Origin of the sequence: Streptomyces sp. NPDC059785, from assembly GCF_042732375.1 — a bacterium.
Classification (GTDB): Bacteria; Actinomycetota; Actinomycetes; order Streptomycetales; family Streptomycetaceae; genus Streptomyces.
This window is the reverse complement of record NZ_JBHWHV010000032.1, coordinates 57037-103538: the sequence shown is the minus strand read 5'-3', so window position 1 is coordinate 103538 and position 46502 is coordinate 57037. Positions and strand designations below refer to the sequence as shown.

Below are 46502 nucleotides of genomic sequence, written 5' to 3'. Positions count from 1 at the left end.
CCGCTACGACAAACTCGCCGTCCGCTACGAGGCAACCGTGCTGGTCGCGGCCATCAACGAGTGGCTATGAGCGGCACATTGAAAACACTCCCTAGAAGCGCGAGGCATCGGCGGTCATCGGCTGGACGGCCCCCTGGGGCGGCGGCCCGACGCGGCGCGTGCCCGGGTGCCCGCGCCCGACATGTGGAGCAACGCCGTACAGCAGGGAACCGGATGGTGAACGGCTAGCATCTGGGGGCAGTTGTCGGAGTGGGTGGGGGGATGGGGCGGTGGGTGTCTTGGTGGGAGAACCGCGGATCGCCGTGGCCGTGGTGACCATGGGCAACCGGCCCGTCGAGGTGGACGCGCTGCTCGCCTCCGTGGCCAAGCAGGACGTCGAGCCCGTCCGCATCGTCATCGTGGGGAACGGGTGTCCGTTGCCCGACTTCGCCGGGCGGCTCGGGCTGCCCGGGGAGGTCACCGCCATCGAGGTGGACGAGAACCTCGGCTGTCCGGGCGGGCGCAACGTGGCGCTGGCCAGGCTCCGGGAGTTCGGGGACGTCGATGTCGTCGTCGAGCTCGACGACGACGGGCTCCTCGTCGACGCCGACGTGCTGCGCAAGGTCGGTCGGCTCTTCGCCGCCGATCCCCGGCTCGGCATCGTCGGGTTCCGGATCGCCGACGAACTCGGTGAGACCCAGCGGCGGCACGTGCCCCGTGTGGGCGCCCGCGATCCGATGCGTGGCGGGCCCGTCACCGGGTTCCTCGGCGGCGGGCACGCCTTCTCCATGCGGATGCTCGACGAGATCGGCGACTGGCCCGCCGAGTTCTTCTTCGCGCACGAGGAGACCGACGTCGCCTGGCGCGCCGCCGACGCCGGGTGGACCGTGCTGTACGAGCCCGGGCTGCTGTTGCAGCACCCCAAGACTTCACCGGCGCGGCACGCCATCTACCACCGGGTCACCGCCCGTAACCGCGTCTGGCTCGTCCGGCGCCGGCTCCCGCTTCCGCTCATCCCCGTCCACCTGGGCATCTGGATGCTCGTCACGCTCGCCCGGACCCGCTCCGCAGGCGGGCTGCGCGCCTGGTTCGGCGGGTTCGTGGAAGGGTTCCGCACATCGGGCGGGGAGCGGCGGCCCATGCGGTGGCGGACCGTGTGGCGGCTCACCCGGCTGGGACGTCCGCCGGTCATCTGACGGCGGCCGGTCGAGTACGTACGCGATCGGGTCCACGGCCGTGCGATCGGGTCTACGGCCGTGCAATTGGGTCCACGGCCGTGCGATCGGGTCCACGGCTGTGCGATTGGGTCTACGGCCGTGTAATTAGGTCTACAGCTGTGCGATTGGGTCTACGGCCGTGTAATTAGGTCTACAGCTGTGTAATTGGGTCTACAGCTGTGTTACTGGGGTATAGCCGTGTGCTTGGGTCCATCGCCGCGCGACCAGGTCTACGGCTGTGCGATTGGACCTACGGCCCCGCAACTGGGGCTGTCGCCGCGGGATTAAGTCCACGGCCGTGTCCGCGGTGGGTTTCTCACTTCGCGTCCGCGTAGCACTCCACCACCGCCGTCGTGAACGGGAAGCGGACCGGGGTCTCGCCGAACGTCAGGGTGCCCGCGAGGGCGGCCGCCTCGCGGATCGCGGTCACCACCGTGTCCGCCTCCTCGGCGGGGCAGTGCACGATCACCTCGTCGTGCTGGAAGAAGACCAGCTCGGCGGCGAGCTCCGCGCACGTGCGGCGGAGCGCGGCGAGCATCAGCAGGGCCCAGTCGGCCGCGCTGCCCTGCACGACGAAGTTCCGTGCGAAGCGGCCCCGGGCGCGGGCGTCGGTGGACGCGTAACCGGGGACCCAGGGCTGGTCGGCCCCCTGGCCGGCATCCTGGTCGGCCGGGGCGCCGGACTCCGCGGTGTCGCCGGCGTACTGCGGTATGCCGGCCTCCTCCGGTGCCGCCCCGGCGGAGCCCGCCGCCGGTGGGCACGTGCGGCCCAGCCAGGTGCGCACCAGCCGGCCCTCCTCGCCCGCCCGCGCCGCGTCGTCCACGTACGCGACGGCGCGCGGGAAACGGCGGCGCAGCAGGGCCAGGTTCTTCAGGCCGTCGCCGGACGTCTGTCCGTACACGGCGCCGAGGACGGCGAGCTTGGCCTTGTCGCGGTCGCCGGCGAACGCCCGGTCCGACACCGACTGGTACAGGTCGCTCTCGCGGCCCGCGACCTCCATCAGGCCCGGATCGCGGGAGATCGCCGCCAGCACCCGCGGCTCCATCTGGTCCGCGTCCGCCACGACGAGCCGCCAGCCGGGATCGGCGACCACGGCGCGCCTGATCACCTTCGGGATCTGCAGGGCGCCGCCGCCGTTCGTCACCCAGCGTCCCGTGACCGTGCCGCCCGGCAGGTACTCCGGGTGGAAGCGGCCGTCGCGCACCCAGTCCTGGAGCCAGGACCAGCCGTGCGCCACCCGGATCCGGTACAGCTTCTTGTATTCGAGCAGCGGTTTCACGGCCGGGTGGTCGACGTCCTTGATCTCCCAGCGCCGGGTCGAACGGAGCTTGATACCGGCCCGGGCGAACGCCTTGAGCACGTCCGCCGGCAGGTCGGGGCGCACCCGGTGGCCGAACGCGGCCGACACCTCGTCCGCCAGCTCGGCCAGGCGTCTGGGCTCGCCCCCGCCCCCGTACCGCTCCCCGAGCAGGTCGTGCAGGAGCTCGCGGTGGACGTCGGCCCGCCACGGCAGCCCCGCGCGGTTCATCTCCGCGGCCACCAGCATCCCCGCCGACTCGGCGGCCGTCAGCAGCCGCAGGCGTCCCGGCTGCGCCGACCGCTCGTGGCGGCGCTGCTGCTCCGCGTAGACCGCGAGCAGGTCGGCCAGCGGGAGGCGGCTCGCGTGCGGTTCGAACAGGGACGACTGGGAGCCGGGCTCGGCGGAACGCTGCGGCGGGTCCTGCGGTACGGGCCCGCCGCGGAGTCTGGCCAGCGCGGCGGCCGCCGATCTGGGCTCGCCGAGGCGCCCCTCGTGGCCGAGCAGCAGGGCCTCGGCGGCCTCGATGTCGTAGCACCGCTCCACTCGCACCCCCGTGGCGAGCAGGCGCGGACAGACCTCGGCCGTCGACCGCCAGACCCAGCGCACCACGCCGGGGCGGGTCCGCACCGCCTCGGCGAGGTCCGGCTCCCGGTGCACCGGGCCCGCGGGCAGCCCGTCCGGGCCGAGGGCGGCGACCTCCGCGCCGCCGTCCTCGGCCGGAGCGAGCGCCCACCGGTCGGTCATACGGCGAGTGTCGCAGGAGGGTCTGACATCGCACCTCAGCAGCGCACTCCGGGATCGTGGTCCGGTGGTCTCCGCACTCAGCCCGTCTGCTGGGCCGGTGGCTGCTGGATGATCGCGAGGGCCTTGGTGATGTGGGTCTCGGCGGCCGTCTTGTCGATGCCGAGGCCGCTCAGTACGCCCTGGCCGTTCTCGTGTTCCAGCAGGGCCAGCAGGATGTGCTCGGTGCCGATGTAGTTGTGGCCGAGGCGCAGGGCCTCGCGGAAGGTGAGTTCCAGGGCCTTCTTGGCGTCGGGCCCGTACGGGATCAGCTCGGGCACCTCCTCGACGGCCGCCGGGAGCGCGGCGGTCGCGGCCTCGCGGACGGCCTCCAGGGTCACGCCCTGCGCAAGGATCGCCCGCGCGGCGAACGCGTCGGGCTCGGCCAGGAGCCCGATGACGAGGTGTTCGGGCAGGCACTCGGGGTTGCCCGCCGACTTCGCGGCGTTGTGCGAGGCCATGACCACGCTCCTGGCCCTGGCGGTGTAGCGGCCGAAGCCCTGGCTGGGGTCGAGGTCGGAGGACTCCCCGGGCCCCTTCGGCACGAACCGCTTCTGGGCCGCCTGCCGGGTCACCCCCATGCTCCTGCCGATGTCCGTCCAGGACGCGCCCGAGCGACGGGCCTGGTCCACGAAGTGGCCGATCAGGTGGTCGGCCACGTCGCCCAGGTGGTCCGCGGCGATCACCGCGTCCTGGAGCTGGTCGAGTGCGTCGGTGTGGACCTTCTTGATGGCTTCGATGAGGTCGTCGAGGCGTACGGACGTCACCTCGCGTGGGTTCGTCGTCATGCGTCAACCGTAGGTTGACACCCGGCGAGCGTCAACCCAAGGTTGACATCAACTCCCTGTCGTTCATCCCCGCGCCGAGTACGTCCCACTTCGCACCGGGTACGTCCCACTTCATACCGGTTACGTCCCACTTCGCACCGGGTACGTCCTACTTCGGCGCCGCCGCCAAGCGCACCGCCAGCCCCGTGAACACCGTCCCGCTGAAGATGTTCAGACCCCTCGCCACCCGCCTGCTGCGGCGCAGCAGCAGGGACAGCCGCCCGGAGAGCAGGCCGACCGACCCGTCGACCGCGAAGCCCATGACCACCATCGAACCGCCGAGGACCAGGAACTGGCCGGGCACGTGGCCCAGTCGGGGGTTCACGAACTGCGGGAGGAAGGCGATGTTGAAGAGGATCACCTTGGGGTTGAGCAGGTTGGTCACCGCGCCCTGCCAGAAGGCCCGCCGCCGGCCCGGACCGACGGCGCCCTCGGCGTCCCCGAGTGCCCCGCGGTCCTGGAACGCCTTCACCGCCAGGTAGAGCAGGTACGCCGCCCCCACCCAGCGCAGTACGTGGTACAGCGCCGGCAGCGTGTGGAAGAGCGCCGAGAGGCCCAGCATCGCGGCGACCGCGTGCACCAGCATCGCGAAGGCCACTCCCAGGGCGGCCATCACGCCCGTGGTGGGCCCTCCCCGTCCTCCCATGGCAACTATGAACATCATGTCGGGGCCCGGTGTCACGCAGAGCGCGAAACCGGCGACCAGGAACGCCGCGTACAGGGATGTGTCGACCATGGGGCCATGCTCGACGCCCGTGTCAGGGGGCGTCGAGCGGTTTCCGTGATGCGAGATCGGGCGGGTGGGGCGGGCCAGGCACGTGCGGCCGGGCAGGTGAATGGGGTCTACGCGCGCGTGGTCGGCCAGGCAGGTGAACGGGGTCCACGCGCGCGTGGTGGCCGGATGGGGTGGACGGGCAGGCGGGGCCTACGCGGGTGCCGCGCTCCGGCGCCACGCTCCCGCCACGGCCGCCGTCACCGCCACCGCCAGGCACGCCGCCACGCATCCGCCCGCCAGCTCCCACGGCACGGTCACACCGGACGGCGCCGAGAGACGGCCGAGGGCGAGCCGTAGCGCGGTGAGGTTCAGACCGGTGACGACGGCGCCGAGGGCCGCTCCCGCGAGGACGCCCAGTGCCGCTTCGCCCGCGACCACCCGCAGCACCTGTCCCCGGGTGGCCCCGGCCAGCCGCAGCGCGCGCAGCTCCGGGCCGCGCGCGGAGGTCGCCATCAGCAGCGTGCCCGCGAGCGCGATGCCGGTGTACACCAGGGCGATGCCCAGGACGACGAGGAGTCCGAGCCGGGTCTGCGGGCTGGTGCGCGGGTGGGTCGCGGCCGACCAGGCCGCCGGGGTACGTATCTGCGGCACCTGCCCGCCCGACCCCCGCAGGGCTTCCACCAGGGCGGCTCTCACCATGGCGGCTTTTCCCACGGCGGCTTTCGCCACGGACGTCCGAGCCGCACCACCAGAGCCATCCCCGCCATGCCCGCCATGCCCCCCATGCCCGCCATGCCCGCCATGTCCGCCATCCCCGCCACTCCCGCCACTCCCGCCATGCCCGCCATGCCCGCCGTCCCCGCCGTCCCCGCCGTCCCCGCCGTCCATCACCCGCACATCAAGGCGGTCCACCGCGGCTCCCGGTGCGTTCGCCGTCGTCACGTACGCGCCGTTGTTGCCCGTGCCCTGTGCCAGTACCGCGGCGATCCGCAGCCGGGCGGGCCGGCCGTCGCCGAGCCAGACGTCGACCCGCGAGCCCACCTCGTGCCGTTCCCACTCCTCGTTCACCACGATGGAACGGTCGTCCAGGTCGCGCAGGTCGCCCGCCACCACGGGCAGCCGCGCCAGCGAGGCGAACGCGGCCACGTCCGTCACCGCCCGCGCGTCGGAACGCACGAGCGCGCTCCCCTCCTCCCGTACGAACACCGCCGTGGAGGCCGTGCCCGACACGGTGGCGCCGGGTATCCGCGGCACCCGCAAGGCGCCCGAGCCGTCGCCCGTCACGACGAGGTCGGCCCGTGTCCGGTCGAGTGCCTCGCGCGCCCGCGCGTCGGTGACCGTCTGCGCCGACCCGAGGAACGAGCCCGCCAGTGCGACGGTGACCAGGACCGGAGCGGCCACGGCGGACGTCCGGCGCACCGAGGCGCGGGCGTTCTCGCGGATCAGCAGTCCGCTCGCCCCGGGCAGCCGGACCAGCCGCAGCAGCGGCCGCACCAGTACGGGGGTCAGCGCCGCGACCGCCGTGATCAGGAGCATCGGCTGAGTGGTGTACGTCTTGCGTTTCAGCAGGTCGGCGGGGGCGGAGCCGAGCTTCCAGGTAAGCAGGCCGAGTCCGCCCGCGAGCAGCAGGCAGCCCAGCGCGCGCCGCGACCACGGCAGTACGCCGGTGTCCACGGCCGCCTCGCGCAGCGCCTCGGCGGGACGGGTGCGGGCGGCCCGGCGCGCCGCCGTCCACGCACCCGCGAGGGCGACCAGCACCCCGGTCGCGAAGGCCGCCCCGTACGGCCAGTGCGGCGTCCCGTGCGCGGTGAACCACCGTGCGAACCAGGATGGTGCCACCCCGCCCGCCACCAGGGCGTTCACCAGTCGGGGCGCGCCCCACGCACCGAGTGCGCAGCCGGTGGCCGAGGCGGCGGCGCCCACCGCGGCCGCCTCCCCGAGCAGCATCCGGCGCACCTGCCCCGGCGTCGCCCCGGCCATCCGCAGCAGCCCGAACTCCCGCCGCCGCAGCGCCACCACGAAGGCGAACGTCGACGCCGTCACGAAGACCGAGACGAAGGTGGTGACCCCGGCCGCGGTCCCCAGCAGCGAGTCGATCGCCACCAGCGCCTCCGCGTCGCGCTCCGTGTCCGGATCGGCCAGCCGCCGGTCGCCCCCGGTGAGCACCCGCACCCCCTCTCCGGCCTCCCCGGCCTTCCGTACGGCTTCGCGCACGGCCGTGGCGGGTGCGTCGACCCCGACCGCGTCGCGCGCGGCACCGTCCAGCCGTACGGGTCCCAATCTCCGCAGCGCCGCGACGAGTTCGTTGTCCACAGGGTGTGGATGCGCCAGCTTCTTCGTGACGTGCGCGGTCGACGGGCCGCGCCGTACCTCCACGGTGAGCGTGTTCCGGCCCATGACCACGACCGGCGAGGCGGCGAACCGCTGGGGTGCGCGGTCGGGAGCGTCGAGCGTCGCGGCGAGGCCGAGCCCCATCGCCGTCATCACCGCGACGCCCAGCGCCACCGCGACGAACGACCCGAGCAGCGACGCCCAGCGGGTACGGAGAGAGGCCAGGATCGGCGTCAGCACGGCGCACCCTCCTGGTCGGCCACCGCGGGGACGCCGGGCGCGGACATCGCCGGTATACCCGACATCTTCGACATCTCCGATGTCTCCGGCGTCTCCGACGTCTCCAGCGCCGTCATGCGCGCCGCGACGCCGGCCGCCGTGGGCGCCGTCAGCTCGCCGCTCACCCGGCCGTCGACCAGGAAGACCACCCGGTCCGCGTACGAGGCGGCCACCGGGTCGTGGGTCACCATGACCGTCGTCCGCCCATCGTGGTCGACCAGCTCACGCAGCAGCGCCAGCACCGCACGGCCGGTCGTGGTGTCGAGGGCGCCCGTCGGCTCGTCGCCGAAGAGGACGTCGGGGCGGGTGATCAGCGCCCGGGCGAGGGCGACCCGCTGCTGCTGGCCGCCCGACAACTGCGACGGCCGGTGCCCGGCGCGCCCGGCGAGCCCCACCCGGTCCAGCGCCTCGCGCACCGTGCCGCGCGACGGGCGCCGCCCGGCCAGCCGCAGCGGCAGGGCCACGTTCTGCGCGGCGGTCAGGGACGGCAGCAGGTTGAAGGACTGGAAGACGAAGCCGACGCGCTCGCGGCGCAGCAGCGTCCGCCGGCGCTCGCTCAGCCCGGCCAGGTCCACACCGGCCACCGTCACCGTGCCCGAGGTGGGCCGGTCGAGCCCCGCCGCACACTGGAGCAGGGTCGATTTGCCCGAGCCCGACGGTCCCATCACGGCGGTGAAACTCCCGGTGGCGAAGTCGAGATCGACGCCGTCCAGGGCGGCGACGGCGCCGTAATGGCGGCGCAGCGAGCGGATACGTACGGCGGTTGGGCCGGCTGTGTTCGTCATGCCCCGAGCCAACCGCCCGCCGCGCCCGCGCACACGACCACCAGGGGGTGTCCGCGGGGTGGGGCAAGCACTACCTCGGGGCTCGCGTCGGCAGCGGGTCCGCCGGACATTCGCGCGGGCCCGCCACGGACGCGTGGCACGATCGGGGCATGAGCAGCAGCAGGTCCAGCACGCCCGGTTCATCCAGCACATCCACATCCACATCCAATTCATCCAGCACGCCCGGCACCGTCGAGCGCGCCTTCGCGGTCGCGCTCTACGCCCGTACCGATGCCGACACCGCCCTGGACACCGGTGCCTCGCTGCTCGCCGCCGACCCCGCGGCCGACGCGGAACTCGCCCGGCGCGGCGAGGAGTTCATCGCCCTGGCCTGGCGCCGCAACTGGCAGCCCGCCGACGTCGTACGCCTGGTGCGGCGGGAACTGGACGACGTACACCTCGGCCTGGTCGTACGGCTGATCCTGGCGCAGGCGGGGCAGGAGCGGCCGGGGGAGCGGGGGTCCCGGTGGGCGGCGCAGCTCGCCGAGCTGGCGGCCGGGGAGACGGCGGCCCCGCGCACCGACCGCTTCTCGTACGCGACCGCCGCGCTGGAGCTGTACCGGCTGCTGCTGCGACTGCCCGCCATCGAGCCGATCGAGGGAATCGCTGCGAGGGGCCCGGGCGATCCGACGGATCCGCTCGCCGCGGCCCGGCGGGCGGCCTCCGGTGCCACGGCCTCCGGTACCAGGGCCGACGGCCAGCCGTCCCGCATGCTGACCCGGATCCGGGGGCTGCTCGCCAAGGCGGAGGCCACCGGGTTCCCGGAAGAGGCGGAGGCGCTGAGCGCCAAGGCGCAGGAGCTGATGGCGCGGCACAGCATCGACGAGGCGCTGCTCGCCGCCCGCACGCAGGCGCCGGCGGACGCGCCCGGCGCCTGCCGGATCGGGGTCGAGCCGCCGTACGAGACGGCCAAGGCGGTCCTGCTCGACGCGGTCGCCGGGGCGAACCGCTGCCGCGCGGTGTGGAACGACGCCCTTGGCTTTTCCACCGTCGTCGGCTTCGAGCCCGACCTGGAGGCGGTCGAACTCCTCTACACCTCACTGCTCGTGCAGGCGACGGCCGCGATGGCCCGGGCGGAGGCGGCGCAGCGGGCCGGTGGACGCAAGCGCACCAAGACGTTCCGGCAGTCGTTCCTGGCGGCGTACGCGCACCGGATCGGCGACCGGCTGGCGGCCGCCGCCGAGGAACAGGTGGCGGAGACGGGCAGGGTGACCGGTGCCGGGGAACTGCTGCCGGTGCTCGCGGCGCGCGACGTGGCGGTGACGGAGCACCTGGAACGGATGTTCCCGGAGACCGTCACCACCAGGATGCGCGGCGTCAGCGACGCGGCCGGGTGGGAACAGGGGTCGGCCGCGGCCGACCGCGCCCAGGTCAGGGCACGCCCCGAGGTGCGCTGACCCCGTCCGTCGCAAACGGCCCGTCGTGGACAGCCTTTCGTCGACAGCCCGTTGTGAACGGCCCGTCGTAGCCAGCCTGTCGTCAACAGCTTGTCGTGGACAGCCCGGTCCCCGGTCGGTCAGTCCCCGGCCACCTGGTACGGGCTCACCGACGCGTCCGGGGTGTCCGCGCCGACCAGCGCCACCTCGCCGTACGACCACGGGTGGCTCTTGCCGCCGCCCGTCCCGGTCAGGGAGATCTTGATCTTCTCGACGACGGCGCTCTTCTCCGTGCCGTCCGTGCCGTTCGTGTCATCCGTGCCGGCCGTGTCGTCCGTGTCGGCCTTCTCGCCCCGTACGTAGGTGAGGGTGAAGGCCGCCGCCTCGTCCGGGTTCAGCGTGACCGTCTGCGGGTTCGCGGACTCCTGCTCGGGCACCTTCCAGGAGGTGCCGCCGCCGGTCAGTTCGACCCCGGGGAAACCCTTCAGGGTGCAGGCGGCGGAGGCGTGGCTGGTGACGGTGACCGGGACGTTGCCGGTGTCCCCGGCGGCCGGGGCGGCGTTGCCGGGGCCGACCTCGACGGTGACGTCACCGTCCGCGCAGCCGCCGCCGTTCTCACCGCTGCTGCTGCTGCTGCTGCTGCCGTTGCCGTTGCCGCTGCCGCCCTTGGCGCTCGTACCGTCCGAGCTGTCGTCGCAGGCAGACAGGGTGAGGGCCGCCGCGAGGACGGCGACGGCGATCGGAAGGGCGCGCATGGGTTCCCCCTGAGGTCGTGACGGTGCGGAACCGATCATCGCCCACACCGACCGCTCCCGTGAAAAGCCGCCCCGTCGAGGCCGGCTCTCAGGACCCCGAGCTCGCCGTGGCCAACCCGGACGGCAGCTTCCCGCCCTCGGCCTTCTGGTACGTCTCCTCGCCGATCCCGCCCACCCAGTTCACCTTGAGGGTCGTGGCGGTGACGGAGTCGACCGTGCCGCGGGTGCGGTCGTCGCTGCCGTCCGTGCACTTCAGACGGATCGCCGTGGTGCCCTCGGACTCGCCGGAGGTACCGCTGCACATGGCGCCGCCGGTCGCGAAGAGCGCGGCCTGCTTGCCGGTGACCACCAGCGCCACGGCCTTGCCGTCCGTGGTGGCCAGCCAACTGCCCTCCAGCTTGCCCGCGGAGGCGGAGGCGTCGCCCGAACCCCCGTCGGTGCCGCCGGTACCGGCGGTGCCGGTGGCCGACGGGCTCGCGGACGTGCCGTCCTGGCCACCGGAGCCGGCGGAGTCGTCACCGTCGCCGCTGCATGCGGTCAGCGCGAGCGCCGCCGCCACCAGCACCGCCGCGGCCGCACCACGCGTACGCCGCCGCGCACGGACCGCTGAAGCCGCCGAAACGCCTGATGCCGCCGGAGCAGCCGAAGCCGCCGACACGGTAGAGGCCGCCGAAGCCGCCGACACGGTAGAGGCCGCCGAAGCCGCCGACACGTTAGAGGCCGCCGAAGTCGCCGACACGGTAGAGGCCGCCGAAGTCGCCGACACGTTAGAGGCCGCCGAAGTCGCCGACACGTTAGAGGCCGCCGAAGTCGCCGATGCCGCCGAAGTCACTGGTAGTCCCCCCAAGATGGGCCGGGTGATCCGATGTCGCCGGGACGACCGCAGCAAGCTACCAGGAGGACTTGCGCACCCCGGGAAGGAATCCTGCGTGTGCTTGCTCACGCAGGCCGACCCGGGAGAGCCCGAAGGCGCGGAAGTAGCCGCGCGGGCGTCCGTCCACGCTGTCGCGGTTGCGGACCCGGGTCGCGCTGGCGTCCCGCGGCTGCCTGCGCAACTCCCGCTCGGCAGCGGCCCGTTCGGCCTCCGTGCTGCCGGGCCGGCGGATGATCTCCTTCAGTTCGGCCCGCCGGGCGGCGTACCGGGCGACGGTCTCCCGGCGCTTGTCGTTCTTCGCGATCTTGCTCTTCTTGGCCATCAGATCCGCACCCCCCGGGCGCGGATCCGGGCCACGGCGGCCTCGATGCCGATCGTGTCGACCGTCTTGATCCCGCGCGCGCTCAGCCGCAGCCGTACGTACCTGCCCTCGCTCGGCAGCCAGTAGCGCTTGCGCTGGACGTTCGGGTCGAAGCGGCGCGAGGTGCGCCGGTGGGAGTGGGAGATCGAGTTGCCGAAGCCCGGCCGGGCTCCGGTCAGCATGCAGTGGGCGGACAAGGGTGACGCACCTCTCCAGGTAGCGGTTGAATCTGGGCTGGTAATGAGAACCATTTTCAGTAACATAGCAGCCATGGCACGCAACGAACTACGGCCCGTCATCAAGCTGCGGTCCACGGCCGGGACCGGCTTCACCTACGTCACCCGCAAGAACCGCCGCAACGACCCGGACCGCATGACCCTGCGCAAGTACGACCCGGTCGTCGGCCGCCACGTCGACTTCCGAGAGGAGCGCTGATCCGCGATGCGCGAGGGAATCCACCCGGCGTACGGGCCGGTCGTCTTCCGTGGCCGGGCCGCCGGACACGCCTTCCTCACCTGCTCGACCATGACGAGCGAGAAGACGGTCGAGTGGGAGGACGGGCAGACGTACCCCGTCGTCGACGTCGAGATCTCGAACGTGAGCCACCCCTTCTACACGGGCACCGCCCGGGTGCTGGACACCGCGGGCCGTGTGGAGCGTTTCGAGCGGCGGTACGGCCGGCGCGGAGAGCGCTGATGGGACCGTACGACCCGGCAGAGAAGCCGCTCGCGGACCCGCCCGGGACGCTGTCCGTCGTGATCGTCGGCGGGCTGCACGCCGAGGCGCGGCGGGCGGCGGTCGAGCGGCTGCTGGCCGGGGTGCCGGGCAGCGTCGCGCTCCACCACGACCTCACGACCGCCGCGCACGGCACGGTCGTCCGTACGGTCCGGGACGCCACCGGGATGCTGTCGGCCGGCGAGGCGCCGCTCGTCAACGACTGCGCGTGCTGCGCCCTGCGCGAGGACCTGGTGCCGGAGCTGACCCGGCTGGCGGACGGCGGGCTCACCCCGCTTGCCGTGGTCGAGCTGTGGGACTCCGTGGAGCCGAAGGCGATGGCCGAGGTGGTGGTCGCCGGCGGGCTGCGGCTGACCGGCGTGATCACCGCCGTCGATCCCGCCCTGCTGCTGCCGTACCTGGGCAACGGCGACGATCTGGCGGACGGCGGTCTCGCCGCGGCGGCCACCGACCAGCGCACGGTCGCCGACACCTTCGCCCGGCAGCTCGAGTACGCCCCGGTCCTCGCCCTCGCCGACTCCCCGGAGGCCGACGACGAGGACCGCGCCCTGCTCGCCCAGCTCCATCCGACGGCCCGCCAGGTGCCGATCGGCCCGGCGGAAGCGACTGCCGCCGCGGACTCGCATGCCGCGGACCCGCACGCTGCGGACTCGTACGCCACGGACCCGTACGCCACGGACTCGTACGCCACGGACTCGTACGCCGCGGACTCGTACGCCGCGGACTCGTACGCCGCGGACTCGCATGCCGCGGACCCGTACGCCGCGGACCCGCACGCAGCTGCCGCGTCCGCCCCCAGCGCATCCGGCGTATCCGGCGCATCCGCCGCATCCGCCGCCCCCGGCGGACCGTCGGCGCTCGTCGCCGCCGCGCTCGCCGGTTTCGACGTCGAGGCGGCGGCCGCGGCCCAGCACCCGGCGTGCGCGCTGCTGCCCGCCGAGGCCGACGAGTGCGGGGTCGCCACCCTGGTGTGGAACCGCCGCCGGCCGTTCCACCCGGAGCGGCTGTACGCGGCGCTCGAGGACCTGACCTGCGCGGCGGCCCGCAGCCGCGGACGGTTCTGGCTGGCCGACCGGCCGGACGCGCTGCTGCACTGGGACGCCGCCGGGGGCGCGCTGTGCGTGGAGAGCGCCGGGCCCTGGCTCGCCTCGCTGCCCGACGCCGCCTGGGACCTGGTCCCGCCGGTCCGCCGGGCCGCCGCCGCGCTCGACTGGCACCCCGAGCACGGCGACCGGTGCCAGCACCTGGTCTTCACCTCGCCGGGGCTCGACCGCGACGGCCTCGCGCTGCTCCTCGAATCCTGCCTGCTCACCGACGCCGAGTACGCCGCCGGGCCCGACGCCTGGAAGCGGCTCCCGCCCGCCTTCGACACCCTCCTGGAGGTCTGACTCCCGTGCCCCGCAAGCCACTTCGCAAGCCCGCCGCGTCCCGCCCCAACCCCCTCGACCGGGCCGGGATCACGTACATCGACTACAAGGACACCGAGCTGCTGCGGAAGTTCATCTCCGACCGCGGGAAGATACGGAGCCGCCGAGTGACCCGTGTCACCGCTCAGCAGCAGCGGCTGCTGAGCCGCGCGATCAAGAACGCCCGGGAGATGGCCCTGCTGCCGTACTCCTCCCGGTGAGCACCGCTTCCGGCCTTTGGCCACCGCCCGTACCGGCTGCCGGTACGGGCGGTGGCCGTGAGCACGTTCCGGACAGAGTCCTGTGCGGGGTACGACATATGGCCCGGTGGCGGTCGACCGCCTCGGGTATGGCGGCCCTACCTCGTTGACCTGCGGTTTCCTGCGTGCGGGGGGTGACCGGCGGCGGGTGCGGGGCGGGTGGCCGCCGTCGACGGGCGTGCCGAGGATCGGACATCGTGCGCCCGCTGGAACAGTGGAGCCGCGGTAAGCGTCTTCTTCTATTGCACGAGTAATCCGAGTAATCCGAGTTCCATGCACTGGTGTCCGCACGAGCGTTCCGACCCGGACGACCGGGTGCGGACGAGGTCGCGGACGGAGACGCGCAAGATCGAGGACGGGGGCCGGTGACCGCATGTTCCGCGGTCGCCGGGGCAGGCGCAGGGTCGGCGACGACCGCTTGGCCTGCGTACGACGGCCAACGACCGGCCGTGGCTGTAACCATGGGACCACCCCCCGTGCACGTGCATCTGCTCATGCGTCTGCACATGAACGGAGTTATGATCCGGGGCAGTTGACCACCGCATCAATGGCCCGATCAGCCAATGCACGACCCGGGGAGCGACCTGTGGACCACGACGTGTACGACGTGGACGACGTGTACAACGGCATGACGGCCACGGCCCTGCGCGGGGTGAGCTGGCAGAAGAGCCGGCACAGCAACTCGCAGGGCTCCTGTGTGGAGTTCGCGCGGCTGCCCGGCGGCGACGTGGCGGTACGGAACTCGCGCTTCCCCGAGGGGCCGGCGCTGGTCTACACGCGCGCCGAGATCGAGGCCATGCTGCTCGGCATCAAGGACGGCGAGTTCGACCACCTGGTGGCGGGCGCCTGACCGGTGCCCGTGACCGTCTGACGTCCCGTGCGTGACCGGTCTCCCCGGTCATGCACGGGACGCACGGTGACGCGCGTAGAAACGTGGCGTGCGGAAGCGCCGCGCTCCGTCAGTCGGTGACGGGCGCGGCGGTCGGCAGCCGGAACAGGGCCCAGACGACCTTGCCGCTGAGCGCGCCCGCGAGCGGGTGCCAGCCCCAGCTGTCGGCGAACGAGTCGACCAGGAACAGGCCGCGGCCCGACTCGGCGGACGAGTCGTCCGCGTCGCGGGTGACCGGGCCCACCGGGCTGTCGTCGCTGGGGTCGCGTACGGCGCACACCAGCCGGGTCGCCCAGCGCATCAGGTGCAGTCGTACCGGCGGCTCCTGGGCGTGGTGGCGCGGGGAGCCGGACGGCACGGCGTGCCGCAGTGCGTTGGTCGCGAGTTCGGAGACGACCAGGCAGACGTCGTCGAAACGGTCGCCGACGTCCCACTGTTCGAGGGTGCGGCGACAGAACTGGCGGGCCTCGCGCACCGCTTCGTAGCGGGCGGGCAGAGCGCAGGACGCTGAGTTGGACACGGCCGCGGGATCGAGCGGCGGAAGTCCCTGCCGTAAGGGCTCGAGCATGGTCGATCCATTCATCCCCATGCGTGGCACTCCCGGGGTTCGCGGTCGTGGCGATGCAGCGGTGGTGCAAGACCATGGTTCCGAATGCCTACGGCAGATGCAAGGGCAGATGCACGTGCACGTGACCGGAATGCGGCTGCCCGTACCGCTTCTGGCTCATTTCTTCTGTCGTCTTGTTCCCGGTTGTTGGCAGTCGGCTGATCGAAGTCTGTGTGGCTCCTTTGGCTGTTTTCTGTTTCTGTAACCGAACGAGTACAGCTCGAAGTGCTTTAGTGGCAGACTTCGGCCACCGAAAGACGGTTGGGGAGGGCGGACGAACGTGAGCGCTGGTGAGTCGAGTGGCTCGGTGGTGCGGCGCATGCTGCTTGGGTCGCATCTCAGGCGCCTGCGAGAGGCGCGTGGAATCACCAGAGAAGCGGCCGGCTACTCGATCCGTGCCTCCGAATCGAAGATCAGCCGCATGGAGTTGGGACGGGTGAGCTTCAAGACGCGCGACGTCGAGGACCTGCTGACGCTCTACGGGATCACGGACGAGGCCGAGCGCCGCTCGCTGATCTCGCTCGCGAAAGAGGCCAACGTCGCGGGCTGGTGGCACAGTTACTCGGACGTGCTGCCGAGCTGGTTCCCCACCTATGTCGGCCTGGAGGGCGCCGCCCACGCGATCCGCTCGTACGAGGTGCAGTTCGTGCACGGGCTGCTGCAGACCGAGGCGTACGCCCGCGCGGTGGTCGCGCGCGGCATGAAGGGCGCGAGCACCGCCGACGTCGAGCGGCGGGTGGCGCTGCGGCTCGAACGCCAGAAGCACCTGGTCTCCAAGAGCGCCCCCGAGTTCCACTGCGTCCTCGACGAGGCCGCGCTGCGCCGGCCGTACGGCGACCGCGAGGTGATGCGCGAGCAGATCCAGCACCTGATCGACGTCTCGGAGCGTCCCAACGTACGGCTTCAGGTCATGCCGTTCAGCCTCGGCGGGCACTCCGGGGAGAGCGGCTCCTTCACCATCCTCAGCTTCCCGGAGTCCGACCTCTCCGACGTCGTCTACCTGGAACAGCTCACCAGCGCCCTGTACCTGGACAAGCGCGAGGACGTCGCCCAGTACGAGAACGCGCTCAAAGAATTGCAGCAGGACAGCCCCGGACCGGACGAGAGCCGGGACTTGCTCAGGGGTCTGCTCCAGCTCTCCTGACGCATTCCAGGGGCATGTGCCGGACGTGGCCGGAATACAGTGCACGGACCCCCCTGTGGGTAGGCACAGGCTCGCCCAGATGGTCCCCAACTCAACAGTCACTTAAGTACGATGACGCGTGATCAGGCATTGATCGTATGTCTGCCCCGGCAGCCAGGGATTGAGGGATCACATGTCGTCCTACTTCACCGACCTCGCCCAGCAGTACATCGACGGTGAATGGCGCCAGGGCACCGGGTCCTGGGACATCATCGACTTCAATCCCTACAGCGGCGAGAAACTGGCGTCGATCACCATAGCCACGGTCGACGAGGTGGACGCCGCCTACCGGGCCGCCGAGCGCGCGCAGAAGCAGTGGGCCGACACCAATCCCTACGCGCGTCGCGCCGTGTTCGAGAGCGCCCTGCGGATCATCGAGGAGCGCGAGCCCGAGATCACCGAGGCGATCATCGCCGAGCTGGGCGGCACCCGTGTCAAGGCGGGCTTCGAGCTGCACCTGGTCAAGGAGTTCCTGCGGGAGTCGGTCAAGCTGCCGCTGCGGGCCGAGGGCAGAATCCTTCCCTCGCCGGCCGACGGCAAGGAGAACCGCGTCTACCGCGTCCCGGTCGGCGTCGTCGGGGTGATCAGCCCCTTCAACTTCCCCTTCCTGCTGTCCCTGAAGTCCGTCGCGCCGGCCCTGGCGCTCGGCAACGGAGTCGTCCTCAAGCCGCACCAGAACACCCCGGTCATCGGCGGTTCCCTGGTCGCGAAGATCTTCGAGGACGCCGGGCTGCCGGGCGGTCTGCTGAACGTCGTGATCACCGACATCGCGGAGATCGGCGACGCCTTCATCGAGCACCCGGTGCCCAAGGTCATCTCCTTCACCGGCTCCGACAAGGTGGGCCGCCACGTCGCCACCGTCTGCGCCTCGCAGTTCAAGCGCTCGGTCCTCGAACTCGGCGGCAACAGCGCCCTGGTGGTGCTCGACGACGCGGACGTCGACTACGCGGTGGACGCCGCGGTCTTCAGCCGTTACGTGCACCAGGGCCAGGTCTGCATGGCCGCCAACCGGGTCCTGGTGGACCGCTCGGTTCTGGACGAGTTCACCGAGAAGTTCGTCGCCAAGGTGAAGGGCCTGAAGACCGGCGACCCGAGCGACCCGGAGACGGTGATCGGCCCGGTCATCAACGCCTCGCAGGCCGACGCGATCACGGGCGCCGTGGAGCAGGCGATCGCCGAGGGCGCCACCGCGCTGGTGCGCGGCGCGGTCTCGGACAACCTGATCGAGCCGACCGTGCTCACCGACCTGCCCGCCGACGCCGGCATCCTGCGCCAGGAGGTGTTCGGACCCGTGGCGCTCCTCGTCCCGTTCGACAGCGAGGAGGAGGCCGTCAAGATCGTCAATGACACCCCGTACGGGCTCAGCGGCGCGGTGCACACCGCGGACGTCGAGCGTGGGATCGCCTTCGCCAAGCAGATCGACACCGGCATGTTCCACGTCAACGACGGGACCGTGCACGACGAGCCGCTGATCGCCTTCGGCGGTGAGAAGCAGTCGGGTATCGGCCGGCTGAACGGCGACGCGGTGATCGACGTCTTCACCACCCAGAAGTGGATCTCCGTGCAGCACGGCCGGAGCCGCTTCCCTTTTTGAGCCCGCTGCCGGGCCTGGTCACGGGCCCGGTGATGAGCCCTTTTTCCTTCTGCTCGGGACACCCGCGGGAACAGCGGGACACCCCGGACGAGTCGGGGACAGAAGCTGACCGCAAGGGCCCGTAGCTTCGTCCGTGCCGGGACAGCCCGGCAAGGGCACGGAGCGGAAGGCGGTCCGATCATGGTCACTCACGTTCGCGCGGAGGCGCACGGGGACGAGCGCGGGGCGCTGCTGGCCTTCCTGGAGGCCGAGCGCGGCGGGATCAGGCGGGCGCTGCTCGGACTGGACGACGAGCGGGCGGCCACCCGGCCGAGCGCCAGTGAACTGTCGCTGTCCGGGCTGCTCAAGCATGTCGCGGAGGTCGAGCAGACCTGGATCGCCCGTGCCAAGGGCGAACCGCCGGCCGTCACGCGGGATGCGTCGAACTGGGGCGAGTGTTTCGTCCTCGTCGGCGGCGAGACCGTCGCGTCGCAGCTCGCGTACTGGGACGGGGTCGCGGCGGAGACCGAGCGGTTCATCCGCTCCCTGCCCGATCTCGACGCCACCTTCCCACTGCCCGACCAGCCCTGGTTCCCGCCGGACGAGCGGGTCTCGATGCGCTGGGTGCTGCTGCGGCTGATCTCGGAGATGGCCCGGCACGCCGGGCACGCGGACATCATCCGCGAGTCCCTGGACGGCGCGACCGCGTTCGAGCTGGTGGACCGGGAGCGAAAGGGCGCCGCGAGCGAGGCATAACCTGGAGCACATGTCAACGATCCGGCTCCTGGTGCTCGGCGCGGTGCGCCAGCACGGGCGGGCCCACGGCTACCAGGTGCGCAACGACCTCGAGTACTGGGGCGCGCACGAGTGGTCCAACGCCAAGCCCGGCTCGATCTACCACGCGCTCAAGCAGATGGCCAAGCAGGGCCTGCTGCACGCCCACGAGATCGCGCCGTCCACGGCCGGAGGTCCGCCGCGCACCGAGTACGAGATCACGGAGCGGGGCACCGAGGAGTACCTGGCGCTGCTGCGCGAGGCGCTGACCGCGTACGACCAGAAGCCGGACGTGCTCTCGGCCGCGCTCGGCTTCATGGTCGACCTCCAGCGCGAGGAGGTCCTCGGGCTGCTGGCCGAGCGCGTCCGCGCCATCGAGCAGTGGCGCACGTCCGTCACCGAGTACTACACCCCCGAAGGCGGCCCCGGGCAGCTCGGCCACATCGGCGAGATCATGAACATGTGGGTGCACTCCGCGGACACCGGCGCCGAGTGGACGCGCGGTCTGATCGACCGGGTCAGGGCGGGCGCGTACACCTTCGCGGGCGAGGGTGAACCGTTCGTCGGGGTGCTCGCGGCCGGCGAGGAGAACCCGTACGCCACGGGTGAGTGGCACCCGGACGACGCACGCTGAGGTGTCCGTGAACGCTGACTGATCAAGTTTGACCAGAGCGGCCCGCGGGCATAGCTTCCAGCAGCACGAAGTAGTCAAGTTTGAGTAGTGGCTAGGGGGCGCGGATGACGGACGCGATCACCGTCGAGGGCGTACGGAAGCGGTACGGGGACAAGGCGGCCCTCGACGGGCTGGACCTGGCCGTGGGCAGGGGCACCGTCCACGGGCTGCTCGGCCCGAACGGCGCGGGCAAGACCACCGCGGTGCGCGTACTGACCACGCTGACGCGGCCGGACGCGGGCAGCGCGGCGGTCGCCGGGTGCGACGTGGTGCGCGAGGCCCGGCAGGTGCGGCGGCGCATCGGGCTGCTCGGCCAGCACGCGGCGCTCGACGAGGAGCTGAGCGGGCGGCAGAACCTGGAGATGTTCGGGCGGCTGCACCACCTGGGTGCCCGCCGCGCGCGCGTGCGGGCCGGCGAGCTCCTGGAGCGCTTCGGCCTCGCGGAGACGGAGACGGGACCCAGGGCGGTACGGCGGTACAGCGGCGGCATGCGGCGCCGTCTCGACCTCGCCGCCACCCTGATCACCGAGCCGGAGGTGCTGTTCCTCGACGAGCCGACCACCGGGCTCGACCCGCGCGGGCGCACGGAGGTGTGGCGGTCGGTGCGCTCCCTGGTGGGCGGCGGTGCCACCGTGCTGCTCACCACGCAGTACCTGGAGGAGGCGGACCAGCTCGCCGACCGCATCTCGGTCGTCGACCGCGGGCGGGTGGTCGCCGACGGCACCGCGGACGAGCTGAAGGCGCGCACCGGCGGCGACCGGATCGACGTGGTGCTGCGGGACGGCGGCCTGCTGGACGCCGCGGCGGCCCTGCCGCCCTTCGCGGGCCGGGACGTCACGGTGGACGCGGGCCGGCGGCTGCTGAGCGTCCCGGTCACCGACCGGATGGCGGCGCTCACCGAGGTCGTACGGGCGCTGGCGGACGCCGGGATCGAGGCGGCGGACGTGGCACTGCGCCGCCCGACGCTGGACGAGGTGTTCCTGCGCCTGACCGGGGACGGCACCACCACCGCCGGGGACGGCCCCGCTGCCGGGGACGACCGTGCGAAGGAGGCCGTGTGAGCACGTACGCGCTGGGCGACTGCTGGACCATGACCCGCCGCGAACTCGCCCACTGGGCGCGGCAGCCGGCGCCGCTGCTGGTGGGCCTGGCCTTCCCGGTGATGCTGCTGCTGATGTTCGGCTACCTGGTCGGCGGCGGCCGGGAGGTGAGCGGCGACTATGTCGGCTACCTGGTCCCCGGGATGCTGGCCCTCACCATGGCCTTCGGTCTGGAGGGCACGATGCTGGCCGTCACCCGGGACCTCGACAAGGGCGTGATCGACCGCTTCCGGTCGATGCCGATGGCCGACGGGGCGGTGCTCGTGGGCCGGTCGGCCGCCGACATGCTCCAGTCGGCGGCCGGTCTGGCCGTGCTGACCGGGGTCGCGTACGCGCTCGGCTGGCGGGCGCACGGCGGCGCCGGGGCCTTCGCGGGAGCCATGGGGCTGCTCCTGCTGTTCCGGTTCGCCATGCTGTGGATCGGCATCGAACTGGCGCTGGTGGCCGGGAAGCCCGAGGCCGTGCAGGCCGTCCAGATACTGGTCTGGCCGGTCGGCTTCCTGTCCAACGCGTTCGCGGCACCGGAGTCGATGCCGAACTGGCTGGCCGCGGTCGTCGACGTCAACCCGATGTCGCAGACGGCCACCGCGGTACGGGACCTGCTCGGCGGGCCCGGCGGGGAGCCGGGCCACGTCTGGGCGGCCGTGCTGTGGCCCCTGGGACTGCTGGCGGTCTTCCTCCCGCTGGCGGTACGGCGCTTCAACAGGCTCGACGGCTGAGCGCGGGGGAACCGCCGTACGCGTCACTCAGTGGTGGAACCCGACCGCCGCGCCCTCGTCCCGGGGCGACGGGCGCGGCTGCCGGCGCAGTTCCGGCAGCAGCCGCCCCAGGTCCTCCACGAACAGCTCGGCGAGGTCCACCGAGAAGCCGTTGCGGCAGACCACGCGCAGCACGGACAGGTCCTCGCGGTGCGCCGGGAAGGTGTACGCGGGCACCAGCCAGCCCCGTTCGCGCAGCCGCCGGGACACGTCGAAGACGTCGTACGCCGTCACCTCGTCCCGGGTGGTGAAGGCGAACACCGGCAGCTCGTCGCCGCGGGTGAGGAGCCGGAAGTCGCCCAGGGCCTCGATGTGCCCGGCGAGGCCGCGGGCCACGTCCCGGGTGGCCTGCTGCACGGTCCGGTAGCCCTCGCGGCCCAGCCGCAGGAACGTGTAGTACTGCGCGGCGACCTGGGCGCCGGGCCGGGAGAAGTTCAGCCCGAACGTCGGCATCTCGCCGCCCAGGTAGTTCACCCGGAAGACGAGTTCCTCCGGCAGCGCGTCGGCCGAGCGCCACAGGGCCCAGCCGACACCCGGGTACACCAGCCCGTACTTGTGCCCCGAGGTGTTGACCGACGCCACCCGCGGCAGCCGGAAGTCCCAGACCAGGTCCGGGTCGAGGAACGGCGCGACCATCGCGCCGGACGCGCCGTCGACGTGCACGGGGACGTCGAGGCCGGTCCGCTCCTGGAGCCGGTCGAGCGCCGCGCACAGGTCGGCGATGGGCTCGTAGGAGCCGTCGAAGGTAGAGCCGAGGATGCCGACGGCCCCGATGGTGTTCTCGTCGCACAGCTCGGCGGCGGCCTCGGGGTCGAGGTGGAACCGGTCGCCCTCCATGGGCACCTGCCGGGCCTCGACCTCCCAGAAGGTGCAGAACTTCTCCCAGCAGACCTGGACGTTGACGCCCATCACGAGGTTCGGGCGGGCACCCGGGTAGCGGTCCGCGTTCCGCTGCGCCCAGCGGCGCTTGAGGGCGAGCCCGGCGAGCATGCACGCCTCGCTCGACCCGGTCGTGGAGCAGCCGATCACCTCGGACGGGTCGGGCGCGTTCCACAGCTCGGCGAGCATCGCCACGCAGCGCCGCTCCAGCTCGGCGGTGCGCGGGTACTCGTCCTTGTCGATCATGTTCTTGTCCCGGCACTCGGCCATCAGCAGCCCGGCCTGCTCCTCCATCCACGTGGTGACGAAGGTGGCGAGGTTGAGCCGGGCGTTGCCGTCCAGCATCAGCTCGTCGTGGACCACCTGGTACGCCGTCGTGGGCGCCAGCGGACCGTCCGGCAGCCGGTGCCGGGGCGGCGCCTCGGTCATGCCGCTCACCGGGTTCGTCTCCCCGCGCAGCGGATTGACGGAGAGCGGACGCTCGTCGGGCTTCTCGTGACCTCGGTGGAGCGGCATCAGAGCCTCCCTGGGAGTGGTCGCCGGTCCGGCGATCCCTACCTTAGGCGGGTAAAAGCCGCACAACGCCCCGCGCGACGGCACTTACGGCGCCCCGCGGAATCCGGCTTGCACCTCACGCGGCGTGAGGTCCCACTCTGAAGTGCGTACACGGAAAGGAGCGGAAGTGGGCTACTCAGTGGGACAGGTCGCCGGTTTCGCCGGGGTCACGGTGCGCACCCTGCACCACTACGACGAGATCGGCCTGCTCGTACCGGGCGGGCGCAGCCACGCGGGACACCGGCGCTACAGCGACGCCGACCTCGACCGGCTGCAACAGATCCTGTTCTACCGGGAGCTGGGCTTCCCGCTCGAAGAGGTCGCCGCCCTGCTCGACGACCCGGAGACGGACCCGCGCGCGCACCTGCGCCGCCGGCACGAACTGCTGACCGCCCGGATCGAGAAACTGCGGAGGATGGCGGCGGCCGTCGAGAAGGCCATGGAGGCACGCACGATGGGCATCAACCTCACTCCCGAGGAGAAGTTCGAGGTCTTCGGGGAGAAGGACCCCGAGCAGTACGCCGAGGAGGCGGAGGCGCGCTGGGGCGGCACGGCGGAGTACGCCGAGTCGCAGCGCCGCGCCGTCCGGTACACCAAGGAGGACTGGCAGCGCATGCAGGCCGAGGTGGCCGACTGGAGCGAGCGCTACGCCGCCCTGATGGCCGCCGGTGAGCCGCCCTCCGGCGAGGCGGCCACGGACATGGCCGAGGAACACCGGCAGCACATCCGCACCTGGTTCTACGAGTGCCCGTACGACACGCACCGGTGCCTCGGCGAGATGTACGTGTCCGACGAGCGCTTCAAGGCGTTCTACGACTCCATGCGGCCGGGCCTTGCCGAGCACCTGCGCGACGCCATCACGGCGAACGCCGACCGGCGGGCACCGCGGGCACCGCAGGGCTGACGGTGCGGCCTCCCGGAATCCGCGCCGCGGGGGCCGCACCGCATTCCGCGGCAAAAAGAGGGGAACCCGGCCGTCCCGGACTCACAGCCGGATCCCAGTAAGGCCACAGTGCGTCCTTCGGGCACCGGTGGAACCTGGCGGCGACACAAGGCGTTGATAGCTTTGTGCGGCCCGACCGAACCGCCCCTCGTCCTTCTTCACTTCTCAGGAGCCCGGCACCGTGACGACGACGCTTGCCCTCGGACCAAGCTGGTTGGATCCGAACTACCTCCTGGACACGTTCGGCATCTGGGGCCTGCTGCTCATCGTCTTCGCCGAGTCCGGCCTGCTCATCGGCTTCTTCCTGCCGGGCGACTCGCTGCTGTTCACCTGCGGCCTGCTGATCACGTCCAAGCAGCTGGACTTCCCGCTGTGGGCGGCCATCGCGCTGATCTGCCTCGCGGCGATCGCCGGTGACCAGGCGGGCTATCTCTTCGGCAAGAAGGTCGGACCCTCGCTCTTCACCCGGCCCGACTCCCGCCTCTTCAAGCAGGAGAACGTGGTCAAGGCCCACGAGTTCTTCGAGAAGTACGGCCCGAAGTCCCTGGTCCTGGCCCGCTTCGTGCCCATCGTGCGGACGTTCACGCCGATCATCGCCGGCGTCAGCGGCATGCGGTACCGCTCGTTCATCACGTACAACATCATCGGTGGCGTCCTGTGGGGCGCGGGTGTCACGCTGCTCGGCTCCTGGCTGGGCAACATCGACTTCGTGCACGAGAACATCGAGGCGATCCTGATCCTGATCGTCCTCGTCTCGGTGGTGCCCATCGCCATCGAGTTCCTGCGGGCCCGCAGCAAGAACAAGAAGGAGGCGGCCGCCGCCGTGGACGCCCCGGGCGCTGTCCCGCCGGGCCAGGGACAGGGCCAGGGGCCGGGTGGCCAGGGGCCGGGCCAGGCGCAGGGCCAGCGCGGCCGGCACGCCAAGCGCTAGTACCACTCCGCCCCGCGGAGGGTCAGAAGCCGCGCGTCCGCTTGGCCGCGCGGCGGTCCGCGAAGCCCGGCCCCGGCGCCCGCAGGAACAGCCGGGAGATCTCCGAGCCCAGATTCACCCCGATGGCGATCGCCAGCGCCAGGGCCGCCGCCTTCGACAGCGACACCAGCCCCTTGTCGACGTCGTTCTGGGCGATCGCCAGCAGCCCGAAGTACGTCGCCGAACCGGGCAGCAGCGGACCGATCGCGGCCGTCGTGTACGGCAGCGCCGACGCGAACTGGTACCGGGACAGCAGCTGCCCGAAGAGGCCCACCAGACCGGCCGCCACCGCCGTGGAGGCGACCGGCGAGATGTCCCCGACGTAGTGCATCGCGCCGTACACCGACCAGGCCACCCCGCCGTTCAGGGTCACCGCGAGCACGGTGGATCGTTCCTGCTGGAGCAGGACGGCGAAGGCGAGCGACAGCAGCATCGAGGCGGCGATCTGGAGCAGCGGGCGCTGGGAGTCGCTGAGCGCCTGGTCGGGGTCGAGCTCCGCGCCGAGCTTCACGCCGAAGTAGAGGACCACCAGGACACCGGCGACGATGCCCACGAAGAAGTACATGACCTCGAGCAGGCGCGCGGACGCGGTGATGTAGAAGCCGGTCAGCCCGTCCTGCACGCCCGCGATCAGCGCTCTTCCGGGCAGCAGCGCGAAGAGCCCACCGGTGATCACCGCGGACGCCTTCACGTCCACGTGCGCGAGCTGGAGCGCGATGCCGACCGCGGCCGGCGGCATCGCGGCGACCGTGAACTGGTAGAACTCCGGCAGCCCGCGCCCCGCCGCCAGCCACGCCAGCCGGTCGCCCAGGACCGCGCCGAGCGCGGCGGCGACGAACACGAGGAAGCCGCCGCCGGCGAGCAGCGAGGCCGCGCCGGCCAGCAGCCCGGCCGCCGTGGACAGCACCCAGCCCGGGTACGGGTGCCGGTTGCGGCGTATCTCGACCAGGCGCCGGTAGGCCTCCTCCAGCGTGATCGCCTCGTGGTCGGGGTCGCTCAGGTCGTCCACGAGCCGGTAGACGGCGGCCAGCCGGGTGTAGTCGGTGCCCCGGCGGCGTACCGTCCGGGAGGCCGTCACCGGGTCGTCGACGAGGGACGGCTGATGGGTGATCGACAGCAGGGTGAAGGTGACGGTCGGCTCGCAGCGGTCGAGACCGTAGGAGCGGCACACGGCGAACATCGCCGCCTCCACGTCCTCGGCGCCCTCGCCGCCCGCGAGCAGCAGCTCGCCGATACGCAGCGTCAGGTCCATGACGCGGGGGACGGCGGGCCCGGACTCGTCCGCCTTCTGCGGGATCTCGGGCGCCGGGCGCTCGGCCACCGGCATGCGCAGCATCGTGCGCATCCGGTCCTGCCAGGGCGCCTCCTTGGGCGTCCGCAGCGCGGGGATGCCGTTCGGCGGGGTGAAGGCCGGGGTCTGCCGGGCGCTGTAGGAGTCCGGGGTGCTGAAGGCCGAGCCCTCCGGTTCGGCCTCCGCCTGCGGGACGTCCAGGCCGCGCGGGATCGCGAACTCCGACGTCGTCGACGACTCGTCCTCGACCGCCGTGGCCTGCGCCACCAGGCCGCTCGGCTGGGCGAAGGCACTCCTCGCCTCGTCCGACTGCGGCTTGCGGTCCTCCGCCTCCGGCTCCGCCACCTGCTCCCGTCCCGCCGTATGTGTCCCTACGTCTATTGCCTACCTTGCGTATGCCTCAGTATGCGTACGAAAACACGAACGGGCCGCGCGACCCGGAAGGCGGCGCGGCCCGTACGGCAGGGCGGGGGTCAGTGACCGCCCGACTCCTTGAAGCGCTTGTAGGAACGCTCGATCTCGGCCTCGGCCTCCGTGCGGCCCACCCAGTTGGCGCCCTCGACGGACTTGCCGGGCTCCAGGTCCTTGTAGACCTCGAAGAAGTGCTGGATCTCCAGCCGGTCGAACTCCGACACGTGGTGGATGTCCCGCAGGTGCTCCACCCGGGGGTCGTGCGCGGGGACGCACAGCAGCTTGTCGTCGCCGCCGGCCTCGTCGGTCATGCGGAACATGCCGATCGTGCGGCACTGGATGAGACAGCCGGGGAAGGTCGGCTCGTCCAGGATGACCAGCGCGTCCAGCGGGTCGCCGTCCTCGCCGAGGGTGTTCTCGACGAAGCCGTAGTCGGCCGGGTAGCTGGTCGAGGTGAAGAGTCGACGGTCCAGGCGGATCCGACCGGTCTCGTGGTCCACCTCGTACTTGTTCCGCGAACCCTTCGGAATCTCGATCGTGACGTCGAACTCCACCGGTGGCTCCTCCATGATCAGCACATAGTTCTGGTGGTTAAGTGTCCCTCACGCAGGTGTGTGATCGCGAAAGGGGCTGGTGGTCGTGCCAGAGCTGAGGGCTTGGCGGGCCGCGAGACCGCATGTGGTGCGGGTCGCGCGGATGGTGCGGCCGCGCGCCGAGCGCGTCGTCCGCGCCGTGCGGACACGATCCGTGCAGGTCACGACCGTGCAACTGACAGCAGCGGCAGCCACCGCGGGCCTGCTGCTCGCGGCCGGGGTGGTGACCGCCGCGGGCCCCTGGGACTCCTCCGGCCAGCGTACGGCGGAGCGCGACTGGGCCGCATCGCGGGACCTGGAGGGTGGCGGAGATCACGGACGTAATTCCGGTACGTCCGGAAACGGGCCGGAGCCCGCGCCCAGCGCGGCGTCCGTCCTGGCAGCCCTCGGCTCCGGCGCGGGCGCGGCGCCCGCGCCCGCAGGCAAGGCGCTCGCCGGGGTGCTCGACCCGCTGCTCGCCGACGCCTCGCTCGGCGACGGGCGCTCCGCCGCGGTCGTCGACGTCGCCACCGGCGAGCGGCTGTACGCCAAGGGCCCGGACCGGGCGCTGACCCCCGCCTCCACCACCAAGATCGCCACCGCTACGGCCGCGCTCACGGCGGTGGGCGCCGACCACCGCATCACCACCCGCACCGCCCTGGAGCCCGGCACCAAGGAGGTCGTGCTCGTCGGCGGCGGCGACCCGACGCTGACCGCTCGGAAGGACGCGGGGGAGTGGGCGAGCCTGCGCACCCTCGCCGACTCCACCGCGCGCGCCCTGAAGAAGCGCAAACTGACCGATGTCACGCTCTCCTACGACACCTCGCTGTACAGCGGCTCGGGGGCGCCGCCGACCGGGGTCGACGGCAACCTCGCCGAGGTCACCCCGCTGATGGTCGACGAGGGGCGGCTCGACGGCTCCGACAGCGGTGCCGCCGCCCGCAGCGCCGACCCGGCCGCCGACGCCGCCCGCACGTTCGCCGGCCTGCTCCACGAGCGCGGCATCAAGACCACCTCGCCCGGCCCCTCCAAGGCGACCGGGCGCGCCGAGAAGCTCGCGAAGGTCCAGTCGCCGCCGCTGTCCGCCCTGGTCGAGCGGATGCTCACCAACAGCGACAACGACATCGCCGAGGCCCTCGCCCGGCAGACCGCCCTCGCCTCGGGCGAGCCGGCCAGCTTCGCGGGCGGCGCCGCCGCGGTCCGCGCCCAGCTGAAGAAGCTCGACACCCCGCTGACCGGCGCGGACTTCGCCGACGGCAGCGGCCTCAACCGCGCGGACAAGCTCTCCGCGGGACTGCTCACCCGGCTGCTGGCCGCGGCCGGCGACCCCGACCGACCCGAACTGCGCACCGTGCTCACCGGCCTCCCGGTCGCGGGCTTCACCGGCACCCTCAGCAACCGGTACGTGGCCGGCGCCGACCGCCCCGCCACCGGCGTCGTACGCGCCAAGACCGGCACCCTGACGGGGGTCAACGCGCTGGCGGGCACGGTGGTCGACGCCGACGGCCGGCTGCTCGCCTTCGCCTTCCTCGCCTCCGGGACCACCGACCGCATCGCCGCCCAGGAGGCCCTGGACCGGGCGGCCGCGGCCCTCGCGGGGTGCGGCTGCCGGTAAGAGCGCGCCCGGCCGGGGACATGACACAGGCTCCAACGCGCGTCCAGGCGCACCATGGGCACCGGTGGTTCCGCGCGGACGCCGGCCCCGGTGTCTCGGCCCTCACCGCGCCGGGCCCGCTCACGTACCGTTGAGACATGACGAGCATCGGTGGTGCCGCATCTGCTGGGATGGTCGACTGGAATCTCGCGGTGGCGACCGCGACCCGGCTCGTGCGGCCGGGACCCGAAGTGAGCCGCGAGGAGGCCAGGGCCGTCGTCGCGGAACTGCGCCGGCACGCGAAGTCCTCCGAGGAGCACGTCCGGGGGTTCACCCGGATGGGCGAGGACGGGGTGCACGACACCCCGGTCCTCGTCGTCGACCGCCCCGGCTGGGTCCGGGCGAACGTCGCCGGCTTCCGGGAACTGCTCAAGCCGCTGCTCGACAAGATGCAGGAACGTCGCGGCTCCAGCCCCGCCGGAGCCGTCCTGGGCGCCGTCGGCGGCAAGGTCACCGGCGTCGAGCTGGGCATGCTCCTGTCGTTCCTGTCCTCCCGGGTCCTCGGCCAGTACGAGACGTTCGCCCCGGCGACGCGCGAGCTCCCGGCGGGGGAGAACGGCGGCGGCCGGCTGCTGCTCGTCGCACCGAACATCGTCCACGTCGAGCGCGAACTCGACGTGCAGCCCCACGACTTCCGGCTCTGGGTCTGTCTGCACGAGGAGACCCACCGCACCCAGTTCACGGCCGTGCCCTGGCTGCGTGATCACCTCGAGGGCGAAATCCAGTCTTTCTTGGGGGAGACGGACGTCGACCCCATGACCGTCCTGGAACGGATCAGGGAGGCCGCGCAGACCCTGGCGGGCGGGCGCCCCGAGGGCGAGGACGACGAGGACGGCGGCCGCTCCCTGGTGGAGCTGGTGCAGACCCCCGCGCAGCGGGAGATCCTCGGCCGGCTCACCGCCGTGATGTCCCTGCTCGAAGGGCACGCGGACTTCGTCATGGACGGCGTCGGACCCGCCGTCGTACCGTCCGTCGCCGAGATCCGCGAGAAGTTCCAGCAGCGCCGCGCGAAGGGCGCCTCCCGCCTCGATCTGGCCCTGCGCAAGCTGCTCGGACTCGACGCCAAGCTCCGGCAGTACCGGGACGGCGAGCGGTTCGTGCGCGCGGTCGTCGAGGAGGTCGGCATGGACGGCTTCAACCGGGTGTGGACCTCCCCGAACACGCTGCCCACCAAGGCGGAGATCGCCAAACCGGCGGACTGGGTCGCGCGGGTGCACCGCAAGGCGGAGTCGTGAACGACGCGTGTGAACAGTGAGGCGAAACCGGCCGAGGACAGGTGAACGCCTCCGCAATCACCCGTCCGAGGGACCGTGGGGCCCGCAATGGCGTGCAATGCTCGGGGAACGTCCGTGTTCTGTCACCATCTACACACTCTGAGTGACCGGCCTCGGGCTCACCCCCGACAACTTCATGAAGGGAACCGGACATGGGTCCCCACCCAGCGGTCGCGGCGATACGCCTGGCGGTGCGCCGCGTACTCCACGACATCCTCACGGAGCACACCGACTCCGCCGACGGCGAGCGCGTGCCCGTTCCGCACACCGGCCACGCCCCGGCCGCCGTACCACCCGCCGCCCCCGGCGGCGAGCGCGTGCCCGCTCCCGCCACCCGGCGCACGACGCTGCCTGGTGGACCGGACCGCGCCCCGCGCGAGCAGTCGCTGCCGAGCCCCGCGCGCCCCGGCGGCGAAGCGCCCCCGGCGCCGCTCGTGCTCGTCGCCTGCTCCGGCGGCGCCGACTCCATGGCGCTCGCCTCCGCCCTCGCCTTCGAGGCCCCCAAACTCGGCATCCGCGCCGGCGGTGTCACGGTCGACCACGGTCTCCAGCCCGGCTCCGAGCTGCGCGCCGACGACGTCGTGCTGCGCCTCACCGAGCTCGGCCTGTCCCCGGCCGAGGCCGTCGGCGTCAGCGTCGGCCGCGACGGCGGCCCCGAGAACGCCGCCCGCGACGCCCGCTACGCCGCCCTGGACGCCGCCGCGGAGCGCCACGGCGCCGCCGCCGTCCTGCTCGGCCACACCCGCGACGATCAGGCTGAAACCGTTTTGCTGGGCCTCGCCCGCGGCTCCGGCATCCGCTCGCTGTCCGGGATGGCGGCCGTCTCGGGCGGACCGGGGGCCAGCCGCCGCTACCGGCGCCCCTTCCTCGGCCTCGACCGGCAGACCGCCCGCAAGGCCTGCATGGTCCAGTCGCTCCCCGTCTGGGACGACCCGCACAACACCGACCCGGCCTACACCCGCTCCCGGCTGCGCCACGAGGGCCTGCCCGCCCTGGAGAAGGCGCTCGGCAAGGGAGTCGTCGAGGCGCTCGCCCGTACGGCCCAGCTCTCCCGCGACGACGCCGACGCCCTGGACGCGTGGGCCCGCCAGGCCGAGACCTCCGTACGCGACGCCGCCGGGCTCCTGGAGTGCGCCAAGCTCTACGCCCTGCCCCCCGCCGTCCGCCGCCGCGTGCTGCGCCGCGCCGCCATCGAGGCGGGCGCCCCGGCCGGTTCGCTGTTCGCCCGGCACATCGAGGAGGTCGACCGGCTGATCACCGGCTGGCGCGGCCAGGGAGCCATCAATCTCCCGGGCAAGGTCGTCGCCCAGCGGCAGGGTGGCAGACTGGTGATTCGGCAAGGCTGAGACCGGACCCCCGACCGGGACCGGGCACGGGACGGGTGGGCGCTCCGGACAGCCGGTGGGACGGACGACCGAAAGTGATGCGGGTGGACGCGAAAGACATGGGCACCGACCTGAAGTCGGTGCTCATCACCAAGGAAGAGATCGACGCGAAGCTCGGCGAGCTGGCCGCGAAGATCGACGCGGAGTACGCGGGCAAGGACCTGCTGATCGTCGGGGTGCTCAAGGGCGCGGTGATGGTCATGGCGGACCTGGCGCGTGCGCTGTCCACCCCCGTCACCATGGACTGGATGGCCGTGTCGTCGTACGGCGCGGGCACCCAGTCCTCCGGTGTGGTGCGGATCCTCAAGGACCTCGACACCGATATCAAGGGCAAGCACGTCCTGATCGTCGAGGACATCATCGACTCCGGGCTGACCCTGTCCTGGCTGATCTCCAACCTCGGCTCCCGCGAGCCGGCCTCCCTCAAGGTGTGCACGCTGCTGCGCAAGCCCGAGGCGGCCAAGGTCGCGATCGACGTCGAGTGGGTCGGCTTCGACATCCCGAACGAGTTCGTCGTCGGGTACGGCCTGGACTACGCGGAGAAGTACCGCAACCTCCCGTTCGTCGGTACGCTCGCGCCCCACGTCTACGGCGGCTGACCCGACCGGTCCCCGACCTCGTGGGACCTTCGGGAACCTCAGCGGGTTTCGCGCCGTTGGAGCATGCGTAGACGGGATTGTCAGCCGTCCCCTGCGGCTTCGGGTGACAATGCTGGGGTACCGTCCGAAGAACAGTCTTTAAAAGTCTTTATCAAACTCACTATGGCAGGAGGGACGGGGCGGCTCCGCTCCGTATGGATGGACGTGAAGCGATACTTCCGTGGGCCGGTCATGTGGATCGTGCTGGCCGTCCTTGCCGTGGTCGTGTTGATGCAGGTCGTCGGCTCGTCCGGTGGCTACAAGACGGTGGACACCGGCCAGGTCGTCCAGGCGATCAATGACAACAAGGTCGAGTCGGCCAAGCTCACCACCGGCGACGAGCAGATCATCAAGGTCTCGCTCAAGGAGGGCGAGAAGGTCGAGGGCAGCTCGAAGATTCAGGCGAGCTACATCGGCGACCAGGGCGTGGCCCTCGCCAGCACCCTTCAGGACAAGTACCAGAACAAGCAGATCACGGACGGCTACACGGTCTCGCCGACCAAGCAGAACGCGTTCGTCGGCATCCTGCTGTCGCTGCTGCCCTTCGTCCTGATCGTCGTCGTCTTCCTGTTCCTGATGAATCAGATGCAGGGCGGCGGCTCCCGGGTCATGAACTTCGGGAAGTCCAAGGCGAAGCTCATCACCAAGGACACCCCGAAGACGACGTTCTCGGACGTCGCGGGCTCGGACGAGGCGGTCGAGGAGCTCCAGGAGATCAAGGAGTTCCTCCAGGAGCCCGCGAAGTTCCAGGCCGTCGGGGCGAAGATCCCCAAGGGCGTCCTGCTCTACGGGCCTCCCGGTACGGGCAAGACGCTTCTCGCGCGCGCCGTCGCGGGCGAGGCGGGTGTCCCGTTCTACTCGATCTCCGGCTCGGACTTCGTCGAGATGTTCGTCGGTGTCGGTGCGTCCCGCGTCCGCGACCTCTTCGAGCAGGCCAAGGCGAACGCCCCGGCGATCGTCTTCGTCGACGAGATCGACGCGGTCGGCCGCCACCGCGGCGCCGGCCTCGGCGGCGGTCACGACGAGCGCGAGCAGACGCTGAACCAGCTCCTCGTGGAGATGGACGGCTTCGACGTGAAGGGCGGCGTCATCCTGATCGCCGCCACCAACCGGCCGGACATCCTCGACCCGGCGCTGCTGCGCCCGGGCCGCTTCGACCGGCAGATCGCGGTCGACCGCCCGGACATGCAGGGCCGTCTCGAGATCCTCAAGGTGCACCAGAAGGGCAAGCCGGTCGCCCCGGACGTCGACCTGTCGGCCGTCGCCCGCCGTACGCCGGGCTTCACCGGCGCGGACCTGAGCAACGTGCTGAACGAGGCCGCCCTGCTCACCGCCCGCAGCGACAAGAAGCTGATCGACAACTCCATGCTGGACGAGGCGATCGACCGGGTGGTCGCGGGCCCGCAGAAGCGGACCCGGATCATGTCGGACAAGGAGAAGAAGATCACCGCGTACCACGAGGGCGGGCACGCCCTGGTCGCGGCGGCGTCCCCGAACTCCGACCCGGTGCACAAGATCACGATCCTGTCCCGGGGCCGTGCGCTCGGCTACACGATGGTCCTGCCCGACGAGGACAAGTACTCCACCACGCGCAACGAGATGCTCGACCAGCTCGCGTACATGCTGGGCGGCCGCGCGGCCGAGGAGCTCGTCTTCCACGACCCGACCACCGGCGCCGCGAACGACATCGAGAAGGCCACCGCCACGGCCCGCGCGATGGTCACGCAGTACGGCATGACCGAGCGGCTCGGCGCGATCAAGTTCGGCGGCGACAACACCGAGCCGTTCCTCGGCCGGGAGATGGCGCACCAGCGCGACTACTCGGAAGAGGTCGCCGCGCTCGTCGACGAAGAGGTCAAGAAGCTCATCGAGAACGCGCATAACGAAGCCTGGGAAATCCTGGTGGAGAACCGCGACGTCCTCGACAACCTGGTGCTCCAGCTGCTGGAGAAGGAGACGCTGGGCAAGGAGGAGATCGCCGAGGTCTTCGCCCCCATCGTCAAGCGCCCGGCCCGCCCGGCGTGGACCGGCTCCTCCCGGCGTACGCCGTCCACCCGTCCGCCGGTGCTCTCCCCCAAGGAGCTGTCGCTGACGAACGGTGCGAACGGCTCGTCCCCGGCGGTCGCCGGCGCCACGGAGTCCGTCCCCTCGGCGGACGCCGCCCCGGAGGACCGTCCCGAGAGCTGACCCGGCTCCCGGGCGCCTCACCAGGCCCGGAATGAATGCCGCGCCCCCCAGGTTCTAGCCTGGGGGGCGCGGCATTCATGTATGTCCGCATCTGGCGCGCTGGACCACAGGCGCGAAAGGCACAGGAACGAGGACCCAGAATGACCGACCCCGTGACGCTGGACGGCGCGAACGCGATCGGCGAGTTCGACGAGAAGCGCGCCGAGAACGCGGTACGCGAACTGCTCATCGCGGTCGGCGAGGACCCGGACCGCGAGGGGCTGCGCGAGACACCGGGGCGGGTCGCCCGGGCCTACAGGGAGATCTTCGCGGGGTTGTGGCAGCGGCCCGAGGACGTGCTGACGACGACGTTCGACCTGGGGCACGACGAGATGGTCCTGGTGAAGGACATCGAGGTGCTGAGCTCCTGCGAGCACCACCTGGTGCCGTTCGTCGGTGTCGCCCACGTCGGGTACATCCCGTCCACCGACGGCAAGATCACCGGTCTGTCGAAGCTGGCCCGGCTGGTGGACGTCTACGCCCGCCGTCCGCAGGTGCAGGAGCGGCTGACCACCCAGGTGGCGGACTCGCTGATGGAGATCCTCGAACCGCGCGGCGTCATCGTCGTCGTGGAGTGCGAGCACATGTGCATGTCGATGCGCGGGGTGCGCAAGCCGGGGGCGAAGACGATCACCTCGGCGGTGCGCGGCCAGCTCCGGGACCCCGCCACGCGCAACGAGGCGATGAGCCTGATCATGGCCCGCTGAGCCCAGTTACGGCCCCGCGCCCGATCGGGCGCGGGGCTTCGCTCACGCCCGGGCCGCGCCGCCGTTGTCGTCGTCGTCCTCGGGGAGCTTGCAGACGCGCTCCAGGAAGAAGCCGGCCGCTATGACGCCGATACCGGCGACGACCGAGAACCCGGCGTAGATCGCCTGGTCGCGGCGGGCCGGGATGTCCAGGGACTCCAGCAGGAACACGCCCGTGCCCCCGTACATGCCGGCGACCAGGGCGGCCACCAGGGCGCTGGCCTGGCCGAAGACCACCGCGCGGGCCGCCATCAGGGGCTCGACGCCCTTGGCGCCCGGCCGGCGCTCGCGCTGGGCCCGCAGCCGGGAGCGCAGGGAGAGCGCCGTCGCCAGCAGGATCACGGCGATGAGGGCCAGCACGATCGGGGCGGCCAGCGGGACCCTGGGGAGCGTGCCCACCGAGTTCCACAGGCGGGCGCCTGCCCAGGACAGGACGCCGGCCACGACGAACACGGCGGCCAGCGTCCTGATGCGCAGCTCTTTCACTTGTCCCCTTCGCCCTTTCGGCAATCCGGCCTCTGGTCGTCCTGACCGTCTCGACCTTAACGATTACTCGGGCAGCCGGAGTTCCAGGTCGGCGCGGGGCGCGACGCCTTCCCGCGTGACGGCGTCCAGCAGGCCGGCCACCGGGCCGCGGCCGGGGAGCTGGGCCTCGGGATCCACGTCGTACCAGGGGGCGAGGACGAAGGCGCGCTCGTGGGCGCGCGGGTGCGGGAGCGTCAGCACGGGGTCGTCGGAGACCACGTCGGCGTAGGCGACGATGTCGACGTCGATCGTGCGCGGGCCCCAGCGCTCGTCGCGGACCCGGTTGAACGCCTCCTCCACGGCGTGCGCGCGCTCCAGGAGCGAGGAGGGCGGGAGGGTCGTCTTCAGCACCACCACGGCGTTGAAGTAGTTCGGCTGGCTGTCCGGGGCCACGCCCCACGGCTCGGTCTCGTAGACGGGGGAGACCGCTTTGACGCGGACGCCGGGGGTGTCCTCCAGGGCGTCGATGGCGCCCTGGAGGGTCTCCAGGCGGTTGCCCAGGTTCGAGCCGAGGGAGAGCACGGCCCGGTGGGGGTTGGACAGGGTCGTATCGGCGGCGTCCACCCGCTCGACCACGGAGGAGGGCACCGGCTGGACGGTCGGGTCGCTCTGACCCCCGGGCAGGAAGGCGGTCATACTCGGCTCCGGGTGATGGTGACGGTCACGTCGTCGAAGGGGACGGTGATCGGGGCGCCCGGCTTGTGGACGCAGACCTCGACCTCCTGGACCCCGTCGTGCTTCAGGCAGGTCTGGGCGATCCGCTCGGCGAGCGTCTCGATGAGGTCGACGGGGTCGCCCTCGACGACCGCCACGACCTCCTCGGCCACGATGCCGTAGTGCACGGTCTTCGCCAGGTCGTCGTCGGCCGCGGCCGGCCGGGTGTCCAGGCCGAGCGTCAGGTCCACGACGAAGGTCTGGCCCTCGGCCCGTTCCTCCGGGAAGACGCCGTGGTGCCCGCGGGCCTTGAGGCCGCGCAGCGCGACACGATCCACGCGAATCACTCCTGCAATCGTCGGGGGGCGGCAGGTACGTACCTGGTGCGGTCGGCGGTACCGGCCTCGAACGAATCTACCTGCGGGCACTGACAGTGCTCGGTCGCGGGGGCGGGCACCCGGGCGAAGACCGTCAGGCTTCACCGGCTGTTTCCCCCGGGGAACACGGCGGCTCACGGGTTGGTAGCCGCCCCTACCCATGGGCCGGTGATTCCAACCACGCCCTCCCGCCTACCCACTCAACCGGGTGTGTCGTCGCTCTCCTCGTCGCCGGATTCGGCCATCACGGGGGACGCGTGGTGCGACCAGAGCTTCCAGCCGTCGGACGTGCGGTGGAACACGTTCGTGGCGACCACGAGCTGGCCCACGAGCGGACCGAGCTCGTCGCCGTCCTCGGGTGCCGGACCGCCGCTGAGGATGTTCTCGGTGCAGGTCACCAGGGCGGTGTCGCCGGTGACGGAGACGTGCACGTCGGTCAGGAAGAACTGGATGTACTCGGTGTTGGCCATGATCAGCGCGTACGACCTGAGGACCTCGCCGCGGCCGAAGAGCACGGGCCAGCCGGGGTGCACGCACGAGATCACCCCGGCGTCCGCCGGGTCGTGGACCTCCTCGTCGTAGCCGAGGTCGGCCGGGGTGAGCCAGAGCGACGACAGCTCCTCGAAGTCGCCCCGCTCCATCGCCTCGTAGAAGGCGGTGTTGGCCTGTTCGACCGCCTCGACGTCGGTGTGGGCGGCACTCACCGGAGTCCTGCTCCGCCCGGCCCGGCGGTCCTGGCGCCCTGCACGGCCCGCGCCACCCGGACCGCGTCGGCGGTGGCCCGCACCTCGTGCACACGGACCGCCCACGCGTCCTGCTGGGCGGCGAGCGCGGAGACGGCGGCGGTGGCGGCGTCGCGTTCCCTGGCGGGCGGCGGGGCGCCGTCGGGGCCCGCGAGCACCCGGCCGAGGAAACGCTTGCGCGAGGCGGCGACGAGCAGCGGGTGGCCCAGCGCGCGCAGCCGGTCCAGGTGGGCGAGGAGCACGAGGTCGTGCTCGACGTCCTTGGAGAAGCCGAGGCCGGGGTCGATGACGACGCGGTCGGCGGCGACACCGGCGGCCAGGACGGCGTCCACGCGCGCGTGGAGCTCGTCGACGACCTCGCCGACCACGTCCTCGTACGTGCCCCTGATGTTGCCGCCGGCCAGGAAGCCGCGCCAGTGCATGACCACGAAGGGGGCGCCCGCGGCGGCGACGACCGGGAGCATCGCGGGGTCGGCGAGGCCGCCGCTGACGTCGTTGACCAGGGCGGCTCCGGCGGCGAGCGCCTGTTCGGCGACCGAGGCGCGCATGGTGTCGACGGAGACGGTGACGCCCTCGGAGGCGAGCCCGCGGACGACGGGGATGACGCGCCGCAGCTCCTCCGCCTCGTCCACGCGGGTGGCGCCCGGGCGGGTCGACTCACCGCCGACGTCCACGAGGTCGGCGCCCTCGGCGACCAGGTCGAGGCCGTGCTTGACGGCGGTGGTCGTGTCGAACCAGCGGCCGCCGTCGGAGAAGGAGTCGGGCGTCACGTTGACGACTCCCATGACCGCGCAGCGGTCCCACGTCGGCAGTCCCGCCACTTGGCCGCGCCCGCTCTTGCTGCTCATACGTCCAGCCTAGGCCCCCGGGGCGGGGCCGCTTCCCCGGTGGGGCGCCCCGCCCGGACGGGCGGGACGCCCCGGTGTACGGCGGCCCGGGCGGGTGCCCCGAGGGGGTTCGGGCAGGAGGCGCCCGCCCGGGCCTGCTCTGCGGTCAGGCGGCGCTGACCCTGCGTTCCGCGCCTGTGTCGGGTGCGCCGGAAGCCGCTGCCCGGGCGCGCGGGCTCAGCAGGCGGGGCAGCGGCAGGTGCACGAAGCCCTCGGCCTGCATGGCGGCGAGACCGATGCGTGGCAGGTCCCCGGAGGAGCGGTAGACGATGAAGCGGGGCTCCCAGCGGGGCCGGAACTTGGCGTTGAACCGGTACAGGGACTCGATCTGGAACCAGCGGGAGAGGAAGACCAGCAGTCCGCGCCAGGCGCGCAGCACCGGTCCCGCGCCGATCTTCTCGCCGCGGGCGAGGGCCGCGCGGAACATCGCGAAGTTGAGCGACACGCGCGCGACGCCGAGCCGGTCAGCCGCCGTCAGGGACGCCACGATGAGCAGTTCGTTCATCCCGGGGTCGGCCGAGCGGTCGCGGCGCATGAGGTCAAGGGAGGCCCCGTCGGTGCCCCAGGGGACGAAGTGCAGTACGGCCTTCAGATCGCCGTACGGGCCCGGCTCGTCGTCCTGTTTGTGGGCGGTGGCGATGAGACAGTCGCCGTCGGCGGCGTCGCCGATGCGGCCGAGCGCCATGGAGAAGCCGCGTTCGGTGTCCGTGCCGCGCCAGTCCTCGGCGGCCCGGCGGACCCGGTCGAGCTCGGCCTCACTCAGGTCGCGGACGCGCCGGACCCGGGTTTGGTACCCGGCGCGCTCGATGCGCTTGACCATCTGGCGCACGTTCCGCATCGCGCGCCCGGCCAGGGAGAAATCCGCGACGTCCACCACCGCCTCGTCGCCGAGTTCGAGGGCGTCCAGGCCGGTCTCGCGGGTCCAGACCTCGCCGCCCGTCTCGGAGCAGCCCATGACGGCGGGCGTCCAGGAGTGGGCCCTGGCCACGTCCATGAAGCGTTCGATCGCGCCCGGCCAGGCCTCTACGTCGCCGATCGGGTCGCCGCTGGCGAGCATCACGCCGGAGACGACCCGGTAGGTGACGGCGGCCTTGCCGCTGGGGGAGAAGACGACGGCCTTGTCGCGGCGGAGCGCGAAGTGGCCGAGCGAGTCGCGGCCGCCGTGCCGCTCCAGGAGGGCGCGCAGCCTGCTCTCGTCGTCCTCGGTCAGCCGGGCTGCCGGGTGGTCGGGCCGGAAGGCCAGGTAGATCGTGGTGACGGCGGTCAGCAGGCCGAGCGCGCCGAGCAGGAAGGCGACCGTCGAAGAAGTGCGCCCCATGTAGTCGACGGGCCCCTGGACGCCGCAGAGGCCGTACAGGACGTGCTGGATGCGGTCCGCCAGGCTCGGGTCGCCGACCATCCGCCGGGCGTGGGCGCCCACTATGACGAGGCCGAGGGCCAGCGAACCGGCGCCCATGAGGACGAAGTTGGCCAGCGCGCGCCAGCGGCTGCGCGGGTCGGGCAGCGCCGCGAACTGGTCGCGGTGGCGGACCAGCGGCACCAGCAGCGCCACGGAGATGAGGACGCCGAGCAGCGAGTGCCGGTAGACGAACTGGGCGACGGCACCGGCCGGGAGGAGGACGACGGTGGCACGCCAGGCCCGGCGCTTGCGGCGGCGCAGCCCGTGCGCGAGGAGCAGCAGGAGCACGCCGGCGCTGAGCGAGAGGGCGGCGGCGAACGGGCCGAGCGCACCCGGCAGCACCTCGGCGAGGGCGTGCATGCGGCTGTGCCGGAAGTGGGGAAAGGCGCCGGCGGCGATGTCCAGGAGACCGACGAGCGTGCAGGCCCTGGAGACGAGGGCGGGGACCGCCTCGGGGCGGGGGCCGCCGAGTATGCGCCGCGTCCGGCCGGAACGCCCGGACCGGGCAGGAACCTTGCCCGACATTTCCCCATCTATCCTGACAGACATCGCATCCCGTAGTTCTGCGAGAGACCTTTGAATCCGGTGCCAATCCGGCATCCGGCGACATTGCGCCCTCTAGGACGGTGTCTTGGGGGGCCAGGTTCACTCCCCGTCGGAAAGCCGGTTTAAAAGGCGAGAAAAGTCCGGGGCAAGCAGCCGCGCGGAGCGGCGCGGGCCACGGGACGGAAAGCGCAGGCAGGAAGTCCATGGGTCTCACGAGCAACAAGGTGCTGGTACTGGCGGTGCTCTGTGCCGTGCTGCTGTTCGTCGGCACGGTCTGGCTGTGGCCCCGCCTCGCGCGGCGCACCTGGCGGGCCGTCAGCGGCCGTGTGGGGCTGCTGCTCGCCACACAGGTGGCGGTCTTCGCCTCGATCGGGCTCTGCGCCAACCAGGCGTTCGGGTTCTACGCCAGCTGGGCGGACCTCTTCGGCCGGGAGAACGGCCAGGGCGTGGTCGTCGACCACACCCCCGGGGACGCGGACGGCGGCCCGCTCCAGGTCGTCGGCGTCCGGCGGGTCAACGTGCCCGGCGGAGCGCGGCCGCGGACCGGCGGCCAGATCCAGCAGGTCGACATCGTGGGCCGGACCACGCACATCGCCACCCCCGCGTACGTGTACCTGCCGCCCGAGTACTTCCAGGCGCGGTACCGCACGCGTACGTTCCCCGCGGTCACCGTCCTCACCGGCTACCCGGGCACCGCGGAAGCCCTCGTCAAGGGGCTGCACTATCCGCAGACGGCGCACGAACTGGCCAAGACCGGGCGGATGCAGCCGATGATCCTCGTCATGCTGCGGCCGACGGTGGCACCGCCCAGGGACACCGAGTGCGTGGACGTACCGAGCGGCCCGCGCACCGAGTCGTTCTTCGCCGACGACCTCCCCGAAGCCGTGTCGGCCCACTACCGGGTGGCGAAGAAACCCGGCGGCTGGGGGACCGTCGGCGACTCCACGGGCGGCTACTGCGCGCTGAAGCTCGCCCTGCACCACCCCGGGACGTACGCCGCCGGGGCGGGCCTGTCGGCGTACTACAAGGCGCCCGTCGACGCCACGACGGGCGATCTCTTCCACGGCCACGCGCGCGTGCGCGACGAGGCCGACCTGTGGTGGTACCTCAAGCACCGGCCCGCGCCGGACACCTCACTGCTCGTCACCAGCAGCAGGCAGGGCGAGGCCGGCTACGAGGACACCCTGAAGTTCACAGAGCTGGTGAAGTCGAAGCGGCCCACCCGGATCTCGTCGATCATCCTCGACAGCGGCGGGCACAACTTCAACACCTGGCGGCGCGAGATCCCCGCGACGCTCCAGTGGCTCAGCGGCCGGCTGAGCGACCGCTGAGCCGTGGCTCCCCGCGGACTTCAGGGGTGGCTCACCGTCTCCAGTTCGACGTCTGCGCGGGCGATGTCCCGGGCGTCCGCGGTCGTCGAGCGGCGCAGCGCCTCGTGCAGCCGGGCCGGGGTGAGCACCCCCAGGAAGCGGCCCTCGCTGCGCTCGTCGATGACGGCGATCCACCCGGCGTCGTGCTGGAGCATCGTCGAGAACGCCTGCTTGAGGGAGGCGCCCACCGGCAGCCACGCCTCCATGCGGCGGGCGTGCTCGCGGACCGTGCCGGTTCCCGCGCGCGCGTGCTCCTCGGAGATCCAGCCGTGCAGGTCGCCGTCCGCGTCCAGGACGACCGCCCAGCGCGCGTCCAGCTTCCGGGGCAGCGGGTCGTCCAGGCGGACCACCGGCGGCTGTTCGAGGTCGCCCTCCTCGATGGGCGTCACCGACAGCCGCTTCAGGCCGCGGTCCGCGCCCACGAAGTCCGCCACGTAGCCGGTCGCCGGGGCGCCGAGGACGGCCGACGGGGTGTCGAACTGCTCGATGCGCCCGGCGCCGTAGACGGCGATGCGGTCGCCGAGGCGTACCGCCTCCTCGATGTCGTGCGTGACGAAGAGCACGGTCTTGCGGACGGACTGCTGGAGGCGCAGGAACTCGTTCTGGAGGTGCTCGCGGACCACCGGGTCGACGGCTCCGAACGGCTCGTCCATGAGCAGTACCGGCGGGTCGGCGGCCAGGGCGCGGGCCACGCCGACGCGCTGGCGCTGGCCGCCGGAGAGCTGCTCGGGGTAGCGGTCGCCGTACACCGACGGGTCGAGGCCGACCAGGTCGAGCAGTTCCGCGGCGCGCTCGCGGGCCTTGGCGCGCTTGACGCCGAGCAGGTGCGGGACGGTCGCGGTGTTGTCGAGGACCGTCTTGTGCGGGAACAGGCCGATCTGCTGGATGACGTAGCCGATCCGGCGGCGCAGCTCGACGGGGTCGACGGCGGCTATGTCATCGCCGTCCAGGAGTATCCGGCCGCTCGTCGGCTCGATGAGCCGGTTCACCATCTTCATCGTGGTCGTCTTGCCGCAGCCCGAAGGGCCGACCAGCGTGACCAGTTCCCCCTCGGCGACCTCGAAGGACAGGTCGTCGACGGCCGTGGTGCCGTCCGCGTAGCGCTTGGTGACGTTCTCGAACCGGATCATGGCTCCCCATTGTGGCCGAGGGCGGCGGGCGTTGTGTGAATGCGGTGTTTCGCCGTTACGGCGGCTCTCGGCCATTGTCAGTGCCGCGCGTTAGGGTCGCCAGCAGGTCACAACCTTGTGTGACTGTGCGGTCGACTGACATACGTTCGCGGGTTTCGGGGGAGGTGGGGCGGCGTGAGCGAGCAGAACTGCCTGGTGGCCAACGACTGGATCTGCGGGGAGTACCTCCGCTCCCGCAGCCAGGAGCTCGTCGACGCGACGGTGCAGCACGTGTGGATCACGGTGGCCTCGGTCGCGATCGGAGTCGTCGTGGCCTTCCCGCTGGCCCTGCTGGCGCGGCGGTACCGCGGCTTCGCCGGCCCGGTCCTCGGCGTGACGACCGTCCTGTACTCGATCCCGTCCCTCGCCATGTTCTCGCTGCTGCTGCCCCTGTTCGGGCTCTCGGCGTCCCTGGTGATCACGGGCCTCGTGCTGTACTCGCTGACGATCCTGGTGCGCAACATCCTGGCGGGGCTCCAGGCCGTCCCCGAGGAGGCCCGCGAGGCCGCGCGCGGACTGGGGTACGGACCGGCGCGGCTGCTGTGGGAGGTCGAACTGCCGCTGGCGCTGCCCTCGGTCCTCGCCGGCGTGCGCATCGCCACGGTCTCGACCGTCGCCCTGACCACCGTGGGGTACATCGTGGACTACGGCGGCCTCGGCACGCTCATCGTCAGCGGGCTGCACAGCGACTTCAAGGCGCAGGTGCTCACGGCCTCCGTGATCTGCGTGCTGCTCGCCCTCCTGGCCGACCTGCTGCTGCTCGGTCTCCAGCGGCTGCTCACGCCCTGGACCCGGGCCGGCCGCACCTCTCGAATACGCCGGGGCCCGGCGGTCCCCGCCAAGGTGGCTGATGCGGCATGAACGCGATATCGGGTGCGTACGACTGGCTGGCGACGAGCGGGAACTGGCAGGGGGAGAAGGGGGTCTGGCACCGGCTCGCCGAGCACCTGTACTTCAGCGGGGTCACGCTCGCCGTCTCCTGCCTGATCGCGCTGCCGCTCGCGCTGTGGCTCGGGCACATCGGCAAGGGCGGCGCCCTCGCGGTCAACGTGTCGAACGTGGGCCGTGCGGTGCCCACACTGGCCGTGCTGGTGCTGCTCACGCTCACCCCGCTCGGCCGCCACGGGGACCTGCCGACGCTGATCGCGCTGGTGCTCTTCGCGCTCCCGCCGCTGCTGACGAACGCGTACATCGGGATGCGCGAGGTGGACCGGTCCGTGGTGGAGGCCGCGCGGGGGATGGGCATGAGCGGCGGCCAGATATTCCGGCAGGTGGAACTGGTGCTGGCGTACCCGCTGATCCTGACCGGGGTGCGCTCCGCCACGGTGCAGATCATCGCCACGGCGACGCTCGCCGCGGCGGCCGGCGAGGGCGGCCTCGGCCGCATCATCACCGCCGGTTTCAGTCTTCAGAACACGCCGCAGGTGGTGGCGGGCGCGTTTCTGGTGGCGGTGCTCGCCCTGCTGGTGGAGGGCGCCCTGGTGCTGGCGGGCCGGGCCTTCGACCCGATGCGCGGCCGTTACGGCACGACCCGGTGACGCCCGTCAGGTGACACCGACCGGTGTCACCGACCGGCGACACCGGTCAGGTGGCGCCGAGCGGGCAGAGCCGACTCGGTGACATCCGCCTGCTTGTCCTGCGGAGGCCCACTCTTGAACCTTATGAACTTGTCGATAGGGGAAACACGATGAACAGCAGAACGCGTCGGATGGCGGTCGCGGCGGTGGCCGCCGGCGCACTGACCGTGGGGCTCACCGCGTGCGGCGGGGACAGCCTGGAGGACGACGGCTCCGACAAGGCGTCGGGCGGCGGCAAGGGCGAGCTCGTCGTCGGCGCCGCCGGGTTCACCGAGGCCAAGGTCCTCGGCGAGCTCTACAAGCAGGTGCTGGCCAATGCCGGTTACAGCGTCTCCGTCAAGACCGTCGAGAACCGCGAGATCTATGAACCGCAGCTCGAGAAGGGCGCGATCGACGTCGTCCCCGAATACGCGGCGACGCTCGCGGAATTCCTCAACCTGAAGGAGAACGGCTCGGACGCGAAGACCGTCGCCTCCAGCGATGTGGACGCCACGGTCACCGCGCTGAAGAAGCTCGCCGAGCCGAAGGGCCTCAAGGTGCTGCCGGCCGGCCGGGCGGTGGACCAGAACGCCTTCGCGGTGAGCACCGAATTCGCGAAGAAGCACAACCTCAAGTCCCTTTCGGATCTGGGTAAGTCGGGGGTCAAGGTCAAGATCGCGGCCGGTGACGAATGCGAGACGCGTCCGTTCTGCGCCCCCGGTCTGAAGAAGACGTACGGGATCGATGTCACCGGAATCGACCCGAAGGGTGTCGGTACCACCCAGTCCAAGCAGGCGGTCAAGAACGGCACGGACCAGCTCGTGCTGACCACCACCACGGACGCCACGCTGGACAACTTCGACCTGGTGCTCCTGGACGACGACAAGAAGCTCCAGAACGCGGACAACGTGCTCCCGGTGGTCAACGCCAAGGACGCCGGTGACCAGGAGATAGCCGACGCCCTCGGAAAGCTCACCGAGACGCTGACGACGGATGATCTTGTGGAACTCAACCGCAAGGTCGACGCGGAACGTGCGAAGGAGGCCGATGTGGCCAAGGAGTATCTGGAGTCCAAGGGATTGATCAAGTAGGAGACGCGCCCCGCGCGAGAGGAATGCGGCTTTCGCGAGGGGGGGTGATCGCCCTCGCGAAGACGGACGATCGCCCCCGCGAAGGTGAAGTCGAGATCCTGTCGGGATAGTTGTGAAGGCCGGGTCGAGGCCAAGTCGTGACCTTCTCGATGCCTGAGCAGTGTGAAGCGCGAGAGGTGGCTGTGTTTTTACCGCGCGGGGCACCATCATTCGCCTACGCGCGGTAAGTTTCTGGCCATGCCACGTGGACGTCACCGCCATTCCCCGCCCTTGCACAGGCTGCTGCCCTCCTCGGTGATCGCAGGCGTCTCGGTCGTCTGCGCCGTGGGCCCTTGGTTGTTCACGGAGCCATGGGGGCTCCGTGGGCTGGCCGCGGGTGCCGCGGTGACGACCGCGGTGGGCTGCGTCGTCATGCGCCGCTGGGACGCGTCGGCGGGCAAACAGGTCGCCGACCTCACGCGCGCGCGGGCGAGCGACGAGTGGCGTCACGAGGAACGCGTCGCCGAGCTGGAGGCCGACCTCGACGAGTCGCGCGAGCTGCGCGGCAAGCTGGAGCAGCGGCTGCGCGCCAAGCGGGCGGAGCTGGCGGGCCTGCGCAACGAGCACGCGGCGCTGCTGCGGCGGTACGCCACGGCCGAGACGGAGCGGGCGACCGCCCTGGAGGGCCGCCGGCAGCTCGCGATCGAGGCGTCGGTGCCGTCGCGTGCGCTGCCCGCGGCGCCGTCACCGGCACCCGTACACGTACCCGCACCGGCGACGGCACCGGAAGCGGCGGCCGCGCCCGGAGCGGCGTCTTCCTCCGAGGCGGCGTCCACCTCCGAGGTGACGTCCGCACCGGCGGAAGTTTCCGTAGGTTCCGAGTCGCCGCGGGTCTTCTCTCCGGAGGGGTCCTCGCTCTTCCTGCGGGCCAGCTCGGCGCTGGACCGGATCGCGGGCGGGGACGGGGACGGGGACGGGAAAAACGTCAAGGCGGAGGGGGCGGAGGCTCCGGACCAGGGGCAGCGGGCCGAGGGCGAGACCGAGGCCGAGATCGAGACCGAGGCCGAAGCCACAACCCAGGCCGAG

At 71.9% G+C, this 46502-nt stretch carries 46 protein-coding genes (1 of these 46 running past the window's edge); 26 read left to right on the top strand and 20 right to left on the bottom strand.

The window, feature by feature from the left end; all coding sequences use genetic code 11:
• Positions 1 to 281 precede the first annotated feature (281 nt).
• Positions 282 to 1175, top strand: coding sequence for a glycosyltransferase family 2 protein (locus tag ACFV6E_RS24120; protein WP_385162538.1), 894 nt, complete (start codon positions 282 to 284; stop codon positions 1173 to 1175).
• A 337-nt stretch (positions 1176 to 1512) separates the two neighbouring features.
• Here ACFV6E_RS24120 and ACFV6E_RS24115 read toward each other — a convergent pair whose 3' ends face one another.
• The 5 genes from ACFV6E_RS24115 to ACFV6E_RS24095 all read right to left on the bottom strand — a co-directional run bounded on the left by ACFV6E_RS24115 (position 1513) and on the right by ACFV6E_RS24095 (position 8213).
• The gene (locus tag ACFV6E_RS24115) at positions 1513 to 3240 is read right to left on the bottom strand and encodes a bifunctional 3'-5' exonuclease/DNA polymerase (RefSeq protein WP_385162485.1); all 1728 of its coding nucleotides are present in this window, start codon (positions 3238 to 3240) and stop codon (positions 1513 to 1515) included.
• A gap of 77 nt (positions 3241 to 3317) precedes the next feature.
• Positions 3318 to 4064 carry a Clp protease N-terminal domain-containing protein gene (locus ACFV6E_RS24110; RefSeq protein WP_385162484.1) on the bottom strand — a complete coding sequence of 249 codons (747 nt, stop codon included), beginning with the start codon at positions 4062 to 4064 and terminating at the stop codon, positions 3318 to 3320.
• A 148-nt stretch (positions 4065 to 4212) separates the two neighbouring features.
• Positions 4213 to 4839 carry a LysE family translocator gene (locus tag ACFV6E_RS24105; RefSeq protein ID WP_385162482.1) on the bottom strand — a complete coding sequence of 209 codons (627 nt, stop codon included), beginning with the start codon at positions 4837 to 4839 and terminating at the stop codon, positions 4213 to 4215.
• Positions 4840 to 5028: 189 nt separating this feature from the next.
• Positions 5029 to 7389: an FtsX-like permease family protein gene (locus ACFV6E_RS24100; RefSeq protein WP_385464463.1), complete on the bottom strand. Its 2361-nt coding sequence runs from the start codon at positions 7387 to 7389 to the stop codon at positions 5029 to 5031.
• The gene (locus ACFV6E_RS24095) at positions 7383 to 8213 is read right to left on the bottom strand and encodes an ABC transporter ATP-binding protein (protein WP_385162479.1); all 831 of its coding nucleotides are present in this window, start codon (positions 8211 to 8213) and stop codon (positions 7383 to 7385) included. Before ACFV6E_RS24095 ends, ACFV6E_RS24100 begins: the two co-directional genes overlap by 7 nt.
• Before the next feature lie 149 nt (positions 8214 to 8362).
• On the opposite strand from ACFV6E_RS24095, the gene ACFV6E_RS24090 reads away from it, so the two are divergent.
• The gene (locus ACFV6E_RS24090) at positions 8363 to 9649 is read left to right on the top strand and encodes a DUF2786 domain-containing protein (protein ID WP_385464460.1); all 1287 of its coding nucleotides are present in this window, start codon (positions 8363 to 8365) and stop codon (positions 9647 to 9649) included.
• A gap of 119 nt (positions 9650 to 9768) precedes the next feature.
• Here ACFV6E_RS24090 and ACFV6E_RS24085 read toward each other — a convergent pair whose 3' ends face one another.
• The 4 genes from ACFV6E_RS24085 to rpmB all read right to left on the bottom strand — a co-directional run bounded on the left by ACFV6E_RS24085 (position 9769) and on the right by rpmB (position 11815).
• The gene (locus ACFV6E_RS24085) at positions 9769 to 10383 is read right to left on the bottom strand and encodes a DUF4232 domain-containing protein (RefSeq protein WP_385464457.1); all 615 of its coding nucleotides are present in this window, start codon (positions 10381 to 10383) and stop codon (positions 9769 to 9771) included.
• 88 nt (positions 10384 to 10471) lie between these two features.
• Positions 10472 to 10948, bottom strand: a complete 477-nt coding sequence (locus tag ACFV6E_RS24080; RefSeq protein ID WP_385464454.1) for a hypothetical protein — start codon at positions 10946 to 10948, stop codon at positions 10472 to 10474.
• A gap of 325 nt (positions 10949 to 11273) precedes the next feature.
• Positions 11274 to 11579: a 30S ribosomal protein S14 gene (gene rpsN, locus ACFV6E_RS24075; RefSeq protein ID WP_385162473.1), complete on the bottom strand. Its 306-nt coding sequence runs from the start codon at positions 11577 to 11579 to the stop codon at positions 11274 to 11276.
• Positions 11579 to 11815, bottom strand: coding sequence for a 50S ribosomal protein L28 (gene rpmB, locus ACFV6E_RS24070; protein ID WP_385464451.1), 237 nt, complete (start codon positions 11813 to 11815; stop codon positions 11579 to 11581). The genes rpsN and rpmB overlap by 1 nt, the downstream gene beginning before the upstream one ends.
• A 73-nt stretch (positions 11816 to 11888) precedes the next feature.
• Between rpmB and rpmG the strand changes: the two genes are divergently transcribed.
• The 5 genes from rpmG to ACFV6E_RS24045 all read left to right on the top strand — a co-directional run bounded on the left by rpmG (position 11889) and on the right by ACFV6E_RS24045 (position 14869).
• Positions 11889 to 12053, top strand: coding sequence for a 50S ribosomal protein L33 (gene rpmG, locus ACFV6E_RS24065; RefSeq protein WP_019753828.1), 165 nt, complete (start codon positions 11889 to 11891; stop codon positions 12051 to 12053).
• Positions 12054 to 12059: 6 nt separating this feature from the next.
• Complete coding sequence (locus ACFV6E_RS24060) at positions 12060 to 12314, top strand: type B 50S ribosomal protein L31 (RefSeq protein ID WP_385464448.1); 255 nt, start codon at positions 12060 to 12062, stop codon at positions 12312 to 12314.
• A complete protein-coding gene (locus ACFV6E_RS24055; RefSeq protein ID WP_385464445.1) occupies positions 12314 to 13741 on the top strand; it encodes a GTP-binding protein in 1428 nt (475 codons plus the stop codon). Before ACFV6E_RS24060 ends, ACFV6E_RS24055 begins: the two co-directional genes overlap by 1 nt.
• Before the next feature lie 5 nt (positions 13742 to 13746).
• Positions 13747 to 13980, top strand: a complete 234-nt coding sequence (rpsR, locus tag ACFV6E_RS24050) for a 30S ribosomal protein S18 (protein ID WP_385162467.1) — start codon at positions 13747 to 13749, stop codon at positions 13978 to 13980.
• A gap of 625 nt (positions 13981 to 14605) precedes the next feature.
• The gene (locus ACFV6E_RS24045; RefSeq protein ID WP_385162465.1) at positions 14606 to 14869 is read left to right on the top strand and encodes a DUF397 domain-containing protein; all 264 of its coding nucleotides are present in this window, start codon (positions 14606 to 14608) and stop codon (positions 14867 to 14869) included.
• A gap of 109 nt (positions 14870 to 14978) precedes the next feature.
• Here the strand turns inward: ACFV6E_RS24045 and ACFV6E_RS24040 are convergent, their stop codons facing one another.
• Positions 14979 to 15476 (bottom strand): ATP-binding protein, encoded by a 498-nt coding sequence (locus ACFV6E_RS24040; protein ID WP_385162464.1) that lies wholly within the window; start codon positions 15474 to 15476, stop codon positions 14979 to 14981.
• 358 nt (positions 15477 to 15834) lie between these two features.
• Between ACFV6E_RS24040 and ACFV6E_RS24035 the strand changes: the two genes are divergently transcribed.
• The 6 genes from ACFV6E_RS24035 (at position 15835) to ACFV6E_RS24010 (ending at position 21537) form a co-directional block, all read left to right on the top strand.
• Positions 15835 to 16659 (top strand): helix-turn-helix domain-containing protein, encoded by an 825-nt coding sequence (locus ACFV6E_RS24035; protein WP_385162462.1) that lies wholly within the window; start codon positions 15835 to 15837, stop codon positions 16657 to 16659.
• A 172-nt stretch (positions 16660 to 16831) separates the two neighbouring features.
• Entirely contained in the window at positions 16832 to 18292 is a 1461-nt protein-coding gene (locus tag ACFV6E_RS24030; protein ID WP_385162460.1) for an aldehyde dehydrogenase family protein, read from the top strand.
• A 180-nt stretch (positions 18293 to 18472) separates the two neighbouring features.
• Positions 18473 to 19027 carry a DinB family protein gene (locus ACFV6E_RS24025; RefSeq protein ID WP_385162459.1) on the top strand — a complete coding sequence of 185 codons (555 nt, stop codon included), beginning with the start codon at positions 18473 to 18475 and terminating at the stop codon, positions 19025 to 19027.
• A gap of 10 nt (positions 19028 to 19037) precedes the next feature.
• Positions 19038 to 19679, top strand: coding sequence for a PadR family transcriptional regulator (locus tag ACFV6E_RS24020; protein WP_385162457.1), 642 nt, complete (start codon positions 19038 to 19040; stop codon positions 19677 to 19679).
• Positions 19680 to 19783: 104 nt separating this feature from the next.
• A complete protein-coding gene (locus tag ACFV6E_RS24015; RefSeq protein ID WP_385162456.1) occupies positions 19784 to 20779 on the top strand; it encodes an ATP-binding cassette domain-containing protein in 996 nt (331 codons plus the stop codon).
• A complete protein-coding gene (locus ACFV6E_RS24010) occupies positions 20776 to 21537 on the top strand; it encodes an ABC transporter permease (RefSeq protein WP_385162454.1) in 762 nt (253 codons plus the stop codon). The genes ACFV6E_RS24015 and ACFV6E_RS24010 overlap by 4 nt, the downstream gene beginning before the upstream one ends.
• A gap of 27 nt (positions 21538 to 21564) precedes the next feature.
• Here ACFV6E_RS24010 and ACFV6E_RS24005 read toward each other — a convergent pair whose 3' ends face one another.
• A complete protein-coding gene (locus ACFV6E_RS24005) occupies positions 21565 to 22971 on the bottom strand; it encodes a glutamate decarboxylase (protein ID WP_385464442.1) in 1407 nt (468 codons plus the stop codon).
• A 166-nt stretch (positions 22972 to 23137) separates the two neighbouring features.
• On the opposite strand from ACFV6E_RS24005, the gene ACFV6E_RS24000 reads away from it, so the two are divergent.
• A complete protein-coding gene (locus ACFV6E_RS24000; protein WP_385464439.1) occupies positions 23138 to 23914 on the top strand; it encodes a MerR family transcriptional regulator in 777 nt (258 codons plus the stop codon).
• A gap of 220 nt (positions 23915 to 24134) precedes the next feature.
• Positions 24135 to 24884 carry a DedA family protein gene (locus ACFV6E_RS23995; RefSeq protein ID WP_385162450.1) on the top strand — a complete coding sequence of 250 codons (750 nt, stop codon included), beginning with the start codon at positions 24135 to 24137 and terminating at the stop codon, positions 24882 to 24884.
• 22 nt (positions 24885 to 24906) lie between these two features.
• Here the strand turns inward: ACFV6E_RS23995 and ACFV6E_RS23990 are convergent, their stop codons facing one another.
• Both ACFV6E_RS23990 and ACFV6E_RS23985 read right to left on the bottom strand, forming a co-directional pair.
• Positions 24907 to 26559: a threonine/serine exporter ThrE family protein gene (locus ACFV6E_RS23990; protein ID WP_385162448.1), complete on the bottom strand. Its 1653-nt coding sequence runs from the start codon at positions 26557 to 26559 to the stop codon at positions 24907 to 24909.
• A 128-nt stretch (positions 26560 to 26687) separates the two neighbouring features.
• Positions 26688 to 27179, bottom strand: a complete 492-nt coding sequence (locus ACFV6E_RS23985; protein WP_121406362.1) for an inorganic diphosphatase — start codon at positions 27177 to 27179, stop codon at positions 26688 to 26690.
• A gap of 79 nt (positions 27180 to 27258) precedes the next feature.
• Here ACFV6E_RS23985 and dacB point away from each other — a divergent pair, with 79 nt between their 5' ends.
• The 6 genes from dacB to folE all read left to right on the top strand — a co-directional run bounded on the left by dacB (position 27259) and on the right by folE (position 35081).
• Positions 27259 to 28812 (top strand): D-alanyl-D-alanine carboxypeptidase/D-alanyl-D-alanine-endopeptidase, encoded by a 1554-nt coding sequence (dacB, locus tag ACFV6E_RS23980; RefSeq protein ID WP_385464436.1) that lies wholly within the window; start codon positions 27259 to 27261, stop codon positions 28810 to 28812.
• Positions 28813 to 28949: 137 nt separating this feature from the next.
• A complete protein-coding gene (locus ACFV6E_RS23975; RefSeq protein WP_385162445.1) occupies positions 28950 to 30086 on the top strand; it encodes a zinc-dependent metalloprotease in 1137 nt (378 codons plus the stop codon).
• 191 nt (positions 30087 to 30277) lie between these two features.
• On the top strand, positions 30278 to 31471 hold the full coding sequence (gene tilS / locus ACFV6E_RS23970; protein ID WP_385162443.1) for a tRNA lysidine(34) synthetase TilS: 1194 nt from the start codon (positions 30278 to 30280) through the stop codon (positions 31469 to 31471).
• A gap of 77 nt (positions 31472 to 31548) precedes the next feature.
• Positions 31549 to 32109, top strand: coding sequence for a hypoxanthine phosphoribosyltransferase (gene hpt / locus ACFV6E_RS23965; RefSeq protein ID WP_385162442.1), 561 nt, complete (start codon positions 31549 to 31551; stop codon positions 32107 to 32109).
• Between the two features lie 198 nt (positions 32110 to 32307).
• Complete coding sequence (gene ftsH / locus ACFV6E_RS23960) at positions 32308 to 34335, top strand: ATP-dependent zinc metalloprotease FtsH (RefSeq protein ID WP_385162440.1); 2028 nt, start codon at positions 32308 to 32310, stop codon at positions 34333 to 34335.
• 140 nt (positions 34336 to 34475) lie between these two features.
• The gene (folE, locus tag ACFV6E_RS23955; protein WP_385174186.1) at positions 34476 to 35081 is read left to right on the top strand and encodes a GTP cyclohydrolase I FolE; all 606 of its coding nucleotides are present in this window, start codon (positions 34476 to 34478) and stop codon (positions 35079 to 35081) included.
• A 42-nt stretch (positions 35082 to 35123) separates the two neighbouring features.
• Here the strand turns inward: folE and ACFV6E_RS23950 are convergent, their stop codons facing one another.
• From ACFV6E_RS23950 to ACFV6E_RS23925, 6 genes are all read right to left on the bottom strand, one after another.
• A complete protein-coding gene (locus tag ACFV6E_RS23950; RefSeq protein ID WP_385174183.1) occupies positions 35124 to 35606 on the bottom strand; it encodes a DUF3180 domain-containing protein in 483 nt (160 codons plus the stop codon).
• Between the two features lie 63 nt (positions 35607 to 35669).
• Positions 35670 to 36281 carry a 2-amino-4-hydroxy-6-hydroxymethyldihydropteridine diphosphokinase gene (folK, locus tag ACFV6E_RS23945; protein WP_385174180.1) on the bottom strand — a complete coding sequence of 204 codons (612 nt, stop codon included), beginning with the start codon at positions 36279 to 36281 and terminating at the stop codon, positions 35670 to 35672.
• Positions 36278 to 36637 carry a dihydroneopterin aldolase gene (gene folB / locus ACFV6E_RS23940; RefSeq protein WP_385174177.1) on the bottom strand — a complete coding sequence of 120 codons (360 nt, stop codon included), beginning with the start codon at positions 36635 to 36637 and terminating at the stop codon, positions 36278 to 36280. The genes folK and folB overlap by 4 nt, the downstream gene beginning before the upstream one ends.
• 239 nt (positions 36638 to 36876) lie before the next feature.
• Positions 36877 to 37380 carry a nuclear transport factor 2 family protein gene (locus ACFV6E_RS23935; protein WP_385464433.1) on the bottom strand — a complete coding sequence of 168 codons (504 nt, stop codon included), beginning with the start codon at positions 37378 to 37380 and terminating at the stop codon, positions 36877 to 36879.
• Entirely contained in the window at positions 37377 to 38267 is an 891-nt protein-coding gene (gene folP / locus ACFV6E_RS23930) for a dihydropteroate synthase (protein ID WP_385174171.1), read from the bottom strand. Before folP ends, ACFV6E_RS23935 begins: the two co-directional genes overlap by 4 nt.
• A 145-nt stretch (positions 38268 to 38412) precedes the next feature.
• Entirely contained in the window at positions 38413 to 40230 is a 1818-nt protein-coding gene (locus ACFV6E_RS23925; protein ID WP_385464431.1) for a phosphatidylglycerol lysyltransferase domain-containing protein, read from the bottom strand.
• A 224-nt stretch (positions 40231 to 40454) separates the two neighbouring features.
• On the opposite strand from ACFV6E_RS23925, the gene ACFV6E_RS23920 reads away from it, so the two are divergent.
• Positions 40455 to 41582 carry an alpha/beta hydrolase gene (locus tag ACFV6E_RS23920; protein ID WP_385464428.1) on the top strand — a complete coding sequence of 376 codons (1128 nt, stop codon included), beginning with the start codon at positions 40455 to 40457 and terminating at the stop codon, positions 41580 to 41582.
• A gap of 20 nt (positions 41583 to 41602) precedes the next feature.
• On the opposite strand, the gene ACFV6E_RS23915 is transcribed toward ACFV6E_RS23920, so the two are convergent.
• Entirely contained in the window at positions 41603 to 42751 is a 1149-nt protein-coding gene (locus ACFV6E_RS23915; protein WP_385174162.1) for an ABC transporter ATP-binding protein, read from the bottom strand.
• Between the two features lie 174 nt (positions 42752 to 42925).
• On the opposite strand from ACFV6E_RS23915, the gene ACFV6E_RS23910 reads away from it, so the two are divergent.
• The 4 genes from ACFV6E_RS23910 to ACFV6E_RS23895 form a co-directional block, all read left to right on the top strand.
• Positions 42926 to 43651: an ABC transporter permease gene (locus tag ACFV6E_RS23910; protein ID WP_385174159.1), complete on the top strand. Its 726-nt coding sequence runs from the start codon at positions 42926 to 42928 to the stop codon at positions 43649 to 43651.
• Positions 43648 to 44328 carry an ABC transporter permease gene (locus ACFV6E_RS23905; protein ID WP_385174157.1) on the top strand — a complete coding sequence of 227 codons (681 nt, stop codon included), beginning with the start codon at positions 43648 to 43650 and terminating at the stop codon, positions 44326 to 44328. The genes ACFV6E_RS23910 and ACFV6E_RS23905 overlap by 4 nt, the downstream gene beginning before the upstream one ends.
• Before the next feature lie 149 nt (positions 44329 to 44477).
• Complete coding sequence (locus tag ACFV6E_RS23900) at positions 44478 to 45437, top strand: ABC transporter substrate-binding protein (protein WP_385174154.1); 960 nt, start codon at positions 44478 to 44480, stop codon at positions 45435 to 45437.
• Between the two features lie 384 nt (positions 45438 to 45821).
• Positions 45822 to 46502 carry the beginning of a hypothetical protein gene (locus ACFV6E_RS23895; protein ID WP_385464425.1) on the top strand. Its footprint extends 948 nt past the window's final position, so the window shows 681 of its 1629 coding nt (coding positions 1-681); it begins with the start codon at positions 45822 to 45824; the stop codon falls past the right edge of the window.

Coding starts and splice junctions, on each gene's coding strand:
- ACFV6E_RS24110 (WP_385162484.1), bottom strand. CDS start 4,064: ATGACGACGAACCCACGCGAGGTGACGTCCGTACGCCTCGACGACCTC.
- tilS (WP_385162443.1), top strand. CDS start 30,278: ATGGGTCCCCACCCAGCGGTCGCGGCGATACGCCTGGCGGTGCGCCGC.
- ACFV6E_RS24085 (WP_385464457.1), bottom strand. CDS start 10,383: ATGCGCGCCCTTCCGATCGCCGTCGCCGTCCTCGCGGCGGCCCTCACC.
- ftsH (WP_385162440.1), top strand. CDS start 32,308: ATGGACGTGAAGCGATACTTCCGTGGGCCGGTCATGTGGATCGTGCTG.
- ACFV6E_RS24105 (WP_385162482.1), bottom strand. CDS start 4,839: ATGGTCGACACATCCCTGTACGCGGCGTTCCTGGTCGCCGGTTTCGCG.
- ACFV6E_RS24060 (WP_385464448.1), top strand. CDS start 12,060: ATGCGCGAGGGAATCCACCCGGCGTACGGGCCGGTCGTCTTCCGTGGC.
- folP (WP_385174171.1), bottom strand. CDS start 38,267: ATGAGCAGCAAGAGCGGGCGCGGCCAAGTGGCGGGACTGCCGACGTGG.
- rpsN (WP_385162473.1), bottom strand. CDS start 11,579: ATGGCCAAGAAGAGCAAGATCGCGAAGAACGACAAGCGCCGGGAGACC.
- ACFV6E_RS24095 (WP_385162479.1), bottom strand. CDS start 8,213: ATGACGAACACAGCCGGCCCAACCGCCGTACGTATCCGCTCGCTGCGC.
- ACFV6E_RS24090 (WP_385464460.1), top strand. CDS start 8,363: ATGAGCAGCAGCAGGTCCAGCACGCCCGGTTCATCCAGCACATCCACA.
- ACFV6E_RS24055 (WP_385464445.1), top strand. CDS start 12,314: ATGGGACCGTACGACCCGGCAGAGAAGCCGCTCGCGGACCCGCCCGGG.
- ACFV6E_RS23925 (WP_385464431.1), bottom strand. CDS start 40,230: ATGTCGGGCAAGGTTCCTGCCCGGTCCGGGCGTTCCGGCCGGACGCGG.
- rpmG (WP_019753828.1), top strand. CDS start 11,889: ATGGCACGCAACGAACTACGGCCCGTCATCAAGCTGCGGTCCACGGCC.
- ACFV6E_RS24005 (WP_385464442.1), bottom strand. CDS start 22,971: ATGCCGCTCCACCGAGGTCACGAGAAGCCCGACGAGCGTCCGCTCTCC.
- ACFV6E_RS24035 (WP_385162462.1), top strand. CDS start 15,835: ATGCTGCTTGGGTCGCATCTCAGGCGCCTGCGAGAGGCGCGTGGAATC.
- ACFV6E_RS23900 (WP_385174154.1), top strand. CDS start 44,478: ATGAACAGCAGAACGCGTCGGATGGCGGTCGCGGCGGTGGCCGCCGGC.
- ACFV6E_RS24015 (WP_385162456.1), top strand. CDS start 19,784: ATGACGGACGCGATCACCGTCGAGGGCGTACGGAAGCGGTACGGGGAC.
- ACFV6E_RS23920 (WP_385464428.1), top strand. CDS start 40,455: ATGGGTCTCACGAGCAACAAGGTGCTGGTACTGGCGGTGCTCTGTGCC.
- ACFV6E_RS23915 (WP_385174162.1), bottom strand. CDS start 42,751: ATGATCCGGTTCGAGAACGTCACCAAGCGCTACGCGGACGGCACCACG.
- ACFV6E_RS24030 (WP_385162460.1), top strand. CDS start 16,832: ATGTCGTCCTACTTCACCGACCTCGCCCAGCAGTACATCGACGGTGAA.
- folE (WP_385174186.1), top strand. CDS start 34,476: ATGACCGACCCCGTGACGCTGGACGGCGCGAACGCGATCGGCGAGTTC.
- ACFV6E_RS24020 (WP_385162457.1), top strand. CDS start 19,038: ATGTCAACGATCCGGCTCCTGGTGCTCGGCGCGGTGCGCCAGCACGGG.
- folK (WP_385174180.1), bottom strand. CDS start 36,281: ATGACCGCCTTCCTGCCCGGGGGTCAGAGCGACCCGACCGTCCAGCCG.
- ACFV6E_RS24040 (WP_385162464.1), bottom strand. CDS start 15,476: ATGCTCGAGCCCTTACGGCAGGGACTTCCGCCGCTCGATCCCGCGGCC.
- hpt (WP_385162442.1), top strand. CDS start 31,549: ATGCGGGTGGACGCGAAAGACATGGGCACCGACCTGAAGTCGGTGCTC.
- ACFV6E_RS23975 (WP_385162445.1), top strand. CDS start 28,950: ATGACGAGCATCGGTGGTGCCGCATCTGCTGGGATGGTCGACTGGAAT.
- ACFV6E_RS24025 (WP_385162459.1), top strand. CDS start 18,473: ATGGTCACTCACGTTCGCGCGGAGGCGCACGGGGACGAGCGCGGGGCG.
- ACFV6E_RS24115 (WP_385162485.1), bottom strand. CDS start 3,240: ATGACCGACCGGTGGGCGCTCGCTCCGGCCGAGGACGGCGGCGCGGAG.
- ACFV6E_RS23905 (WP_385174157.1), top strand. CDS start 43,648: ATGAACGCGATATCGGGTGCGTACGACTGGCTGGCGACGAGCGGGAAC.